Origin of the sequence: Chitinophaga sp. CB10, from assembly GCA_001870995.2 — a bacterium.
Classification (GTDB): Bacteria; Bacteroidota; Bacteroidia; order Chitinophagales; family Chitinophagaceae; genus Chitinophaga.
The window spans coordinates 1-57,671 of the sequence record MLAV02000017.1 but is presented as its reverse complement, the minus strand read 5'-3'; the positions used below and the strand labels follow the sequence as shown (position 1 = coordinate 57,671).

Genomic DNA, 57,671 nt, shown 5'->3' with positions numbered 1-57,671 from the left:
TTTATCCGTGATTTTCTCACCCAGCCACATCACGAACAGGGTACCTGCCGTGAGGACGATGGTAGTGGATAACCAGAAGAAGAAGGTGCCATACTCAGGGATAATAGCGCCACCAGACTGATTACGCAGATAAGCTACGTAAGCGCTTGCCTGGAATCCAGTTACCACAACTGTGAGGATACGGGTGTATTGATTGATCTTTTTGCGTCCGCTTTCTCCTTCTTTCTGTAATTTCTGGAAATAAGGTACTGCTATAGTTAACAATTGAATAGCAATAGACGCGGAGATGTAAGGCATGATACCCAACGCAAAGATGGAAGCCCTTGAAAACGATCCACCTGCAAACATGTTGAACAGCCCCAGAATCCCCTGGTTAGAACTCTTGGAAAAGTTGGAGAGGGCGTTGGCATCGATACCAGGTAACGTGATATAAGATCCTACACGGTAGATGAGGACCAGGAGCAGGGTGGTTAAGATGCGGTTACGCAGGTCCTCAATACTCCAGATATTCTTAATCGTTTCGATAAATTTCTTCACAGGAAGATAAAGGTTTAATAGCGCTATTAAATATGAAAAGACGCACTACTCCGTAGGCGTCTCCTCAGTCGTAAAGTCTTATACCAGTTCTACTGATCCACCTGCAGCTTCGATGGCCTGTTTAGCTTTTTCGCTGATAGCGTTTACTTTAACAGTCACTTTGCTTTTCAGTTCACCATTAGCCAGGATCTTAACTTTAACAGTTCTGTTGATCAGGCCATTCATGAACAGGTTGTCCAGATTGAACTCCTGCAGACCATATTTTTCAACTAAGTGATCGATCTGGCCCAGGTTGAAGATTTGGTATTCTTCGCGGTTATTATTTTTGAAACCACGTTTAGGCATACGGCGCTGGATAGGCATCTGACCTCCTTCGAAGCCTCTCTTGCTGGCGTAACCAGCACGGGATTGGATACCTTTGTTACCTTTAGTGGAAGTACCACCTTTACCGGAAGCCTCACCGCGGCCGAGACGTTTCTCTTTATGTACGGAGCCTTTGGCTGGCTGTAATGAATGCAGATTCATGCTTTTAATTTTTTTTACTTGCGCGGAAATTAACCGCTCGCTTTAAATGTATAATATCTGTTGTAAAGTTGCAAATGTAAAGGTAAGATTATCAACAGACAATCCCACAGCAGTGTTAGGTGATTAACCGTTTACCTGCTCAACTTTTACCAGATGGTTTACTTTGGTAACCATACCCAGGATCTGAGGAGTAGCTTCAACTTCAACAGAAGCGTGCATTTTAGTCAGACCCAGTGCCTTCAAGGTCAGTTTCTGCCTTTCAGGACGGTCGATACCACTTTTCACCTGAGTGATCTTAATCTTTGCCATAAATCCCTATCCGCCGGAGGCGGAGTAATTTAATTGTTAAAAAATATGTTAGCATATCACCGGGTAAACGGTTCTCCTTGCGGAGAACAGATTAACCGTTGAATACTTTTTTCAGAGCGATGGTTCTGGTTTTAGCAACGCTAACTGGTTCGCGGAGCAGACCCAGGGCTTTGAAAGTTGCTTTTACCACGTTGTGTGGGTTTGCAGAACCTAAAGATTTAGCCAGAACGTCGGTAACGCCAGCGCTTTCCAGCACAGCACGCATAGAACCACCAGCGATCACACCGGTACCATGAGCGGCAGGTTTGATCAGTACTTTGGCGGCGCCTTCTTTTGCGAACTGATCGTGAGGGATAGTACCGTGCATAACAGGAACTTTAATCAGGTTCTTTTTAGCATCGTCTATACCTTTAGTGATAGCTTGCTGTACTTCTTTAGCTTTACCCAGACCATGACCTACCACGCCGTTTTCGTTACCTACTACAACCAGTGCGGAGAAGCTGAAAGTACGACCGCCTTTGGTGGTTTTGGTAACACGGTTGATCGCCACAACTTTCTCTTTCAGTTCCAGGTCACCGGCTTTTACTTTATTGAATGAATTCTTTGCCATTTTATTTTATAAGAATTACTTGTTCAGAATTATAAAATTCGGACCCGGTTATTAAAACTGGAGACCGCCTTCTCTTGCACCTTCAGCTACTGCTTTGATACGACCGTGGTATAAGTAACCGCTTCTGTCGAATACGCATTTGCTGAGACCTAATGCAGCAGCTTTAGCAGCTACAGCAGCGCCTACCAGTTTGGATTTCTCAGTTTTTGTACCTTTCTGTGCAGCGATGTCTTTATCACGGGAAGATGCAGCAACCAGTGTAGTACCGTTGGTATCATCGATCAGTTGCACATAGATATCGCTATTACTGCGGAATACAGAGAATCTTGGTGTCTGTGCAGTACCAGAGATTTTCTTACGGATGCGGTAACGGATCTTCTGTCTCCTGTTAACTTTTGTGCTCATTTTGAGTTTAATTTTTATAACCCCGATGCTGCCGGGATTTTGTTAAAATCAGCTAACCAGCTTTTCTGAGCTGATTAGCTAACTTAAATATTTTATTTACCTGCTGATTTACCAGCTTTCTTACGTACAACCTCATCGGAGTAGCGCACACCTTTACCTTTGTAAGGCTCTGGTTTACGCAGGCTACGCAGTTTAGCGGCAACCTGACCGAGCAGTTGTTTATCAATACCTTCCAGCATGATTTTAGGGTTCTGACCTTTTTCAGTCAGGGTAGAAACCTTCAGTTCAGCAGGAACTTCGAATACGATATTGTGAGAGTAACCGAGTGCAAGATCCAGCAGCTGGCCGGCATGAGTGGCTTTGTAACCAACACCCACCAGTTCCAGTTGTTTTTTGTATCCTTCAGTTACGCCAGTTACCATGTTCTGGAGCAGGGCGCGGTACAGACCGTGCAGTGCTTTGTGGCGGATCTGGTCAGTAGGGCGGACAACGTTCAGGACGCCGTCAGCAACTTCTACTTTGATATCCCTATCAATGGTTCTTTTCAGTTCACCTTTAGGGCCTTTTACGGTTACTTCGTTGGCTGGGGAAACAGTCACTGTAACACCTGCGGCCAGTTTGATAGGAGCTTTACCTATACGAGACATAACTTTACGTTTAAAGTTGTTATTGAAAGTACCGATTACCTGTTTTCAGCGCCGTATAGTGAGCTTAGATGGCAGGTAATCTACAAAGATTACCGGTTGGAGACCAACCGGTAACCGAATGATTTATTAATAGATGTGGCAAACTACTTCACCACCAACGTTCTGAGCTTTAGCTTCTTTATCAGTCATTACTCCTTTGGAAGTAGAGATGATAGCGATACCCAAACCATTCTTCACACGCTTAAATTCGTCTGGTTTTGCGTATTGACGCAGACCTGGACGGCTAATGCGGGTCAATTCCTTGATAGCGGGTTCTTTAGTCTGAAGATCGTATTTCAGGGCGATTTTGATTACGCCTTGTTTGTTATCTTCTTCGAATTTGTACTTCAGGATATAACCTTTATCGTACAGAATTTCTGTAATGCGTTTTTTCAGCTTGGAAGCCGGAATTTCCACGATCCTGTGGGTGGCCATTTGCGCGTTCCGGATGCGAGTCAGGAAGTCTGCTATTGGATCAGTAACCATTGTTTAAATAGTTTGATGATGTTTACAATGCGATATCCAATCAGTATGAGATGGGAATCAAATAACTTAAGTGTGGGAGCAGCGGGCTGCTACCGGGATATTACCAGCTGGCTTTTCTTACGCCAGGGATTTTACCAGCGAGTGCCAGGTCGCGGAACATGTTCCTGCAGAGGCCGAAGTGACGCATGTATCCTTTAGGACGACCGGTCAGCTGGCATCTGTTTTTCAGACGAACAGGAGAAGCGTTTTTAGGCAGTTGGTCCAGAGCAGCGTAATCACCGGCAGCTTTCAGTGCAGCGCGTTTCTCTGCAAATTTAGCAACCATCGCTTCTCTTTTCCTTTGTCTGGCTTTTACGGATTCTTTTGCCATAGTATATTATCGTTTACTGATTATCTTTTTTCATGTTTCTGAAAGGCATACCCAGTTCTTTCAGCAGCTCGTAAGCTTCTTCGTTGGTGGTAGCGGTAGTCACGAAAGTGATATCCATACCGGAGATCTTGGTTACTTTATCGATATCGATCTCAGGGAAGATGATCTGTTCGGTAACACCCATGGTATAGTTACCACGACCGTCGAAAGCTTTTTCATTGATACCTTTGAAGTCACGCACACGTGGCAGAGAAACGGAGATCAGGCGATCCAGGAACTCGTACATGTTAACACCGCGGAGGGTAACGCGTGCACCGATAGGCATGTTTTTACGGAGCTTAAAGTTGGAGATATCCTTTTTAGACAGGGTAGGGATGGCTTTCTGACCAGCGATACGGGTCATTTCATCCACAGCGATGTCTACCAGTTTTTTATCACCTACGGCGCCGTTGATACCTTGGTTCAGGCAGATTTTAGTCAGGCGAGGTACCTGCATTACGCTTTTGTAGTTGAATTTCTTTTTCAGCGCAGCAACTACTTCGTTTTTGTATTTAGCCTGCAGTCTCGGAGTATAGTTAGTGTTTGCCATTATTTAATTACCTCCCCTGATTTTTTAGCGATACGAACTAATTTACCGTTTTCTCTCTGTCTGTTAACGCGGGTAGGAGCACCGGTTTTAGCATCCCACAGCATAACGTTGGAGATAGCAATAGGAGCCTCCTGCTTTACGATACCACCTTTGGTGTTCTGAGCAGTAGGTTTGGTGTGCTTGGTAATAATGTTAACGCCCTCTACAATAATGCGGGCTTTGTCAGGCTGAACTTCCAGCACTTTACGAGCTTTGGTCCTGTCCTTGTCATCACCTGCGATAACCGCAACCAGGTCGCCCTTCTTAATGTTGAATTTAGGCTTAAATCTAGTTTTCATTACTTTGATTTATTATTAAACGCCAAGCGAAACGTCTGTTTCGCTTGATAAATGTTTTTTCGTTCTTGCAAACGGGCTGCAAAGATAAGAAATATTTACAAATATTGGAATTTTGGGATTTTCGGCGAAAAATGCCGGAAAAAACCAAAATTCCAACTTCGATAATATTTTATTATAACACCTCAGGAGCCAGGGAGATAATTTTCATATAACCCTTGTCTCTGAGCTCACGGGCAACCGGACCGAAAATACGGGTACCACGAGGTTCGTCTGAGTTGTTCAGCAGTACAACCGCGTTATCATCGAAACGGATATAAGAACCGTCTTTACGACGTAATTTATTTTTGGTTCTTACGATTACGGCTTTAGTAACCATACCTTTTTTCGCGCCACCGCCAGGGATTGCATCCTTAACAGTCACCACAATTTTATCACCTACTTTAGCGTAGTCCTGACCGGAGTTACCTAAAACGCGGATGCAAAGTACTTCTTTAGCACCAGAGTTATCAGCTACGTTCAGCCTTGATTCTTGTTGTATCATCGTAATGAGATTTATTTTGTTTAATCAGCGGCTGGAACCGGGATTGCCGGCAACAGCTTGAAACAAAGAATAATTATTTTACTTTTTCGATTACTTCTACCAGTCTCCAGCATTTGTTTTTGGACATAGGGCGGGTTTCCGCGATTTTCACGGTATCGCCAATGCTGCACTCATTGTTTTCGTCATGAGCCATGAACTTGGTAGTTTTTTTAACGAACTTACCATAGATTGGGTGCTTTACTTTACGCTCCACTTTAACAGTAATGGTTTTATCCATTTTGTTAGAGGACACCACACCAATCCTGGATTTTCTTAATTTTCTTTCGGTCGTCATTGTTGAAATATTTAACTCTCCCGGGGGAGGCCTTAAATGTTATACTAATGCTACTAGGAGGATTAGAAGCCCAGTTGTCTTTTACGCAGTTCGGTATTCATGCGTGCGATATCGCGTCTCACAGAGCGGATGCTCATTGGATTTTCGATTGGCGTGATTGCATGACCGAATGTCATTTTCTTCAAGCGCAGTTGCTCAGCAGAGATTTTCTCTTTCAGCTCCTGTTCGCTCAGGCCTTTCAGATCCAGCTTTTCTTTTGCCATTGTATTGAGTTTGAACAGTACCCGCTTACGCGGGGACCGGAATGTGTTTTAAAAATGTGTACCTGCGGATTATGCAACGAAGTCGCGGCTGGTTACAAATTTCACTTTGATAGGCAGTTTCTGGGCTGCGAGTTCCATTGCTTCTTTAGCAACCTGTAAAGGAACACCTGCTGCTTCGAACAGAATTCTACCTGGTTTCACTACTGCTGCCCAATGGTCTGGAGCACCTTTACCTTTACCCATCCTCACTTCCAGTGGTTTAGCGGTGATAGGTTTATCAGGGAAAATACGGATCCAAACGTTACCTTCACGCTTCATGTGTCTGGTCAAAGCAACACGGGCGGCTTCGATCTGACGGTCAGTGATCCATTTAGGTTCTAATGCTTTAAGGCCGAAAGTACCAAAGGAGAGGGTTGCGCCTCTTTTAGCGTTCCCTTTGATGCGACCTTTGTGCATCTTCCTATGTTTCACTCTTTTTGGCTGTAACATCGTCTATATTGTTAATGTTAATAGTAATTGTTTAAGTCTGGTTGTCTGTCAGATATTATCTGCGACCACCGCCACGGTTTTCACCGCCTCTTCTTTCACCACGCTCTCTTCTTTCGCCACCACGGTGATCTTCACGGCCACCGCCACGGTTATCGCCTTCTTTACCTGTCAGTACGTTAGGATTGAGATCGCGTTTACCCAGTACTTCACCTTTACAGATCCATACCTTGATACCGATTTTACCGTAAACGGTTAATGCGAACAGGGAAGCGTAGTCGATATCCATACGGTAAGTATGTAAAGGCACGCGACCTTGTTTCATTTCTTCAGCACGGGCAATTTCAGCACCACCCAGACGTCCGCTTACTTTGATTTTAATACCTTCAGCACCCATTCTCAGTGCAGTAGCAATTGCCATTTTGATAGCGCGTTTGTAGTTGATACGGCTTTCGATTTGTTTGGCAATTGTTTCGGCAACGATGTTAGCATCCATTTCAGGGCGACGGATCTCCAGAATGTTAATCTGAACATCTTCTTTACCTGTCAGCTTCTTCAGTTCTTCCTTGATGCGGTCAACTTCGTTACCACCTTTACCTATGATGATACCAGGTTTAGAAGTATGAACAGTGATAATCAACTTACCTAAAGTTCTTTCGATCACAACTCTGGAGATGCCACCTTTGTTGATACGGGCATTCAGATAAGTTCTGATCTTGTTATCTTCAATCAGTTTGGTAGCAAAATCTTTTTTGCTGCCATACCAATTAGAGTCCCATCCTCTGATGATACCTAACCTGTTACCAATAGGATTTGTTTTCTGACCCATGTTCTGGTTATTTGTCTATTAGTTTAATAGTTTTAATTTCTCTCTGTGGTATTAACACTTAAGCGTTTTTACCGTCCACTACGATTGTAACGTGGTTACTTCTCTTGCGGATTCTGTAACCTCTACCTTGTGGAGCAGGGCGCATTCTTTTCAGGGTGCGGCCGCCGTCAACGAAGATAGTTTTCACAATCAGGTTAGCATCTTCTACCCTTGCACCTTCGTTCTTCACTTTCCAGTTAGCGATAGCAGATACCAGCAGTTTTTCTAAAGGTACGCTTGGGTGCTTAGGATGGAATTTCAAAATATTCAAAGCCTTTTCCACATCCAGACCGCGGATCAAGTCTGCCAGCAAACGCATTTTGCGGGTAGATGTAGGATTATTTTTCAGCTTAGCTACTGCTTCCATTTTTAATTTCTTTTATTATTTAGTGTCTGATTGCTCAGACTATAATTACATTTTCTTGTTAGCGTGTCCTCTGAAGTTACGGGTAGGAGCAAATTCGCCCAGTTTGTGGCCAACCATAAATTCTGTTACATAAACAGGAATAAATTTGTTGCCATTGTGAACTGCGAATGTGTGGCCTACGAAATCAGGAGTAATAGTAGAACGGCGGCTCCAGGTTTTGATAACTGTACGCTTAGTGCCTTCGTTCATTTTTTCTACTTTATTCTCTAATTTCTGGTCTACGTAAGGACCTTTTCTTATGGAACGAGCCATTGTGTTTCTTTTATGATTTTCCAATTTCGGATTCCGGTTTTAAGGCCGGAATCCGAATTCCGAAATATTATAATTTTTTACCGTTCTTTCTGCTGATGATCAGTTTATCAGAGCTCTTATGCGGTTTTCTGGTTTTCAGACCTTTCGCATATTTACCTGTTCTGGATCTAGGGTGACCACCTGAAGATTTACCTTCACCACCACCCATTGGGTGATCCACTGGGTTCATCGCAACGCCTCGGTTACGAGGACGGATACCTCTCCAACGGTTGGCACCTGCTTTACCGATGGATTGCAGGGCGTGGTCGGAGTTAGAAACGGTACCTACAGTAGCCATACAGGTGTTGAGCACTTTACGCAGCTCGCCGGAAGGCATTTTCAGTACGGCATATTTTTCTTCCTTGTTGCTCAGTTGCGCATAGGCGCCAGCAGATCTGGCGATAGCGCCGCCTTTACCTGGTTGCAGTTCGATGTTGTGAACTACGGTACCGAGTGGCATATTTTTCAGCAACAGTGCGTTACCTACTTCAGGAGCAACGTCGGCGCCGCTGATAACGGTACCGCCAACCTGCAGACCCTGAGGAGCGATGATGTAACGTTTTTCACCATCAGCGTAGGAAACCAGCGCGATGAATGCGCTACGGTTTGGATCGTACTCGATGGTTTTAACTGTAGCAGGAATATTTTGTTTGTCGCGCTTAAAGTCGATAACACGGTATTGTTTTTTGTGACCGCCACCGATATAGCGCATGGACATCCTACCCTGAGCGTTTCTACCGCCGCTTCTCTTAGCAGGCTCGAGGAGGCTTTTTTCAGGAGTATCCGTAGTCAGTTCCGCGTAAGCGTTACCGATTTTCCAACGGGTACCCGCTGTCATTGGTTTAAATTTCTTCAGTGCCATTACTTTCAGAAAAAATTAATCGTTATTAATTATGATTAGTGATCTGCATATACATCCACATCCCGGCTTATTGGGCCGGAACGGCACTACATGTTAGCATACAGATCTATAGTTTCGCCTTCTGCGAGGGTAATAATCGCCTTTTTGTAAGACGGTTTTTTACCAGCAATGAAACCGGCTTTAGTAAAGCGGAATTTAGCTTTACCAGGCATTACTGCAGTGTTAACGTCTGCAACACTCACTCCGTAAAATTCTTCCACTGCTTTTTTGATCTCCAGTTTGTTGGCTTTTTTGTCAACGATGAAGTAGTAGCGGTTGAATTTATCGGTCGCCTTATTCACCTTTTCGGTAACTACCGGTTTGATTAAAACGTCTGATGGTCTCATCTTTTATAGCTTATAGCTTTACAGCTGTGTTATTTAATTGGTTTACAACCGCTTACGCTTCAACTGGCTCTTCAGTGAAGATTTTTGCAGCGCTTTCTGTGAATACCAGGTAGTTGCTGTTCATGATATCATAAGTATTGATATCGCTGAGCATTGCACCGTCCACAGTAGGGATGTTTCTTAAAGACAGGTAAACACTTTCGTTGTACTCAGGGGTAATAAACATAGTTTTCTTACCGTCAACGTTGATGTTCAGGTTCTTTAAGATACCAACGAATTGTTTTGTTTTTGGCGTCTCGATAGCGAGGTCCTCAACAATGATGATGCTGTTTTCCTTAGCTTTCACTGACAGGGCGGAGATCTTAGCGAGATCTTTCACTTTTCTGTTCAGTTTGATAGCCCAGGAGTGAGGTTTAGGTCCGAAGATGGTACCACCACCTTTGTAGAGCGGGTTACGGATGTTACCTTTACGGGCGCCACCAGTACCTTTTTGTTTGTGCAGTTTGCGGGAAGCACCTTTTACTTCAGCACGGGTTTTCACCTTGTGAGTACCCTGACGCTGTGCAGCCAGGTATTGCTTAACCGCCAGGTAGATTACGTGGTTGTTGGGTTCAACACCAAAAATCTCCTCAGGCAGGTCGATAGATCTTCCTGTTTGCTTACCTTGTATATTTAAGATATCGATCTTCATGTTACTTCTGGATTAAAACGATTGAACCATTGTGGCCGGGAACGGAACCACTTACCAGGATATAATTCTTTTCAGGGAATATTTTCAGAATTTTCAGGCCTTTCACTTTCACTCTTTCGTTACCTGTCTGACCTGCCATTCTCATACCCTTGAAAACGCGGGAAGGATAAGAAGATCCACCAACGGAACCAGGAGCTCTGGATCTGTCGTGCTGACCGTGGGTTGCTTCACCCACACCGCTAAATCCGTGGCGTTTAACAACACCCTGGAAACCTTTACCTTTAGAAGTACCTACAACGTCGATAGTTTCACCTTCAGTGAAGATTTCACAGGTGATAGACTCGCCGAGGGCTTTCTGTACATCCGGGTTGCGGAATTCTTTTACGAAACGTTTAGGGGAGGTGCTTGCTTTCGCGAAGTGATTCAATTCTGCTTTTGTGGTGTGCTTCTCTTTCTTGTCTCCGAAAGAAACCTGAATTGCATTGTAACCATCTGTCTCCAGGCTTTTTACCTGTGTTACAACGTTGGGACCAGCTTCGATAATGGTGCAGGCAGTCTGCTTACCATTGGCTTCGAAGATACTGGTCATGCCAATCTTTTTACCAATAAGACCTTTCATTTTTATATGATTTTACCCAGCGCCTGGGGGATTTCCAGCTATCCCCAGGATGGGCGGTTTAAATACATTTATTGGGCGGCCGCCCAGAAGGCGCGACCTATGTTAAATTTGTTAAAATTGTTACTCACTGGCGACCAGAGAGTAACCATAAATCAATTAAAGGCGGGCCTTTTGCCCAGCCTTGCTGTTGTCCTATGCTTTAATTTCAACTTCTACACCGGAAGGTAAATCCAGTTTGCTGAGCGCATCTACAGTTCTTGAGGAAGAAGTGTAAATGTCCAGTAAACGTTTGTGAGTACACAACTGGAACTGCTCGCGCGCTTTCTTGTTTACGTGCGGGCTACGCAGCACTGTAAAAATTTTCTTCTCTGTTGGTAAAGGAATAGGACCTGTTACCACGGCGCCCGTGTTACGCACGGTTTTAACGATCTTCTCAGCAGATTTATCTACCAGGTTATGATCGTAGGACTTCAGCTTGATTCTTATTCTCTGAGACATATGCAATGAACTTCTCTTTGTTTTTTCCCTTTACAATTTGGGAGGGCAAAGGTAACCCTTTCTTTTTATTTGGCAAATAATTCTCCGGAAAAAAATTTAAGATGACCGACAAAAGACATGCTTTGCTGGCGCAGCAGGTGGGGTTAAAGGGTAATTTTGCATGTTTTGGCCCGGTGGAATGCATTCATTTTGTGATGCTTAGGCCTTAGGTTTTGTTGACATGCCGATTTTGACAAATATAGGGAAACCTGTTTCAGAAAACCAAAAAAAATTTTGCACTTTTTACCCCGAGGGGCATTTTGCGCCATTTACCTCAAAAATTTGCGCCATTTACCCCAAAAAGAGAGGCTGCCCTCCCGGAGCAGCCTCTTGGAATAACCAGAGCAAAATCAGCCCGTAGCTCCTCTTACAGAGGTAAGCCACCACCGATACCGCCCAGTAATGATTTTACTAATCCTAAGATCAGTGCCAGCAGTTGATTCAGTAAATCCATCGTTTAAGGTTTTAATAGGTAAACGCCTACTCTAAACTCTCTGGTTTTCGGCTGCCCCAGCTGGTAACTTTTTTACCAGGTCCCGAAAATAGGAGCATATTTTGAACTTACATACGTTCATTTTATTCATTCATAACAAACTGTTCATTTCGTTCATTCCGCTACCACAGAGGATTACAACACCTTGTTACATTTGTAAAAAACATAATACAGTAAGTAATCCTAATAAAAAAACCGCTGCGTTCCATGACGCAGCGGTTCAGAAAATTCAGGAAGGGAATGTTTATGCACCTTCGATCCCCTGCCTCCCGGAGCGGTTATTACAGACCTCCGAGTAATGCTTTTAAAAGCGCAACCAGCTGTTGCAGCAATTGATTCAATGTGGCCATAATGTTGGTAATTTCAGAGTTAAACGCCTACTCTATTCAGGGTTTTCGGCTACCCCCGGCGCAGGATTACAAACCTCCCAGCGCTCTAACCAGCAGTGCCAGCAGACCAGTCAGAAAGGTGTTTAATGCATCAACAATCATTGTGTGATAATTTTGCTTCTGCCTACTCTTTATGCGGGTTTTCGGCAATCCCCGGCCTGAGCCCGGTAGCAGCTTATACGCACTACCTGCAGCCAATTACAGTGCGCCAGTTACAGTGTTCAAAAATTTTACAATTGCCATAAAAATAGTGTTCAGCATAGCAACAGTTTTTATCTATTCCGCCTACTCTCTTCTTGGTTTTCGGCAATCCCAATCTCCCGGCTTTTTGCCGGGCAGATCGCTAAAATAAAGGCTTCCCGGTAAATAGCCCTCATTCAGTGTATTCATTTATGACCGTTTTCATTCATTCTGTTCATTCCGCCATCAGTGCGGACTCCTAATGAAAAAAAACAAAAATGGTCCTGGAGAAATCTCCAGGACCATTTTTCATATAACAGACTAAACAACTGCTTATTTACCCATTTCCTCCTTATAAATCTGCCGCGCTTTGGCAGTAGGCAGGAAAATCTGGAAACCGAGGCTCAGCCCCAGCCTGTTGGCCGTAGTACTGTTGCCGCCACCCACGGTAATATCCCAGTTCAGCATCGCATCCAAACCGATATTAGGCGTGATGAAATAGGAAATACCGGGAGAAAGACCCAGGTTCACCCCGTTGGTGGAAGCGCCGCTTGCCGGGTTCCTGCCCGCAAAGCCGGCATTACCTTCTACAAAGAAGCGCGTACGCTTGCTGAATTCCAGCTTGCGCACATTCCTGTCCTCAATGTAGTAACGGGCAAACGCGCCAATACCGTAGTTTACATCAGAACCGGCATCTTTGGCGGTAGCCAGGCCGAAATCCACATAACCGCCCACGGCAAGACCGTCTTTTATAAACCAGCCAATTTTAGGATTGAGATTAAAATGAAATACAGTACTGCTGTTCTGAAACAAAAATCCCAGATCAGTAATTTCGGAGCCAACCATGAGATTGCCTTTTTGGATCTGTGCTTTTGCTGTGCCGAACATCAGGGTTAATAATACCAGGGTTAAGAGACGAATTTTTTTCATGGTCTAATTTTTAATTTGAATGAATGACATGCTGATTGACGATGGAATTATAATATTTCAGGTAGGAATAAATCAGGCTGTCCGCCTCCTCTCTCTCTTCACAGGATCTTGCAGGAAAGGGCTCAGGAGCATTGAAAATGAATAGGTTAAATATCCAATCATCCATAAAACACCAAAACCTTACCCACTGGTTGCCGCTATAAAATCAGCAACTAAGTCAATAACAGTTTTGACATTCATGTTGTTGAATGTCAGAGAAAAAAAATGTTAAATTTTATTTTACCTGTGCGAGCAGATCGGCATGTGTACAGAATTCGCCGCGGGTTTTAAGGAATGAGAGGAATCCTTCCAATTTAGCGCACATTTTATCTCCGCTCACCTTCCGGATATATGCCGGCAGCTGGTAATTGCCCAGATCCGTCAGTTCCCATGGGTGGAAATAGAAAGAAAGGTAGGGGTCTTTGCGGAGTATCTGCCTGCTGAAATGCCTGGTGATCCACAGGGGCGCATTCTTTACGCTCAGCCAGAAGATGGGATATCGTACCAGGGGAGATACGGAAGAAGGGATAATCCAGAGTTGATCGTTGCGAAAGATGGTCCGGGAGACGTGCCAGTTGTTATACCGGCCCGGCAGCCAGGTAGGGTTAACGGAAGAATCGTACTGATAGCCGGCTTTTACCAGGGCTTCCTCACTGACGGGGCGTAACCTGGGCATGCGGAAACCGGTAACCTGCCGGCCGCTGATTTCCTGGAGAGCCAGCCTGGACCCTTCCAGGTCCTCCTCGCAGAAGGAACTGTGGTAATAGGCGTGGGAAGCTATTTCATGTTTTGCCGCTATCTGCCTTACCAGCTCCGGGAAGTGCTGCGCCCAGTATGCAGTAATAAAGAAGGTGGCCCTGACCTCATACTTATCAAAAAGTTGAAGGGTTCTCATCAATCCCCTACGGGAAACTTCCAGTTTCTCCTGCAGGGATACCTGTTGGCCAAATTCTTCAGGGATATCGAATTCTTCTACGTCCACACTTATCAATATCCGTTTCTTACTATACATATAGGGCTGTCTATGAAATATTTGTACTCGTGATGATTTTTAAGTAGTTACGCAGCTCTTTCAACAGCAATTTGGTGCGAAAAGCTGAAAACCTGATATCAGGGCGGCACAGCACCGGCACTGTACTCATCTTGAGCCGCGGGTACTTCCCTGCCTTGTAAATAAACTCGCTGTCGTACAGGAAGCCATCTATCTCCGTTTGCAGCAGCACGTCCTTTCCGCGGCGGTTAAAGCCCTTTAAACCTGCCTGGGCATCGTCCACCTTCAGGCGGAGGATAAAGCGGTTCATGGCCCTGCTGATGCGGGTAATCATCCTCCGTTTGCGGGGCAGCTCCCGAAGGTACGCTTCTCCCCTTTCTCCGGCAACGATATCGGTGCCCTGGCACAGGGCATCGTACACCTGCTTGACAGCCCTGACCCCGAATGGGAAGTCCAGGTCGGTATATACCTGGTAGGCATGCCGCGCATGCTTTACGCCGGACCTTACCGCGTACCCCTTCCCCCTGTTGACTTTATTGTCTACAATAATAATCCCCGGGATAGCAGCTTCCAGCCAGGCAATATGCTGGGAGGTAAAATTTTCCCGGGAGCCGTCGTTTACCAGTATGAGTTGTACCGGTACCTCCGGCATCAGGGAGGTCAGCTCATGGTAGTGGCGAATCAGGGATTCCACCCACTGCCCCGACGGGTTCCAGCACGGCAGGATAAGGTCGAGGCCAGTAGTGAGAATATCCGGTTCCACCGGATTTATTATAACAGTTGCAGGAGGTGCAGATATCGTCAATGACAAGGACATAGATCAATTGGCTATCAGTAATTAATGCAGGTTATTGTCGCATGTTATCCTATTGACGTTTAAAGAAGCGATCCCCTCTATTGCGGGCATAAAAAAAGGGCTCCCGGAAATCCGAAAACCCTGGCAGGCAAAAAAGCATTTATCAGTTGCAGGTTATTACATCTAAAATACTCAAATACACTGCAACTGCAATAGCATTTTAGGGGGATGGCAGGACAAAGAAAAAGGGTGTCCCGGTAAACCGGGACACCCTTTAGGATATACGTTTCGCTTAGAGATTAAGCGTTTACTTTTCCTTTAACTTTCGCGATCACTTCTTCAGCAACGTTGTTTGGAGCCGGAGCATAGTGAGAGAATTCCATGATGGAAGTAGCGCGACCGGAAGACAGGGAACGCAGCTGAGTTACGTAACCGAACATTTCGCTCAGTGGAACTTTTGCTTTAATTACCTGTACACCGTTTTTGGAGTCCATACCTTCCAGCATACCACGACGACGGTTCAGGTCACCTGTTACGTCACCCATGTACTGATCAGGAGTTTGAACTTCCACTTTCATGATTGGCTCCAGCAGAACTGGTTTAGCTTTGCGGGCAGCTTCACGGAAAGCTTGTTTTGCACAAAGTTCGAAAGACATCGCATCGGAGTCCACCGCGTGGAAGCCACCGTCGAACAGACGAACTTTCAGGTTTACGAGCGGGTAGTTAGCCAGTACGCCCTGGTTCATGGAAGCTTCGAAGCCTTTCTGAACCGCAGGGATAAATTCTTTTGGAATAGATCCACCGAAGATATCGTTGATGAACTGGAATGATTTACCGTCGTTTTCTTTCAGCCATTCAGCGTCAGCAGGGCCGATTTCAACCTGGATGTCAGCGAATTTACCTTTACCACCGGTTTGTTTCTTGAACGTTTCGCGGTGTTCAACTTTCGCAGTCAGGGCTTCTTTGTAAGCAACCTGAGGCGCACCCTGGTTTACTTCAACCTTGAACTCACGTTTCATACGGTCAACGATGATTTCGAGGTGGAGCTCACCCATACCGGAGAGAACGGTCTGACCGGTTTCTTCGTCAGTTTTCGCTTTCAGGGTAGGATCTTCTTCTACCAGTTTAGCGATGGCCATACCCATTTTATCCACATCAGCCTGAGTTTTAGGCTCGATAGCGATGGAGATTACCGGCTCAGGGAAGGTCATGGATTCCAGTACGATTGGATGGTTCTCATCGCACAGGGTATCACCGGTTTTGATATCTTTAAAACCTACAGCCGCACCGATATCACCAGCTTCGATGAAATCGATAGGGTTCTGTTTGTTAGCGTGCATCTGCATGATACGGGAGATACGCTCGTTTTTACCGGTACGGGTATTGAGAACGTAAGAACCTGCATCGAGGTGACCGGAGTAAGCGCGGAAGAACGCCAGACGACCTACGAAAGGATCGGTCATGATTTTGAACGCCAGTGCAGCGAATGGTTCTTTTGCATCTGGTTTACGCTCGATATCTTCGCCAGTGTCAGGGTTGGTACCTTTAACGGCCTCAACATCCAGTGGAGAAGGCAGGTAGCGGCAAACCGCATCCAGCATTTTCTGTACACCTTTGTTTTTGAAGGAAGAACCGCACATCATTGGGATGATAGCGATGTCGATAGTCGCTTTACGGATAGCTTCGTGGATTTCAGTTTCGGTGATGGTGTTAGGATCATCGAAGAATTTCTCCATCAGTTTATCATCGTAGTCAGCAACTGCCTCAACCAGTTTAGCTCTCCACTCGTTGGCTTCGTCCACCATATCAGCAGGGATGTCGATTTCCTGGTAGGTAGCACCTTTACCTTCTTCGTCCCAGATGATACCTTTCATGGTGATCAGGTCAACCACGCCTTTGAAGGTATCTTCAGCGCCGATAGGCAGGGTTAAAGGAACAGGGTTAGCGCCCAGCATTTCTTTAACCTGTTTAACTACGTTCAGGAAGTCAGCACCTGCACGGTCCATTTTGTTAACGAAACCGATACGTGGTACGCGGTAGCGGTTAGCCTGGCGCCAAACGGTTTCAGACTGAGGCTCAACGCCGGATACGGCGCAGAACAGTGCCACCAGACCATCCAGTACACGGAGGGAACGCTCTACCTCTACGGTAAAGTCCACGTGGCCCGGAGTATCGATGATGTTGAATTTATATTGTTTAGTATCTGGTTGTGGCTTACCTTGTAAAGTTGGGAAATTCCAAAAACAAGTGGTAGCAGCAGATGTAATGGTAATACCTCTCTCCTGCTCCTGTGCCATCCAGTCCATGGTTGCAGCACCTTCGTGTACCTCACCAATCTTATGGGATTTACCTGTATAATACAGGATACGCTCTGTGGTAGTGGTTTTACCCGCATCAATGTGCGCCGCAATACCAAAGTTCCTTTGAAATTTTAAGTCTGCCATAATATTAAAATGACTAAATAATGCAATTTAGGGCGCAAAGGTAATCTTTTTTTCGTAATAAATAAAACGCGCTGACCTGCGATAGTGTTATTTATTCCTTAACGAATTTCGGGATTTTTTCCCGGTAGCCACTAACCGGCAAAAATCAACCGGATTTGGAAAATTTGCTGCCGTATTTCATTTATTCTCAACGGAGTAATAATTGTTTTGATAATTTAGAGAACATTTTTGCAGTTTTTTATGTTCCATTGGGACGGGTGATAACTATTGACTGGAAATCAGCATGATGAGTGTTTAAACACGGGAAACCGTATTTGTTTATTCAAATCTAATGCACATATGTAAGATTACTACTTATTCTGTATCATTTTATCCTGACCCCGAGTTTTACCAAAATCGAAACGAGAGGACCCCTGCATTGCACAATGGGCTTAGTTGGAGCAACATCAAGTCAGACAGATAGCATGTAATTTCTTTTATGCATTAGCACATGATACCGTTTTTGCCGGCGCAATAACAGGTTGACTTTGTGTGCATTGTGGCGCCCCGCAATTCCATTTATTCTACGCAGAAGGACACAACGAGCAAGAGTTTAATCCCATTCCATAGAAAGAAAACTTCTGCAAAATGAAAAGTTCCCTTAGGGTTTTATGCCTGCTGATCGCATGCATATGCCTGTTTCAACCTCAGCAAACCAAAGCCCAAAGCGGTATGGGCGGCATTAATTATCAAGCGGTAGTTCGTAATGCAAATGGTACCGCAGTTCCTAACCAGCCGATAAAGATACGTTTCTCCGTATTGGACAACTCTCCCGGTGGCCAGGTCCAATACCAGGAAACACACGATTTAATAACGAATCAACTGGGCTTATTTACGACGCAGATTGGTACCGGAACCCCTACCAATGGCTCTTTTGCAGCTATTCCCTGGGCAAACACCAACCAATACCTGCGGGTAGAGGTGGCCATCAATGGTGGCAGTTACAGCGAATTGGGTACTGCCCAGTTATTTGCGGTGCCTTATGCCCTGTATGCCGCCAACGCGGGGACTCCCGGACCCCGGGGCCTGCAGGGAGTGCAAGGGCCGGCGGGCCCGGCGGGACCTAAAGGCGATGCAGGACCAGCAGGTGTTGCAGGGCCGGCGGGACCAGCGGGACCTAAAGGAGATCCAGGACCAGCAGGTGTTGCAGGGCCGGCGGGACCAGCGGGACCTAAAGGAGATCCAGGACCAGCAGGTGTTGCGGGACCGGCGGGGCTTAAAGGTGATCCAGGACCTAAAGGTGATCCTGGCCCGCAAGGCATCACCGGCCTTACCGGCCCCCAAGGCCTCAAAGGCGATAAAGGAGATAAAGGAGATAAAGGAGATAAAGGCGACACAGGCCCCGCTGGCATCACCGGCCCCACAGGCCCGAAAGGTGACCCCGGCATACAAGGCCCCGCAGGACCAGCCGGCCCCCAAGGCCCACAAGGCCCACAAGGCGAACAAGGCCTCACAGGCCCCCAAGGCATGATCGGCCTCACCGGCGCCACCGGCCCTCAAGGCCTCAAAGGCGATAAAGGAGATAAAGGCGACATAGGCCCCACCGGCATCACCGGCCCCGCAGGCCCCAAAGGTGACCCCGGCATACAAGGCCCCGCAGGACCAGCCGGCCCCCAAGGCCCCCAAGGCCCACAAGGCGAACAAGGCCTCACAGGCCCCCAAGGCATGATTGGCCTCACCGGCGCCACCGGCCCAACTGGCCCTCAAGGCCCGCAAGGTCTCAAAGGCGATGACGGCATCCAGGGACCAATGGGCCCCGCAGGACCAGCCGGACCTAAAGGCGACCAGGGCATCCCCGGCCCCGTTGGACTAACCGGCCCAATGGGACCAGCCGGACCCGCCGGGGCAACAGGCCCGCAAGGACCCGCAGGACCACAGGGACCCGTCGGCGCTACAGGAGCAATCGGACCGGCAGGACCTCAAGGACCAGTAGGGCCGGCAGGCAGCCTTACCGGCGCAGCCGGAGGCGACCTCACCGGTACCTACCCCAATCCGATGGTAGCCGGCATCCGCGGCATTAACGTCTCCCCAACCCCTCCTGTAAATGGCCAGGGACTGGTATTTAACGGCACTGACTGGATACCGGGAAACCTCACCGGCGATAACCTCGGTAACCACATTGCCACTACCAACATCCAGCTGCGCGGTTTTAAACTGACCAACCAGCCGGCTAATACAGGAATTAACCTGGACGACGTCGGAAAGCTCACCCTTTCCACTAATCCGGGAGGCCTCGGACCCGTTAACTCCACCTTCGTAGTGGACGATTACGGGGGCTTGTACGCAGCAGGGCAACTAGCCACCGGCAGCATCCCATCTGCCGCGCCGGGATGGAGAATGATGTGGTACCCCGGCAAAGCAAGTTTTCGTGCAGGCAAGGCCGTTACTAACGAATGGGACGACGCCCATACCGGGCTGTACTCCGTTGCCTTTGGCACCAACGTAACCGCCAGCGGTTTTGGCAGCCTGGCCGTAGGCGACGCCATCGTTTCCTCCGGCTACACCAGCATTGCGCTCGGCAGGGCCAATGAAGCCAGCGGCTCCGGCTCCGTTACCATCGGCACCAGGTGCTATGCTTCCAAATTGAGCGCAGTAGCCCTGGGCGATACAGTAGCAGCCGACGGCGATTATAGCATCGCAATAGGCCGGTACGCTAAAAACGCCGGTTATAGCGGCGCCATGGTGATGGGCGACAACTCAGGAACGGACGTAGTAGTGAATACGCAGGCCAACCAGTTTGTAGCCAGGTACGCAGGCGGGTACAGGTTTTACACCCAGGCAGGCCCCGCGGCAGTCGGCGCGGAACTGGTGCCAGGCAGCAGCTCCTGGAGCGCAGTATCCGACTCCACCAAAAAGGAAAAGTTCCTGGCGGCCGATGGAGAGGAATTCCTCCAAAAGCTCAGCCAGCTACGGCTCGGATCCTGGAACTACAAATCCTTTTCCCCGGCGGAATACCGGCACTACGGCCCGTTTGCACAGGAAATTTTCGCCGCGTTCGGAAAAGACAGGTACGGTAAAATTGGTTGCGACACCCTTATAAACAGTGGAGATATGGACGGCATTATGCTCATCATGCTGCAGGCGCTCAACAAACGCTGCGAAGCACTACAATCAGTCAACCAAAAACTGGTTTCTCAGGTAACGGATCTGGCTACACTGCGGAAAGAAAACGAAGAGCTGAAAGCCGCGCTGCGCAACATGGAAGCCCTGACGCAAAGGATCCTTCAACTGGAAGCCACTGTAAGATCAGGTGCAGGCGATCAACCAAAAACAACAGCATCCAATATCAATCAAACACACTAACAGTATCGCTATGAATGTATTTACACGTGCAGGTATTTGCATACTCTTCCTGATGAGTGTGTGCATTACTGTTGCTCATGCTCAACTTATCCTCAACAGGCAGGTGACTGCAACGGCGGGTGGTAGCGGCACAGCGGGTAATACGCGGATTCAGTACACCATCGGAGAACCCATGATCACGCTGATCACCGACGGCCGCGTGCTGCTCACCCAGGGCTTCCAGCAACCGGAAGAACTGCCGCCGGTTGACCCGGCCGCCAACGTGGTAAAAGGGTATATCGTATTCCCCAACCCCGCATCCACGAATCTGAAAGTCCAGCTGGACCTCCTCGCCGGCGCATTCGTCAACATTGAACTGATCAATACAGCCGGGCAGAGCATGTACCGGGAAGGTCAGTCGATGGGCGCCGGCAGAAACACAGTCGTCATCGCCGTCAACAGGTTCGCTGCCGGTATTTACCGCCTGAAGATCAAGGTAGGACCGCAGATCTTCTTTGAAAAAATCATTATTCAATAACATTCATCGCACTCAGATAAAAGCTACCATTATGCAAAAACAGTTCTATTTGATTTTGCTTGTGTGCATGCTGTATGCTCCATCAGTGCTGATGGCGCAAAAAAGTGGACAGCGGCCGCCCGACATCGGCGCCAGCTTTCTGCTGGTAAACCCCGATGCCCGAAGCAGCGGTACCGGTAATGCACCCACGGGATTGACCCCTGATGTAAACGCACTGTTTTCCAACGCTGCAAAAATTGTATTTGCCGGCGACTGGGGCGTAAGCGCCAATTACGCGCCCTGGATGTGGGAACTCAATAACAGTGAATCCAATATGGCTTACGTAGCCGCTTTCAAAAACTTTGGCCAGGAAAGCAACCAGGGCGTAGGCCTGTCCATGAAATACTTCAACTACGGAAGTATGACCTTCAGGGATGATAACGGCACCGTCCTGCAGGATTATAACCCCCGTGAATTTTCCATAGACGGTACCTATGCCCGGAAACTGGGCCAACGTACCTCCCTCTCCATCTCCCTGCGGTATATCCGCAGCCAGCTGGGGGAAGGAAACTATAACGGCCTGCAGCAAAAACCGGCATCCGCCGTCGGGGGCGACATCGGCTTCTACTACCAGAACACGGCCGATAACCTGGACTTCGGCAACCGTTACAGCTTTGGCGTCAGCATCACCAACATCGGCACCAAACTCTCCTACACGGACGATAAGGAGCGGAAAAGCTTTCTGCCCATGAACCTCCGGCTGGGCGGCGGTTACGCCTTTGTGAACACCGAGTACAACACCTTCACGCTGTCCGTGGAAGTAAACAAACTCCTCGTGCCCACCCCGCCTATTTATGCGCTGGATTCAAACGGTATGATGACCAATCAGATCCTCAAAGGAAAAGACCCTAACAGGGGCGTGGTGGAATCCATCTTCTCCTCCTTCGGGGATGCCCCGGACGGGTTCAGGGAAGAACTGCGGGAATTCACGATCGGCGCGGGCGTAGAGTACTCCTATAAACAGACATTATTCCTCCGCGCAGGCTACTTCTATGAGCATCCGAACAAAGGTTACCGGCAGCATTTTACAAGCGGCCTGGGTGTCAGGTTTTCCAATGTGGAACTGGACATGGCTTACCTCATCCCGACCGACGGCAGCCTGTACCAGAAAAAAACACTCATGTTCTCCCTACTCTATAACATCAACAAAGATCACTAGCAGGGATCATTGCTTTAATCAGTATTCAATTACTTGTTAAACCTCCATATAAAATATGAAAAGACGATTAAAACTACTCATCATTTGCTGCATCCTGGGCATGGCGGCCCATGCGCAGGAATCCAAGGAAGGCACTTCCTTGAGGCAGCGGCTGTTTCCTACCATGAAACAGGATATAGATGCTATCAACCAACATGCTAATGCGAACAACAAACAAGCTGTCACCACGCCCGACCGGCCTTCGAAGGACAGGATTTTCACCAATTACAAACCGGCCGGTACTACCAATAACGCAGCGGCAACCACGGCCAGGGCCAGTAAATCCAATGCCGGCAGCACGGCTTCGGACAAACCGGCCGCCCATAGCAACGATTCCATGCCAGCCAGACTCCAGGTTCCCAACCAGGGAGTGGAAGGAGGTAAGAAAAACTAAACTTTAAAAAAGCAGATTATGCTATTGAGAAACTTTATACTTATACTGTTCCTGATGGCCGTAGTCCACGAAGCCTCCGGCCAGACCAGCTTACAGCGCATCAACTACCAGGCTGTAGCCAGGAATACCAACGGTACTGTGCTGGCCAACACAGCGCTCAAAGTAAGGATCTCCGTACTGGGCGGCGCTGCAAACGGACCTGTACAATACCAGGAAACTCACGATGTAGTAAGTAACCAACTGGGACTCTTTACCCTGCAGATAGGCGGTGGTACGCCGGTGACGGGTACTTTCGCCGCCGTGCCATGGGCAAATGCCAATCAGTATATCCAGGTGGAAGCATCTGTCAACGGTAGCCCCTTCAGCGTACTGGGTACCAGCCAGCTGGCCAGCGTGCCATTTGCGTTATACGCGGCTAACAGTCAGCCCGGCCCTGCAGGACCGGCAGGACCTCAAGGTCCGGCAGGCCCCTCAGGACCAGCAGGCCCTCCGGGCGTACAAGGCCCGGTTGGACCAATCGGACCGGCAGGTGCAATAGGCCCCGTGGGACCGGCAGGACCAATCGGACCAGCGGGCCCCGTGGGACCCGTGGGACCAGCAGGACCACAGGGTGACCCGGGCCCTGAAGGCGCTATGGGCTTAACCGGACCGGTTGGACCGGCAGGCGCACCAGGACCACAGGGTCCCATAGGCCCATCAGGCCCTATGGGACCAGCAGGGCCAATCGGACCGGCAGGACCTGCGGGAGCTATCGGCCCTGTGGGACCAGCAGGACCTGCAGGCCCGGCGGGACCACAAGGCCCTGAAGGACCGGCAGGACCACAGGGGCCATCCGGATTATCCACCGGCCCGGCCTCCGGCGACCTTACCGGCAACTATCCCGGCCCGACGGTGGCAAAAATCCAGGGGGTAGCCGTGAGCGCAGTGGCGCCCACAGCCAACCAGTTCCTGCGATTCGACGGTATCCAGTGGCTACCGGCATCCATCGGTGGCGGCGGCGGTACCTTAACACTGCCTTTTGTGGCCGCTGAAAACAATGCCAGTACGCTGTTTTCCATTGCGAACAATGGCGATGGTACTTCCCTGGAAGGGATCAATAATACGACAACCGCCAATGCGGCAGCCGTGCGCGGCTTGATCACCAGCACCTCTCCCGGCGGCTTTTCATCCGCCATACGGGGTATCAATAATGGCACCGGCGGCCTCGGCATCGGCGTGTATGGCTCCCAGAACGGAAGCGGCTGGGGTATATACGGCACTACCCCGAACGGACTCGGGGTGTATGGCAACGCTACGGCAAATGGTATCGGCGTATATGCCAACAGCGCCACTGGTACAGGATTGACGGCCGTCAGCAACAATGGCATCGCCGCGTCTATTTCAATTTTCAACAATGCGAACAACAATAATGCGCTGGCAGTAAGCACTGTGGGTAACGGTACGGTGGTAAACGTGACCAGCTCCGGAAGCGGAGCCGGCGTAAGAAGCTCTACCACCTCCGGCTTTGGCGTACATGGTATTACCACGGCGCTTACTTCCGCAGGTGTGGTGGGGGATAATAACGGCGGTGGCGAGGCCGTCGTGGGCAGAACCACCAGCGACATTGCAGGCGCCGTAGTGGGCCGGAACGATGGCGGTGGTTATGGCGTTAGAGGTTTCGTTGCCACCAACAGCTCCAATACAGGTATTGGCGTATATGGCCAGGTTGGCCTGAACGGTAGTACCGGCCGGGCCGGACGTTTTGAAAACTTCAACAACATCAATACCGGCGCCAATGTAATGGAAGTGGTTACCAACGGTAACGGTAACATACCGGACAATACGCTGGGTAACGCAGGTTCCTTCCTGGTCGATAATACCAATAGTGTAGCCGCTGCCGTTAGGGCGGAAGTAAAGACCATATTCGGCAACTTCGGCGCTGCGGGCGTGTTTGGCGTATCCTCCGGAACAGGCGGCTTTGCAGGATTATTCCATTCTTCCAACACTTCCGGCAATGGCCCTGCATTGGTAGCCATTACTGATGGAAATGGCAATGCGATCACTGCCAATGCCAGCAAGGATGGAAATGCCGTGGAAGCCAACATTGACGGCGCCGGAAACGCCCTCTATGCGTGGGTGCCATCTTTTGCTACCGGTCGTGCCGGCCGTTTCGAGATATTCAATACGGCCAACCTCAGCGATGTTATCACCGTGAAAACAGTGGGTAACGGTATTGCCGGTAATTTTATGGTGGATAAGGTTACAGGCACCTCCCCTGCGGTAAGAGGGGAAGTGAACTCCCAGTTTGCCAATTTCGGAACAGCGGGTATATACGGCATATCTTCCGGTACGGGCGGATATGCAGGGCTGTTCCATGCTTCCAATCCGGCAGGTAATGGCCCCGCGCTGATCGCGATTGCGGACGGTAACGGTAACGCCATTACGGCCAGTGCATCCAACAATGGCGATGGTGTGGAAACCACTGCCGATGGTACCGGTAATGCATTATATGCCTGGGTGCCTAACTTTGGGCAGGGCCGCGCCGGACGCATGGTGAACTTCAATACGGCCAATACTAACCCGGTGCTGACCTTGGAGCAACGCAGCAACGGTAGCATTCTCGTTTTAAGATCAGGCAATCCTACGGTGAACGTGGCCAGGATCAACTCAGCCGGCCGGGGCTTCTTCAATGGCGGTACGCAGAACAGCGGTGCGGATGTGGCGGAATCCTTTGCCGTGAACGGTCATATTAATCAATACGAAGCCGGCGATGTACTGGTCATCTCCACTACTGCCGACCGTACGGTGGAAAGGTCCCAGGAGGCTTACTCCACCCTGGTAGCGGGCGTTTATGCGACCAAGCCGGGGGTACTGCTGACGGAAAGTGGCATCGACGATGATTTGTCGAACCAGGTGCCGATGGGCGTGGTAGGTGTGATTCCGACCAAGGTTTGCGATGAAGGCGGTGTGATCCACCGCGGGGATATCCTCGTTACTGCCAGCAGGCCGGATTACGCCATGAAAGCGGATATCAACAAGCTGAAACCGGGCCAGGCGCTCGGAAAAGCGCTCGAGGAGCTTACCGGCAAGGAAGGTAAGATCCGGGTGCTGGTGAATGTGAAATAATTTGTTAGTCGAGGAACTAAATGGTTAGAGGCCGGGGTTTTTACTCCGGCTTTTTTTATGGGGAGGGGGAAGAGATTTAATTTCGTTTTGCCGGCACGTCCCGGCTGTGGGGTATTTGCATAAGGGCGCTGCCGGTATTGACCGGGTTAGCGAAAGGCAATGAGGGCTCATTACCTTCAGGGGAATACGGGTTCGGAGATGCCGGCCGGCTTCATTTCATTCGCGACCTTGACCGGCAAAAAGTGCTGATTAGCCTCCCCGGAACGCTGGTGCTTCATTTGATTCGCGGCGTTGACCAGCAATAAGTGCTTATTGCGGTTCATGGATTGCCAGACTGCTTCATTTCATTCCCGGGTATTGACCAGCAATAAGAGCTGATCCCCGGTTCATGAATGCCTGCCTGCTCCATCTCATTCCCCGGGTATTGACCAGCAATAAGAGCTGATCCCGGTTCATGAATGCCTGCCTGCTCCATCTCATTCCCGGGTATTGACCAGGTAATCCAGGCAGTAAGCACCCACTCCCCCCACCGGCCCCGGTCCATGGAAGCGCTCCCGCTTCATTTCATTACCGCATTCCCAAACATAAAAAGGCGAACAGTTCCGATAACAGAACTGTTCGCCAAATATATTGAGTTTGCCGGTTAGGGCATTTACTATACTCTGAAGTGAGAGAAAGCTTTGTTAGCTTCAGCCATACGGTGAGTATCTTCTTTCTTTTTGAAAGCTGCACCTTCACCTTTGCTTGCTGCTACGATTTCATTCGCCAGCTTGTCAGCCATGCTCTTACCATTTCTCTCGCTAGCGTAACGAACTAACCATTTGATGCTCAGAGATACTTTTCTGTCAGGACGAACCTCAGAAGGAATCTGGAAGGTAGCACCACCGATACGGCGGCTTCTAACTTCAACAGCAGGAGTAACGTTTGTCAGTGCCTTTCTCCAAACCTCGTAACCGTTTTCGCCGGTCATTTGGCTCACTTTATCCACAGCATCGTAGAAAATTTTATAGGCAATGCTCTTTTTTCCTTGCTCCATAACATTATTAACAAAGCGGGTAACCAGCTTGTCATTAAATCTTGGATCTGGAGCCAGAGGCAATTTCTTTGCAGCTTGCTTTCTCATTTATTGAAAATTACTACTATTATTAATTATTATTTTTTAGCCTTTTCCTTTTTAGTACCATATTTGGAACGGCTCTGCTTTCTGTCTTTCACACCAGCAGTATCCAGGGAACCGCGAACGATGTGATAACGAACACCTGGTAAGTCTTTTACCCTTCCACCACGGATCAGTACGATAGAGTGCTCCTGCAGGTTATGACCTTCACCAGGGATGTATGCAATCACCTCAACTTTATTGGTCAAACGCACTTTCGCTACTTTACGCAATGCGGAGTTAGGTTTTTTAGGCGTAGTTGTGTACACACGGGTACAAACGCCACGGCGCTGAGGGCAGCTATCTAATGCCCTGGACTTGGACTTAGCCCGGATAATTTCTCTTCCTTTTCTTACTAATTGTTGTATAGTAGGCATTCTTTACCTAGTTTTTTATGTCGGTTTACTAAGACGGCCAAATTTCCCGTATGGGATTTTGGGACGGCAAAGGTAAAACTATATGTGTGAATAACAAAATTGTTTCGAAATTTTTTTGTCACACCACAGGTGCAACTACCCCGGAAGTGGCTTTGGTTCCTTAGGTAATTGATACGCTTACCTGTAACCGGAACGCAAAGGTATGATTTCTCCCGAAATCTACCATAAAAAAAATCACCTCCCGTCAAAAAAAGAACTTATGCCATCTGCCGGCATAAGTTCTCTTATTATTAATTATATAACAAGCTGATTACTGGCCTACTATGTAATTCCAGTGGCGGGTATCCGGCGCCTTGCCGGTACGGATGCCGTCCAGCCGGCGGATCACTTCCGCGCCTACTTCATATTTATTGGTATCCAGTTTCAGGTGATTATCCTTGTAATCCAGCTGCTCTACGTAAGCTACGCTGGCGGCAGTTCCGGTGCCAAATACCTCGCGCAGGCTGCCATTATTATATGCCTCCACGATCTCGTCAATGGAAATAGGCCTTTCTTCCACCGTCAGCCCCATATCCCTCAGCACATCCATCACACTGTTACGGGTAACGCCTTCCAGGATGGTGCCCTGGGTCAGGTCCGGCGTAATGGCGGTATTGCCGATAATGGCAAAAACGTTCATGGTACCGCATTCCTGCAGGTATTTATGCTCGTAACCATCTACCCAGAGGATCTGGTCGAAGCCCTGCTGGCGCGCCTGCTGGGTCGGATACATGGCGCCGCCGTAGTTACCGGCCGCCTTGGCATAACCTACCCCGCCAGGGAAAGCGCGTACATATTTGTCCTGCACCAATAATTTAATAGGCTTATTAAAATATGGGCCGGACGGAGAATTGATAATAGCAAACCGGTAGGTATCTGACGGACGCACCCCGATAAACTCATCCGCCGCAATCATAAACGGACGCAGGTACAGGGAGCAGCCTTCGCCGGTTGGCACCCAGTCGCGGTCCAGGTCGATCAGCATATCCATACCGCCGATGAACAACCATTCAGGTACAGCAGGCATGCCCATCCGCTCCGCGGAAAGATTGAAACGCTTATAGTTATCGTATGGGCGGAAGATCATCGGGTTGCCCTGAGGATCCTTGTACGCCTTAATACCCTCAAATATCGCCTGACCGTAGTGCCAGGCCGCATTGGAAGGACTCACTGAAAAGTTCTGAAAAGGGACAATCCTGGGATCGGTCCACTCTTTACCGTCAAAATCTGCCACCAGCATATGGTCGGCATACTTTTTACCAAATACCAGGTTGTTGAAATCTACCTCACCTATTCTGCTGTGCTCTGTTTTGGTGACCTTGATCTTCTTAACAGCTTCTTCCTTTACTGTTGATTTAGCTACCATCATGGTTAATCAATTTTATCTCAATATTTTTACACTTTCGTTGTGTGCAACATCCTGCCTGGAAAGGCACGACTGTGCAAATAAACTGATTTTTCCCCACGCGGGACCTTCATATAAAATATAATTATAATAACTATGGCGCTTGAAGAATTGCAACTGGACCCGTACTTTTTGGCGAAACTCTTTGCCCAGCCGATCATTCCCGGGAAATCAGGCGGAACTGCCAGCCCGCAAAAATCGATTCCTAAAGTCAAATTTTTAGGAGAAAATCAAAAAAACGTTGCGCTCTTCATACAAAACGAAAACGAACCCTATTTAAACGACGAATTATTCAACCTCCTCACCAATATATTAAATGCTTGTAAACTGGGAATGCAGGATGTAGCCCTTATTAACATCAGCTCCTACCCTGATCTCAGCTTTGCCGACTGGCAGCAGGCTATTAAAATAAACCAGGCCGTTGCATTTGGCATCGCACCCGGGCAACTGGCCATCGACGATCTGCCGAATTACCAGCTGTTCACCATCGGCGGCAGCGCCATCCTCTTTTCCGACGGCCTGCAGGTCATCGGCGCGGATAAGGCGTTGAAAGCAAGGCTGTGGGCAGGACTCAAACAATTACTGACGATATAGTTAACAGATGATGAAACTAATTTTTGCGACGAACAACGAGAATAAGGTCAGGGAATTTAAATCGCTGGTGGGTGACCAGTTCGAGATCGTCACCCTGCTGCAGGCGGGAATTGATGTGGACATTCCCGAGCCGCACGACACCCTGGAAGCCAATGCCCGGGAAAAATCCGTGACCATTCACCGGATGACCGGCGCCAACAGCTTCGGGGAAGATACCGGCCTCGAAATAGCCGCTCTGAACGGCGCGCCCGGTGTCCTTTCCGCCCGTTATGCCGGCGAGCATAAGAGTACCAATGACAATATCCGGCGGGTATTGGAGGAGATGGAAGGCAAAGCCGATAGATCGGCCCAATTCCGCACTGTCATCTCCCTCATATTAAATAATAAAGAATACCAATTCGAAGGAGTGTGTAAAGGTCGGATCACTACGGAGGTGAAAGGCAGCAAAGGCTTTGGGTATGACCCGATCTTCATCCCGGATGGCGCCGACAAGGTATTCGCGGAAATGGAACTCTCCGAGAAAAACCAGTATAGCCACCGCGCAAAAGCCTTTCAAAAATTCGTGGCATTCCTCAAGGACTTACAATAACACCTCCCTAAACCAGTATAATGGCAAGAATAAAAATTGATTTACCGGCCAGCTTTTCTTTCAGTACCCAAATTCCGGTACGCATCCAGGACGTGAATTACGGCGGGCATGTGGGTAACGACGCCCTGCTCAGCATCATGCACGAGTCCAGGCTGCAATACCTGCAATCCATCGGGTATAAGGAGCTGGACCTGGCCACCAACACGGGGCTGATCATGGCCGATGTTGCCATCGCATACAAAGGCGAGGCTTTCCACGGGGACATCCTCCTGGTGGAAGTAGCCGCCGGCGAGTTCAGCACTTTCGGCTTTGAACTGTTTTACCGCATCACCACCACCCGGGCCGAAAAAAACATTACCATTGCAGAAGGCAAAACCGGCATGGTTTGCTTTGATTACAATACGAGAAAAGTAGCGCGACTGACGCCCGAAATGAAGGCCAGTCTTGAAAAATAAAAACAGCAACTCATGATAGATACAACAACACCAGCCACCATTGTGGATAACATTATCAGCAGCCGCCGTAACATTAAGCCTACGAGCATGAACGGGAAAAAGATCCCGGACGAAACAGTACGTGAGCTGCTGCGCATGGCCGACTGGGCGCCGACCCACGGCTACACCGAACCCTGGTATTTCGTGATTTTCAGTGGCGAAAAAGTGCAGGAGTTTTGCACCGCCCACGCAGAAATGTATAAACAATATACACTTGCTGAAAAGTACATCGCAGGCAACTACGATAAGCTGAAAACCCAGGGCGACCTGGCTTCCCACGTGATTGCCATTACCATGAAAAGAGGTAACAAACCGAACATTCCCGTTGTGGAAGAAGTGGCATCCGTAGCCTGCGCTGTGCAAAATATGTGGCTGAGCGCCAATGCACGCGGTATTTCCGGCTACTGGGGCTCCGGCGGAATGACCTTCCACCCTGCCATGAAAGATTACCTGGGACTGGGCGAAGAAGACCAGGTTTTGGGCTTCTTCTACTTAGGCTATTCCGACGAGCCTGCGCCTGCGGGCAAACGCGTAAAGCCTGCGGAAGAGAAGTTTAAATGGATGTAACGGACGGCTGCAGCATTGCAGCATACTGATACAACCCGGGAAGGGCAGGACGTTTCATCCTGCCCTCCCCTTTTTTTACAGCAGGAATAATTGCGCTTCCTTGTTAAAGGATGCTATTTGTTCGTTGATCCAGTTTTGATCCTTTTTCAGTTCCTTCGCCATAATGTCGGCTACGGCCGGGGCTATACGAATTGCTTCCTTCGCATCGAGGAACAGCAGCCTTACCCGCCGTGCGAGGAAATCTTCAATATTCCGGGCCATTTCTTCCCTCACGGCCCAAACCACCTGCGATTTATTGATACTGTATGCCGGGCTCAGTGTTTCCCCGAGTTCCGGATGGCGGGCTTCCAGGTGTTTGATATGCTTTTCATCGCTGCCGTAAAAGTACCAGGGATCATCCCAGTTCACATGATCGGTGGAGCCGTGGATCTGTAAATGTCGTGTAGCGGTTTCCGTTGGTTTCCAAACCAGCGTTTGCTCCAGCTTTTCCACCACATCCTGGCCCATACGGCGGTAGGTCGTCCATTTACCGCCGATGATGGTAATGAGGCCGGATTTGGCGACAATTATCTTATGGCTGCGCGAAATTTCCTTGGTTTTATGGCCTTCCGCTTTGGCGGCGGCCAGTGGGCGGAGTCCGGCCCAAACGCTGAGTACATCGGACCTTTGGGGCGGGTGGGCCAGGTACTGATCAGCCGTAGCGAGGATGAAATTAATTTCTTCTTCCAGCGCGTGCGGTTCCAGCGTGATGTAATTCACCGGCGTATCCGTAGTGCCCACTACTACTTTGTTATGCCAGGGGACGGCGAACAGCACACGCCCGTCGCTGGTAGCGGGGATCATGAGCGCGTCGTGGCCGGGCAGGAATTTTTTATCCAGTACCACATGCACGCCCTGGCTGGCAGCGATGGATTTAGGAGCGGCGGGGTTATCCATTTCCAGGATATCGTCCGCAAAAACGCCGGTAGCATTAATAACGGCGCGGGTATTGAGATGGATATCAGCGCCTCCGTTTAGTGTATCCCCTACCGTTACCCCGGATATTTTACCCCTTTCATCCTTATGCAGCCGGGTGACTTTCATATAGTTGAGTACCGTTCCATTTTTATCCGCGATGGTTTGCGCGAGGTTGATGGCCAGGCGGCTGTCATCGAACTGCCCGTCGTGGTAAAGCACGCCGCCGGCCAGCTTTTCCGCCCTGAGGGTGGACAGGCGTTCCAGCGCTTCGGTTTTGGAGATATGTTTGGACCTGCCCAGGCTGAGCCGGCCGGCGAGCCAGTCGTACATCTTCAGCCCGATGGTATATTTCAGGTTTTCCCACCAGGAAAAGGTGGGGATGACGAAAGAGAGATTGCGGACCAGGTGGGGCGCATTGCGCGTGAGCAGCCCCCGTTCCACGCTGGCTTCGCGCACGAGGCTCACATCCCCCTGGGCCAGGTACCGGACCCCTCCATGTACCAGTTTGGTACTTTTGCTGGAAGTGGATTTGGCGAAATCGACCTGCTCCAGCAGAAGGGTGCGATAGCCCCGGGTAACGGCTTCCAGGGCGGCGCCCAGGCCCGTGGCGCCGCCACCGATGACAATGATATCCCATGGCTCCAGGTCAGTGCGCAGCGATGCGACAATTTCTTCTCTTTTCATATACTATTTATTTTCCAGCGGTCAGGCTACAGAAAGTAAACGGCCTAAAGGCTTAAATGTTTGGGACGGACAAAACTTTTGAGGGTTAAAAAGCGTTCCTGATAATATTACATATGTCCATTCAGGTTATTATACGTTGTAGATTTATTCACGTCCTGCTTTGCTGCTGGGCGTGTATGCAGTTGATGCCGGCGGCGGCGCAACGCAGGAAGGCAGTACCTATCAACACCCTGGCCCATGACACCCTGCGGCCGGCGGATAGCGCTACCATCAGCCGTAATTTGAAAAAACTGGCTGCCGACACCGGTAACGAGGCGCATATACGAAGATCAGACACGACGGTGTCGTTACTCATCAACCGGATAGAAACCTATACTTTGTTATTGAACCAGGAGATGAGCGCGCTGAAAAAGGGATTCGATACGGCCAACATCAGCGAGATGCTCCCCCTGGTAGACAGTTCGTTGTCGCTCATACGGCTCAACATAGAAGGGCTTTCCCGCACGCCGAACCTGAACGATATTCAGACGAACAAGATCATGCTGGAACAGCTGGAAAGGAAGCTGGAATCCTGGCAGTCCACCCTGTTTTCGTATTACGACCGCCTGGTGCAGATCAACGATACGATCCATTCCCTGCGGCGGGATACGGCCATGCGCAACATCCCTTCGGAGGACGAGTTGTACGGCTTTTATGTGGGCCAGCTCTCGAACCTCATTGTGAAGTTCCGGGCGGTAGACAGCGCCAACCGCGTGAACCTGATCAAAATCGGATTGCTGCAAAACAAGGTGGCGAACCGGTACATTGTTGTCAACGATCTGCTGGAAGACATGAACTACCGGCTACAGCAGTTTACCCGGCATATGTTCAACCGGGATTCCCGCTACATCTGGAAGCCGCATAAGGATAGTATCAATCCGCTGACCTTTTTACAGGTGGTGAAGATATCCCTGCATAAAAGCACCCGGGTGCTGGGGCTGTTCTTCTCCATACAATGGCCGGTATTTTTTATATGGCTGGTGATAGCGGTGCTATTTGGCTGGTGGACGTTCTACAACATACGCCGGGTGAGGTCCCGCCATGTGGAACAGGAATCCGAGGCGATACTGCTCCACTCCCGCTACCTCTACCGGTATCCCATTGCCAGCACGATACTTTTTATCAGTACCTTATCCACGGTATTATCCATCCGGTATCCGGTGCTGTACACGGAAATCACCTGGCTGATCAGCATGCTGGCCATGACCTATATGTTCCGCAACCAGTTGCCAAAGGCGTTGTACAAAAACTGGCTGCTGTTGATGGGGTTATTGTTCCTCTATTCGTTAAATAACCTGCTGGTGGAGATTACCTATGCGGAGCAATGGGGCATCCTGGTGGGGGCAGTGCTATCTATTATACTGGGTATGAGGTTATGGAGAGAAACAAGTATGTCCACCTATGCCGAGCCAAAGTACACAGGGCCATTGCTCGTACTCTATATGCTGACGGCGGCGTTTTCCCTGGTAATGGCCATCATTGCCCGGGTAAGCCTGGCGAAAATACTCGGCTCCAGCGCAGTAGTGAACCTGGTGATGGCGGTAAACCTCTACACGGTAACTACTATCCTGCTGGAAGCGGTGTACCTGCAGGTGGAAGCCAATAAAACGAGCAGCAGTTTCATTTCATTTGTGGACTACCAGGAAGTGCAGCATAAGCTCCGCACGCTGTTCACCGTAATGGCTTTCGCAGGATGGCTGGTGCTGGTGGCCCGCAATCTGTACTTGTACGATGCGGTGTACGACTCCCTCATGGACTTTTTATCCACCAGCAGAACACTGGGGAGCCTGGAGTTTACCTACAGTAGCATTATAGTTTTCGTGCTGGTGATCTGGGTGGCATTTATCATCTCCCAACTAATATCCTATTTATTTGGCACCTCGGGCCAACAGACCAGCGGCAAGAAGAACAGGCTGGGATCAGCCCTGCTGCTGATACGCCTGGCAATACTGGCCGGCGGTATATTACTGGCTTTCTCGGCTTCCGGCATCCCGATGGACAAGATCACCATTGTGATAGGCGCGCTGGGCGTGGGCATTGGTTTTGGCTTGCAGAACATTGTGAATAACCTGGTATCGGGCATCATCCTGGCTTTCGAGAAACCGATTGAGGTGGGCGATGTGATAGAACTGGGCGCCCGGTCCGGCGTGGTGAAGGAGATTGGCATCCGGTCCAGCAAGATCTCCGCCTATGACGGGTCGGAGGTGATTGTGCCCAATGGCGACCTGATATCCCAGCAGCTCATCAACTGGACGCTGACGAGCCGGAACCGCCGGGTGGACTTTACCGTGGGCGTGGCTTACGGCAGCGATGTGCAGCAGGTGAAGGACATTATCAACGGTGCGTTTACGGGCCGCAACGGGATACTTACGACGCCTGCGCCGGTGGTGTTATTGAGTCAGTTTGCGGACAACTCCATCAATTTCAAGGTGTTCTTTTGGATTTCGGAGCTGGGCGATGCGGGGCCGCTGCAAAGCGATGTCCTTGCTTACATCTACGAGGAGTTTAACCGGGCGGGTATAGAATTACCTTATCCACAGCGGGATTTACACATACGCAGTGTAGATGAATCGGTTATACGTAACTTTGAAAAACCAGATGAAAAGAGCTGACGGGAAAAAATTTTTAAAAAAGTTGAAAATTCATTTTGATTTTTCATTTAATAGCCGTTATCTTTGCACTCCCGTTTTGAGGGAAAGCAGCCATGGTTGCTGAAATACAAAACGATTTGGCGAGGTAGCTCAGGTGGTTAGAGCGTTGGATTCATAACCCAAAGGTCTCGGGTTCAACTCCCGATCTCGCTACGAAGAGAAAGGCTTTCAGGCAGATGCTTGAAAGCCTTTTTGTTTGGACAACTTGATGTCTTATTATTCTAATTACTTTAGTTAAAGGCAGCTACACCATACAAGCTCAGGAATCCGACTCAGAATGCTATAAGAACAGTCTTACAGGTTAGAAAATTTTTTCTGTTAAAGGCGGGATTATTAACTCCATCATACTCCAATAATGAAAACAATTATCACCCTAATAAAAACACTGCTGCTGAGCCACTTTCCCTCCGGCTCTGCTATCAACTACCATGACGGCCGGCTGTACATTATCGGCGATGATGCTAATGAATTGCTGATCCTGGATAATAATTATAACCATGTAACAGCCATCAAGGTCTTTAATTACAAAGACAAACGTATTCCCAAAGCGCAAAAGCCGGACCTGGAAACGTCTGTAATCCTTGACAAATCCGGACAGCAGCACCTATTGGCGCTTGGCTCTGCTGCTACAAAAGAGCGGGAAACAGCCATCTTATTTAACCTTCCGCCTGACAAACATAAACCCCATCAAATATCCTACACGCCATTTATTAACCGCTTAAAAGCACTACCGGAAATAAATATCGAAGGAGCTGCGGTTACAGGCAAATACTTTATCCTTAGTAATCGCGGCAATGAAACGAATCCCATCAATCATTTCATCATTACAACACCCGATTTTTTAGAACAGCAGGAAACTGCGCCTATCAATATTGTAAAACTGACTACTCCTGCGGTCATACAAGGATTTGCCGGGGTATCTGAGTTATGTTATGCTGAAAAAGAAGACATCCTGTTTATAACCCTTTCCAGGGAAGCTACCGGTAATGCCTATGATGATGGCGCCATTGGCGATAGCTATCTGGGCTGGATTTATGATATCAGCAAAAAAATAACTGATCCGGAGATCTCGCTTGACGGGGTGGTTAACCTCTCTGAATCAGACCTGGCATTTAAAGGGGAAAAAGTCGAAGGAGTTTGTATTTCCGGACGTTCGGACAACGGCTGGATACTGGATTTGGTAGCGGATAATGATAAGGGAGCAAGCAGACTTTTCCGGGTAAAAGTAGTGCTGGATAACTTTCCTAAAAAATAGCATTGTAATTTTTTATTTACCTTAACTCCGCAAAAAAATGACCCGATGTCTTTTCTCAATAACCTTTTTAAGAAAGAAGAACCCACCGAACCCACCCCGTTGCCCTGGATTGAAGCAAATCAGAATCCCTGGGGAATAAGACTCTTAGATTTACGCCCTGTTACCAAAGCGATGCTCGCGACCTCCAAAGATCCGCAGTGCGCAAGCAATGCCATTTCATATAATGGAGAAGATGGGACCACATTTGTTAATCAGGAGCCAGCTGACAACACTGTAATTACTACCGACATTATTATTCCTATTGACAAGATGTTAGCGCCTGGCGTCCTGTTCATGCCGGAAACAATGGAGCATAAATGGGCTATCTATTTTCATAATGATACCCTGATCTTTGTAAGAAGCTGGTTACGGCAAGTAATGGTGACTGCCAAAACCAGGCAAGTTGAAAACAAGCTGGTTATTGAATCTGTTAAGGGGAAATTCCTGAATAATGAGAGCCCGGCGCTAACCAGAAATATTTTAAAATTCCTTTTGGCCAGTTACGCTATCGGTGAGGTGATCCCTGCTCCAATAGTGGCAGCATTAGCTATTAAGCCCCAGGATGCAGCATTATGGGCATTTTCTACCTATGGTAACAAGGCTGACGTTGGTGTCTTTGATGAAAACTTTGATCCAGCCATCAAGGGACCTCTCCGGTCCCACTCGCTCCTGCATTTAGCGGTTGCTCAAGGCAATATGGCCGAAATCGAAAAACAGTTTAATGCCGGCATAAGCCTGGAATTAATGGCCGCGGATGGCCTGACACCGTTACATTGGTCGATAGGATCAGGTGGAATCCAGGTGATGAAAAAACTTTTAGCGCTGGGTGCAAAGCCAGACGCAAGGTCAGAAGAGGGCGCTACCCCTTTGATGAATGCGGTGCAGTCCAATGCAATAGCGCATCTCCATTTACTGTTGCAATCCGGCGCTGATCCCAATGCGGTGGATAACCGAGGGTTTACATCGCTGCACAGGGCCGCTGAAATGGGCCATATTGAAATCGTTACGATCTTGCTGGAGCATGGCGCTGACAAGCATGTTTCGGCTCATGGCTATACTGCTTTGGCTTTGGCGGAGGCAAGAGGGCATGAAGAGATTGTGAAGCTGTTGCGGTAATAACAGTGATTTTGGCAGGATGTACGACCTATTGAATGGAATCAACTTATTCCTCCTTCAACACATAGCTCGTACTCCTGCCTCCCGCCTCCTCCTTCACCAATAACCCTCTCTCTATCAAATCCTGTATATCCCTGACAGCAGTATCCTGCGAAGTTTTAGTAATAACGGCCCACTTCGAAGAAGTCAACTTACCGTGGAACCCATCCAGCAGTTTATTCAGCATTAATTTCTGACGGTCGTTTATAGACTGCGCATTAGGATAATCCCAGAATCTGGCTTTTCGAATTACAGCTGCCAGGATTTTACCGGAACCACTCACAGCACGATCCAGGCAGGATAAAAACCATATTAACCAGTCCGTTATATCTAGGGAATCTTTCTGCGTTTTTTCCAAAATATGGTAATAATCCTTTCGTTCAATCCTGATTTGTGCGGACATGCTATAAAAACGCTGCGGGCTTTTGTCCGCACGGGCTAGCTGCATATCGGTGATAGCCCGGGCTATGCGTCCGTTCCCGTCATCGAATGGATGCAGTGTTACAAACCATAAGTGAGCGATTGCTGCTTTTATTACAGGATCCAGGGATTCATCACTGTTAAACCAGGATAAAAAACGATCCATCTCCTTCTGCAGGGTCGCTGAATCCGGCGCCTGAAAATGCACTTTCTCCCTGCCCATGCCACCAGATACCACCTGCATGGGATCATCCTTTGTATTATCCCGCCAGGAGCCAACAACAATTTTGTGGATACCGCTGTAACCAGTGGGGAATAAAGACGCATGCCAGCCGAAAAGCCGTTGCTCTCCTAATGGTTTATCGTAATGTTGCGTTGCATCCAACATCATTTCTACGACTCCTTCTACGTCCCTGTCGGCGGGAACAAGGCCGCCTATCTCTATTCCAAGACGTCTTGCAATGGAAGAACGCACCTGATCTGCATCCAGTATCTCGCCTTCAATTTCACTGGATTTAAGCACGTCAGCGGTTAATGTTAGCAACAAGGCTTCCTCTTGTAATGGAAATCCGAGGCTTTCCATTTGACCCAGCAACCTTCCTTGTTTATGACGTACCTCTCCCAGCAGCGGACTAATCATCTCGCTATTCCATTGAAAATGCGGCCAGTCTTTTAGCTGATAAATATACATTCTACGCAATTTATGCGTCGAATATAACTAATTTTCTCCGCAAAAACTTCTATTCCCCGCAACAAATGCGTTAATTAGCCTCATTTTTGTAACTTCGTTGCAAAAATTCCACCATGCCCAACCACACCCCCGAATTCTGGGAATCCGCCTTCTCCCAAAAACACGAAATGTGGGGCCTCCAACCCGCGCACTCCGCCATCCTTACCAAAGACCTTTTCATACAAAACGGCGTAAAATCCGTCCTCATCCCCGGCATTGGATACGGCCGCAACGCCCAGCCCTTCCTCGAAAACGGCATGCAGGTAACCGGCATCGAAATTTCACAAACCGCCATCGAGATGGCCCGCAAGCACTACAGTCCGGATATAAAAATTTACCACGGCTCAGTTACTGACATGCCGTTTGATACCGATAAATACGATGGCATCTTTTGCTACGCCCTCATTCATCTCCTCGATGAAAATGAAAGAAAAAAACTGATCAGCGATTGCTACAACCAGCTGCAGCCAGGCGGGTACATGGTATTCACCATGATCACCAAAGCAGCGCATACCTACGGCCAGGGCCAATACATCAGCAAAGACCGGTATGGAATGTTCGGCGGAGTCAACATGTACTTCTACGATAGAGAGGCAGTAACAGCGGAATTTGGCCCATTTGGTTTAATGGAGATAAGGGACGTAACCGAAAGCTTTCCCTTTTATTGGGTGGCATGTCAAAAATAGCATAAGGAGCCGTTCGATAATATTCGGCTCCGTCCGGACTTTCATGACAGCACTCTCATCTCCCCCAAAAGATAATTTTTTCCTATTTTACCCCCGATACAACCAAGATCAGGATGAGGGATGAAAATTTTTGCATAGGTGAACTGCTGGTAAGAACTGCCGATGGGGATGAAACGGCATTCGCCCAAATCCACCAGCATTACTGGAATGAGATATATGCACTCGCCCTGGCATTTCTGAAATCCCCTGCCATTGCCGAGGATATTATACAGGAAGTATTTATTAAGCTCTGGCTCAAACGCACCCAGTTAACGGACATCCAGGAATTTACTCCCTACCTTATGGTAATGGTCCGTAACGAAATCATCAGCCACCTCCGTAAGGACGCTACCCGTCAAAAGCAGCTGCAACAATATATTTCCGGCGCAGCGGCCACACAGGAGCTGCCGGCCGCCTCCATCGCTGAAACCACGGCCGTCATACATTCCGCCCTGGCGCAGCTGCCGCCAAAACAACAGCAGATCTTTGCCATGAGCAGGGAGCAGGGCCTCAGTCACGAAGCCATCGCCGCGCAGACGGGCCTTTCAAAAAAAACGGTGGCCAATACCATTACCATCGCGCTGAATGCCATCCGCACCTACCTGCACCGGAACGGTTACCTGTACTGGACGGGAATCCCTTTACTGTTAAGGGCTTTCCTGATTTTTTAAAAAAACTTTACTTTTTTTCGGGACTATCAGCCTTTTGCTGCGTGGTAGTATAAAGGCCCAACCAAAATCATTGCCTTTCATGAACAAAACTTTTGAACAATTACTCGATGGCTATTTGACGGATGCTATATCCGAGCAGGAACGCTCCGCATTTTACGAAATGCTGGAAAGCCCTGCCAATGCCGCATTACTCGAAGCGGCCATAGATAGGGCCGCAAGGGAAAAAAGTTTTGCGGGCAATGAAGACCATGAGTTCCTGAGACATCAGAGCCTGGCCAGGCTGCTGGCGCGTATCCACGAAGCGCCTACATCTCCCAAAATACAAAAACTACACCCCGGCATCAGGTGGACAGCAGCAGCCGCCATTGCTGTACTGCTCACAGCCGGGTTATATTTCTGGCAGCAACATACCCAACCGGCTGCCAGGGAAATTGCCGCCAAACAGGACATCGCTGCTGTGAAAGGCAGCGCCACCCTGACCCTGGCCAACGGCGCCACCATTTCGCTGGACAGCCTGCAAAACGGCGGTACCGTCACCACGCACGGACTGCAACTCAGCATGCAAAACGGCGCGCTTTCGTATAACCCTGACCGTGATACGAAAACGGAGGTAACCTATAATACCATCAGCACCTCCAGGGGCAGGCAGTTTATCCTCTCCCTTCCGGATGGCACCACCGTTACGCTGAACGCCTCCTCTGAAATCCGGTTCCCCGTTGTATTTCCAAAGGACAAGCGGGAAGTGCAGGTAAGCGGCGAAGCCTATTTCGATATCGCGAAAAATGCCGATGCGCCTTTCATTGTTACCGCCGGCGATGTAAAGGTCCAGGTGCTGGGCACGGCCTTTAACCTGAAGGCATATTCAGACGAGCCCAATATAGCCACCACGCTGATCTCCGGCGCCGTAAGGGTAACGTCTCCCCAAAAAACAATTATACTGGAACCCGGGCAACAATCTATCACCACAGCGGACGACGATTTGCAGGTACGCCATGTGGACATCGGGGAAGCCGTTGCCTGGAAAGAAGGCCGGTTCGAATTCTACGGCAACATCAAAGACATTATGACCCAGCTGCAACGCTGGTACGATATATCAACAGTGGAATACCAGGGAGATATTGCCAGGTATGAAGTGGCAGCCACCATCTCCCGGACTAAAAAACTATCAGAAGTATTGGAGCTATTAGAGAAAACAGGGAACATTCATTTTATCATTCAGGGAAATAAGGTGATCGTAAAAAACTGACAAACATCAACCATCATAACAGAAACCGGCCCGGAGGATAAGGCCAATCCGCCAACCAACGTTTCACTATTCATTTTACCGTCTACCGATGCCATGCGGCCAGCCGCTCCGGACATCGTATGGCCCTAAACCAACACTAGCCATGAATTTAACCGCTTTGCACAAAGCTGTAAAAGGAAGACGTACGCCCCGGCACTACGTCAGCAAATTTGCATTTGCCTTTGCACTGACGATTTGCATGCTTGCAAGCGCCGGCACGTATGCCCAACGCGTCACCATGAAGGCGCAGAACGTAACGCTGGATGAAGTCTTCCGCTCGTTCAAAAAACAAACCAACTACTATTTTGTGTACAACCTGCAGGTAGTACGCCAACAGAAACGCATCAACGTAGATTTTAAACAAACCGCCCTGCAAGACGCACTGGCGGCCTGCCTCAAGGATGCGCCGCTGGAATTCGAGATCATCGAAAACACCGTGGTGATCCGCCAGCGGAAAACCAATCCCGGCAACAACGCCGCACAAACGGAGCAGCCCTTGAAAGGCCGCGTACTGGACGAAAGCGGGAAACCCATCCCCGGCGCAACAATCCTGGTGCGGGGTACCAATGTAGCCACCCTCTCCGACGGGGCCGGCAACTTCCAGCTGCGCAACGTCCCCAACGGCGCCTGGCTGGTAGTGTCCAGCATCGGGTATGAAAAGCGCGAAATGGCCGTAAACGGCAGAACGGACATGGGTAACATCTCCCTGCTGACCGCCGTTGAAAACATTAATGAAGTGGTGGTGACCACCGGCCTGTTCAAACGCCCCGTGGAAAACTTCACCGGCGTGGCTACCTCCGTAACCGGAGAACAAATGCGTACCGTCAACTCCATGAACGTATTTGACGCACTGAAGGTTTTTGACCCGGCCATGCGCATCCCGGACAATGTGCAGTTTGGAAGTGATCCGAATCGCCTTCCGCAAATCAGCCTGCGAGGTACAAACAACTTCCCCGTGCAGGGCGCGAGCAGCGGGATCCCGGCTTCCGGCGCCGACTTCATGTCCGCCTACCAAACCAATCCCAGCATGCCCCTCTTTATCCTCGACGGGTTTGAGGTGAGCCTGCAAAAAATATATGACCTGGACATCAACCGCATCGAACGGATGACGATATTAAAAGATGCGGTGGCCACCTCCGCCTATGGTTCCCGTGCTGCCAACGGCGTGATCGTGGTGGATACCAAACAGCCAAAGCCTGGCAAACTTACCGTCAATTACTCCGCTACCCTGCAGGTAACAGCGCCTGACCTTACTCCCTACCACCTGCTGAATGCGGCCGATAAGCTGGAAGTGGAAAGGCTGGCCGGCAGGTACGTTGGCTCCACGCCCAGCTTTCAGCAGGAATACGATGAAGTGTATTCCCGGCGCAGATCTGCGGTAGAAAAAGGCGTGAACACCTACTGGCTGTCGCAACCGGTACAAACGGGTGTGGGCACCCGCCAGTCCCTCTATGTAGAAGGGGGCGACCAATACCTCCGCTACGCCGTTAACTTCGGCTATACGAATAACCGCGGCGTTATGATCGGCTCCGGCCGCAAGACCTATGAAGGCGGCATGATGCTGTCCTACCGCCGCAAAAACGTGCTGGTTCGCAACCAGCTGACCGTTACCGGCAACCGCTCGGACGAATCGCCCTACGGCGCTTACTCCCAATACACCCGCCTGAATCCTTACTGGACGCCTTATGACTCCAACGGCCGCGTGCAGAAGCAACTGGACTACCTCACCACACCCGGCTATGGCGGCGGAACCCGCGTGGCTAACCCTATGTACGATGCCACCCTGGGCACCCGTACCTATTCAAAATATTTTGGATTTACCAACAATACCTTCCTGGAATGGCGCCTGCGCAACGGCTTTAAATTCACCGGTAAACTAGGTATCATCAGCCAGTCCGACCAATCGGATAAGTTCCTCCCGGCGGACCATACCAGCTTTATCAACATCGTAGATTACACCTCCCAGGCTTACCTGGAAAGGGGTAGCTATGATAAAACCAATGGCAGCTTCTTCTCCTTCGACGGAAGCGCCACGCTGGACTATAACAAAAACATTGGCGATGGCCTCTTCTTCGCTACCGTAGGGGTGGGCGCAGCAGAGCAAACCAGCCGCGCCTCCGGCATGGCCGTGAGAGGATTTCCGAATACCAACCTGGATGAGGTTTTCCTCGGAAACACCTACCTGCGCAACTCCAGGCCGAATGGTAAAAACGATATCACGCGGAGGTCGTCCATGTTCAGCAGCCTGAACTATACCTACGACCGCCGTTATATGGCCGACTTCTCCTTTAACATGGACGGCTCTACGCAGTTTGGCGCGGATAACCGCTTTGCGCCCTTCTGGGCATTGGGCCTGGGCTGGAACCTGCATGAAGAAGCGTTTATGAGCGGCCTGAAAGGCACCATCGTAGACCGGCTGAAACTGCGCGGAGGCATTGGTACCACCGGTAGCCAAACCTTCTCCCCTTACATGGCTACTTCCACCTATGCATACATTACCAGTCGCGACTACCTCGGTATGCTGGGCGCTACCCTGCTCTCCTACGGCAACCAGAACCTCCGCTGGCAGCAGACGATGAAAAAGAATATAGGCATGGACGTGTCCCTGTTGAAAGAGCGGGTGATCATCCGCCTGGATGCTTACCTGGAAACCACCAACGACCTCCTGCTGGACATCAATACCCCGCCTTCCGTGGGCGTCTCCTCCTATAAGGAGAATATCGGGAAGCTGCAAAACCGCGGCCTGGAAGGGAATATCAATGTATTCCTGATCAAGAAAGATAAGCAATCCACTTTTTGGAGTGTATTCGTGAACGGTATTCACAACAAAAATGAGATTAAGGAGATATCGAACTCCCTGCAGAAGATGAACGCCAATAATGATAAGACGGACAATAACCTGCAGACCAAGCCACAACTGCGCTTTGAGGAAGGACAGTCCGTAAACGCCATCTGGGCAGTGCGTTCCGCAGGTATTGACCCGGGTACCGGCAGGGAAATTTTCATCACTAAAAAAGGAGAGCGCACCTATACCTGGAGCGCGGCAGACAAAGTGATTGTGGGGGATGCGCTGCCAACCGTCAGCGGTAACCTGGGCACCAATGTAAGCTGGAAAGGCATACAGCTGGGCGTGTATTGCAGCTATCAATACGGCGGCAAAATGTATAACCAAACCCTGGCCGACCGCGTGGAAAACGCGGACCTCCGCTTCAACGTGGATGAGCGCGTGCTGCTGGGCAGGTGGAAAAAACCGGGCGACATCACCTACTTCAAAGGCCTGAGCGACCTGGACGGATTTCCTGTAACCAGCCCTACCCTCGCCACTTCCAGGTTCGTACAAACGAACAACTACCTGGAAATGGAAAGCTTGTCCCTCGGGTATCTTGTACCGGATAAATGGACAGCCAGGTGGCATTTTAAAAACACGAGGCTGAACCTGCAGATGAATAACCTCTTCCGCTTATCTACCATCCAGGTGGAAAGAGGACTGGACTATCCATTTGCACGCAATATCAATTTCAACATTACCACCACTTTCTAAATCACCGCTGATGACAACTATTCACCGATCAACATACTGGCTACTCCTGGTAATACTTTTCAGCACCGGCTGCAGCAAATGGCTGGATGTGAAACCTAAGACCTACGTCAACGAATCCGACCTCTGGAAAGATGAACAAGGCTTCAAAGATGCGCTGACAGGCGTTTATGTGGCTATTTCGGATACAACGCTGTATGGGAAAAACTTTACCATGGGTATGATGGACGTACTGGGTGGCAACTACGACGTTGCCAACTCCTTCCATGTTTACAACAAAGCCGGCTCCTACCAGTACACGGACGCCACTACCAAAGCCATCATCAACGAATACTGGAACAAGGGCTACAACGCCATTGCCAACCTGAATAACCTGCTGGCGAATATCGACAGCCGTAAGAGTTTGTTTGTTAATAACAATTACAACATCGTAAAAGGGGAAGCGCTGGGCCTGCGCGCACTGCTGCACTTTGACCTGCTGCGGGCGTTCGGCGGTGTGCCGGCGCTGGGACTGGATAAAAAGAGTATTCCTTATGTGACCCAGTTTTCCATGACAGTAAAGCCCAACCTCACCATGAACGAGGTGCTGGACGCCTGCCTGAAGGACCTGCTTACGGCAAGGGACCTGCTGGCCGTGTACCAGCAGGTCAACTACGGCATTGAAGACCTGTTTTTATCGCATACCCGTAACCACATGAATTACTGGGCGGTGACCGGTCTGATGGCCCGCATCTACCTGTATAAAAATGACCTGGAAAATGCGTATAAAATGGCCAAAGCCGTAATTGACGGAGGCAGATTCAATTTCATTGATGTAAGCTCCGTAAGTACCACCTACCCTAACCGCCTGTTTTCGCCAGAGCATTTGTTCGCCGTCTATTCGGCCAACCAGGAAAGTATCAATGCCAGCTTATTCAAAAGCAGCGCGGGCACCAACAATGTGCTCACCAACAAAACTACTTTCATCAATACGCTTTTTGAAATCGCTTCCGGAGGCAGTACGGATTACAGGTACCTCTACCTCTGGAAAACGGAAGGCAGCAGTTCCACCAAATATCCCGCAAAGTATTGGATGGACGACCTGCTGAACGGTAACGGCAACTCCATCCGCCGGGTGCCTGTCCTGAGATATTCAGAGATGTTCTACATTGCCGCAGAAGCCACAGCCAGCCTGACGGAGAAAACGACGCTGCTGAACCAGGTACGCCAGAAACGCGGCCTGCCGTTGCTGGCTAACAACCTCACCGCCGAGCAGCTGGACAACGAAATCTTCAAGGAATACCGCAAAGAATTCTACCAGGAAGGGCAGCTGTTCTTCTACTACAAACGCAAGAACAGCGCGCAGATAGCCGGATCGGGAATTGCCGGCAGCCCGGCCGTATATGTATTGCCTATCCCTGACGATGAAATTGAATTCAACCACGGCTAAACTTATTAACATGCAACGATTACTATATCTATTTTCATTGATCATCCTTTTTGGAGCATGTAAAAAAGAAGCCTTACAGGCATACAGCTCCACTGCGCTGGTGTACTTCTACGAAGCGGCGCGCAACAAAACCATTACGGATGACAGCACTACCTTCTCCTTCGCGGTAATGCCGGCGACGGTACAATCGGACACCATCTACCTGCCGCTGCGCATTATTGGAGAAGCTGCCAAAACTGACCGCCAGGTGGGCTGCGAGCTGATCGCGGAGTCCTCCATCGCGGATGCTTCCTGCTACGAAATACTGCCGGCCATTATCCCGGCCAACAGCTATACCGGCGCCATTCCCGTAAAAGTGAACAGGATGCCGGTGTTGAAAACGAAGGAAATGCGCCTCTGGATACGGATTATCAATTCGCCGGATTTCAAAACAGGGGTCAGCGACCAGTTGAAGTACCTGATACGGCTAAACGATTTCCTCTCCAAGCCTTCCAGCTGGCGGGATAACCTTTTCGGTAAATACAGCAATGTGAAATTCGACCTGATCATCAAAGCCACCGGGGTGGTGGATTATACGGGCCTCGATTATATCACGGAAAGGAATTTATTACAACAGTGCCGCAACGCGCTCTATGTCTATGAAAATGAGCATGGGATATTGTATGATGAAAACGGAGAACCGGTAGTGTTCCAATAATTAAAAACGAATATTATGACACGTCAGTTATACAATTGCTTATGCCTGCTGCTCATCGTGCTGACAGGCTGTTATAAGGACAAGGGCAATTACGATCTGCATCCGATCAACGAATTAACGATTACCAGCACCACGCCGGATACTATACTATTCAACCAGTTTGACCGGATTAAAGTAAAGGTAGATATTGCCCAGACGATACCGGGAGAAGAATATAGCTACCGCTGGACTGCCTACTCGTACCTGAACGTAGGCCGTACCAATGATACGCTGGGATTTGGGACTGCCATTGATACGATTGTAAGGGTAAACCCGGGCGACTACTACCTCCTGTTTGCCGCTACTGGCAAGAAAACCGGTATCACTACCTTCAAAAAATTCTTTATGCGCGTATCCAGTATTTACAGCGAAGGATGGATTGTGCTGGACGGGGAAGGAAGCGACCAGCAGTTATCCCTCATACGGCCGGATGGCAGTATCATGCGGAATGTGTATCAAACCGCGAACGGGGAAAACCTGCCTGCCAACGGTTTCCGCGTACGGGTGCTCAATACCTACCTGGGAGACCAGGACGTTTTTCTGCTGACTAAAAACGGCGGGGTATCCATGGACTACATCTCCTTCAGGAAGCAGCTGAATTACCAAAACTGGTTCTTCCAGGCGCCTGAAACCATTGCTCCTTCCAATATTTTTTACAATAAGCTGGGCGTTGCAGGATTTCTCATTAACAACGGGAAAGTGCATTACATCCCTTTCTCCTATACCGGCCCACGCCGCTATGGCGCGCCGCTGGAAGGGGACTATGTAATTTCTCCCCATGTATTCCCGATGATGAGCAGCGACAATGCCATCTTCTTTGACACCAAATACCAGCGCTTCCTCACGCATGGCAATGGTAAGCTCACCCCGCTGATCAGCCCTGCCGGCTCTGCATTTGACCTGGCCAACGTGGGTAAAACGTTGGTGTATGCCGGGGAAAGCAATAACGACTTTCATAATTGCCTCTTCAAGGACAATAACGCGGATAAGTATTATGTCTATCGTATTAACACTTCTGCTGCCAACATTGCTGCAGAAAAGTATGAGGTGGCAGATGCGCCTGAAATAAAGGACGCTAAATTTTTCGCGTCCTCGGGCATCTACCTGCAAATCTATTATGCGGTCGGTAACAGGATTTACCTGCTGGATATCCCGGCACAAAAAGCAAGGCTGGTGTACACCTTCCCCGCTGGCGTACAGATCACCGCCATGCGGTTGAAAATGGCCCAGGGCCTGCTGATCCAGTACCCGGATAATAACCGCACCATTACTGTAGGCGCCCTGGAAAATAATGAGGGGAAAGTATATTCCTTCTCCATTTCCAACACCGGCGATTTTGTAAACAACACCTATTCAAAGGTCTATACCGGCTTCAAAAAAGTCATAGACCTGGAATATAAAAACCGAAAATAATGCGTGCAAAAATTATAACTACGGTGCTGGCACTCGCATTGGCGACTACCGCCTGTGCCCAGCTGAAAGACAGGTCTACCGATCCTTATTACCCGCAGTACAGGACCATAAACCATGTGCCGGACAGCATTAATAAAGTAGTGGACAGTATTATCAAAGCCAACATAGCCACCTTCCAGCAGGATACGGCCCTAAAAGCGGCCGTGGTACGGCAGCTGGGCATGGCGGGCCGCATCCGTACGGGCAATGATTCCATTTTCCTCCGCCAATACCCGGGTTCCATGATTAGCTATGACATTGTACGCCAAAGGCTGGGTAGTACCAATGAGCCGGAAAAGATTTACGCTGCCCTGAAGCAGCTCTCCCCTTCAGTGATGAAATCAGCGGAGGTAAAGGCTTACCTGGCGGAAGTGGAGAAAATGCAGGTAGTGGCAATCGGGAAAATGGCGCCGGTATTCAGCCTGCGGGATACTTCCGGGAAGCTGGTCAGCCTGCAGGACTTCCGGGGCCAATACGTGCTGATTGATTTCTGGGCAAGCTGGTGTGGGCCCTGCCGGGCGGAGAATCCGCATGTGGTGGCGGCTTATCAGAAATATCACACGAGGAACTTCACAGTGCTGGGAGTTAGCCTGGATAAGGAAGATGGTAAAGCCGCCTGGCTGGCCGCCATTCAGAAAGATGGACTAACGTGGACGCATGTATCGGAGCTGAAGTGGTGGAAAGGTGAAGTGTCTAAAAAATATTTTGTAACCGGCATTCCGCAAAACTTCCTGGTCGACCCGCAGGGCAGGATCGTAGCCCGCAACCTGCGCGGACAGCGCCTGCTGGACGAACTGGAAACCATCTTAAATAAAAAATCATAAACCAACCATTATGAAGAAATTAATATCCATCGCCCTGTTATCCGCCTGCGGGTACCTGCCTGCCTATGCTCAGGCGCCGGGAGGGCCGGCCGCCAGGAAGCCCAATATGATGCAGGAGATTTTCAGGCAGGTGACCCCGATTGAAAACGCAACCAATGCGGATACGGCGAAAGCGCTGTTTGAGCAGATGCTGGCGAAATACCCGGAAAAGGACTACCCGGATTACGCCAACCTCTATCAGCTGGCCCGTGCGATGCTGGTTAGTAAAATGATAGCAGCAGGTACGCCAGGCGCGCTGGATACCTTTGCTGCCATACCTTCCGGGCTTATCCGCCGGCAGTTTGTAAGGCCTACGGCGAATACGCTGATCAAAAAAGGCAGAACGGCTGATGCTGAAAAGCTGTACCTGGAGGACCTTGCAAAGGCCCGGGGGAAAGACAGCAGTGATTATTACACTTTCAGTATAGGCTATGCGGCGTTGTTATATGATACCAAGCGTTATCCTGCCGCCTATGATTATATGGCACCCGCGTACCGGCTGCATTATGTGAATAACAACAAGGACATGACTACTTACGCGAAGATCCTGCTGGAAAACAAAAAGACGGATAGCGCCTTGGCGGTCCTGCAAGATATGGTCAAGGATGGCCGCAGCGATGAGGATACCCGTCAGTTATTCAGGAAAGCCTGGAAAGCGGCCGGCAGGAAACCATCCAACCTGGATGCGCTCCTGGCCTCATATTCAGGTGGTTTAAGGGATAAGCTCCAGGGGGAGATAGCTCACGCGGATACTAATTATGTGGCCCCGGAATTCGAGCTGGTGGACCTTAACGGTAAGCCGTGGAAGCTGGCTGACCTAAAGGGCAAAATTGTGGTATTGGATTTTTGGGCCACCTGGTGTGGCCCCTGCGTAGGGTCGTTCCCGTTAATGCAGGCGGCGGCGGATAAATATAAGGGGAAAGCTGTTTTTCTTTTTATTAACTGCTGGGAGAAAAAAACCGATCCGGCGGAGCGCCGTAACCTGGTGGCCAAATTCATACGGGATAACAAATACCGTTTTGACGTGCTGCTGGATGAGCCACTGGCGGATAACCAGGGGGCAAAGGTGGCTGCCGGTTATAAGGTAAAAGGCATCCCGGCTAAGTTTATCATTGATAAGACCGGCCGTGTAAGGTACCGGCTGAGCGGCTTTTCCGGGAACTTCGATGCTTCCATGACGGAGCTGGACCTGATGCTGGAAAAGTTATTATAACCCTATCCTGTTAATTACTGTAAATGGGCCTCCCCGGATAATCCGGTGGAGGCCCTGGTTATTATGAGGGGATGAAAACAGGTTATAATGCATTGCATGCAACGGGTGCATGGAAACAGTGTCCTTATTGATGATTGGAAAAAATTGGGGTTAACGATGGAAAATGGAGGGTTAAATTTCAAATGAAACGGAATATTATCCCGACGGAACAGCTTTAACACCTGCTTAGCCGCAAATCCACGGATGGATTTGCGACATTTGGAAGGGTTTTCCGGCAGGGTATTTTGAGGGATAAAACTTCAGTGGATGTAATGCTGTACATGAATTATAATAATATTTTATATATTCAAAATAGGCGATATCATTATTTTAAACAGTCATTTTCTTTCCAACTGCGTTATAAAAAAGCTAATGCAAAACATAAAGTGCTCCCGACAAATAATTAATTTATGAATTGTTTCTTTTTCTTATTTTGGTTACAAAGCACGAAAGAATTTAGTATCCATGAAATATTATTCGACCAATGTCCATAACGGCTAGACATAACGCAGCTACTTCGGAAACGAAGCAAGGTAATTGGCTGATGCGATGGATCACTTCCGGGGCTTTTGACAAATTTTATACACCCCGGGTCAGCGTCATAGCCCATATTCTTATGTGGTTATTAATCTATATATTACAGACTGTAACTGTACGCTCTACCTTTAATGAGCCCTGGATTGTTTGCCAGGCGTTCTCTTTCCGGAATGTGATAGTGGTAGCTTTCGGCTTTTACTGGATCATGTACCTGGTTGTGCCTGCTTTTATTGTAAAGGGAAGGTACATTCCCGGAATTATTCTCCTGTTGGTTCCTTATCTTGCCTTCCAGATAATAAATTATTATTCCACCGTTTTTATTGTTAACCATTTAAACATTACCACACCCAGCGTGCGAACTATAACCCAGGGGATTGTTGCCGACGGGGCTTTCGGCAAAAACGCCATGCACCGCCTGTTCAGGGGGAGCTGGGGTTACACCTCTTCCATTGCGCCCTGCATCGTTGCAAAACTGGTATTGGATATTATCCGGCATATAACCCGTACTTTGCGCCTGGAAAAGGACAGGTTGGATATGGAATTGAATTTCTTGAAGTCGCAGCTGAATCCCCATTTCCTTTTCAATACGCTGAATAATATTTATATGCTGTCTTTGAAAGGTGCGGAACAGGCGTCGGACCTTATCCTGCATTTATCGGAGATGATGCGCTATACCTTATACGATTCTGATATGCCGCTGGTAGAATTACAGGATGATGTAGCATTTCTTAAAAATTACACCGAACTGGAAAGGGTGCGTTATGGCGCCAAAGCAATTATTATATTTGAATATAATGAGGAGGAGGTAGGAAATCAGCTGATCAGTCCTTTACTCATGTTTCCGTTTGTGGAAAATGCGTTTAAGTACAGTCACGTGGGGAACGACGGTAAGTGTCACGTATCCATTAAAATCAGGGCCAACGGACCTCTTCTTACCATGAGTGTAATTAACAGTAAGAACAGTGTGAACAATGTTCCAAAGGAAGTAGGCGGCATCGGCCAGGCCAATTCCCGGAAACGGCTGGAATTGCTGTACCCCGGCAAGCATAAACTGGACATTCGGGATGAGGTGGATACGTACTCAGTGACCCTATCGTTAAATCTTAATTAAAGTAATAAATGGAGCAGCAGATCAGATGTCTGGTAGTAGACGATGAACCATTTGCCAGAGAATTAATGACAACCTATATCAGCAAGGTGCCGCAGCTGGAGCTGGTGGCCACCTGTGAAAATGCACTGGAAGCACTCGAAATTTTGCAGCAACAATCCATTGACCTGTTGTTTACCGACATTAGAATGCCCAATATCAACGGCGTGGAAATGATCAAATCGCTCTCGCACATTCCCCTGGTGATATTTACCACTGCCAGCAGGGACTATGCCGTGGAGGGATTTGAACTGGATGTGGTGGATTACCTGATGAAACCCTTCGGATTCGACCGTTTGCTGAAGGCGATTAACAAAGCCAAAGCTATCCTACAACAAAGGAAGTTACCCGCACCCGTTGCCCCCCAGAAGGAGAAAAGCGCTCCTTCCACCTACATGTTCGTCAAAGATGGCCAGAAGCTGAGTAAGGTCATTTTCGACGATATTTATTACGTGGAAGGGATGAAGGATTACATTAAGATTGTAACCTCCCGGGAAACGCATATCATTTATCAGCGGATGAAGCATATGGAAGACCTGCTGCCCGAAAGCCAGTTCATCAGGGTGCATAAGTCTTACATCGTACAGCTGAACGCCATCAAGAACATCATTGGTAATACAGCAGAACTAATTAATAATCATACGATTATCATTTCAAAGCAATATAAATCCGAGTTAAACAAACGCCTCGGCATCACCACGGACGCCAAGGATGAAGAAGAGTAGTTTGCCCGATTCCCGCCATTTGAACTAATCAGCCCGGACTATACATTCGTCGTGCATAGCTGCTATTTGGTCTAAAAGAAAATGTACTGTAGCAGAACATCGGCATTTTTGTCTACAACCAAATGCCCGTATCTCCATGAACAAACACATGCTGACTTCCAATGCCCAACCAGCGCTTGAATTGCGTAAAGAAATTGTAGCCAAAGCGGATGCTGATACAGTCAACAATCTTTCCATAAAGAAGAATCAGCTGTTGCAACACCGCACCAGCTCAAGTACTGTTGATACTTCCGGTAGCGGTTTACCCACCGTTTCGCTGTCTACCATAGTCCTGTACCATAACTAATCCCGTTGTTGAGGTGAGAGAGATGCCATACCGTTGTGCAATAGTAGATGACGAGCCCCTTGCGGTAGAATTGCTCAGTAGCTATCTGAACAAAATGGACCACATGGAGCTCGTTATCGCTACTGATAAGCTGCAGGATGTTTCGGAGCTTATCAGATCCAGGGAGATAGACCTTATCCTGCTGGATGTGAATATCTATGGCAGGCAAACTACAGGCCTCAGTCAACTTTTAAAAAACACGGATTGCAGCTTCATTGTAGTAACTGCCTATCCGCTGGCCAGTTTGGGAGATCTTCCGTTGGGAGGGCGCCACGGATACCTGCCCAAACCGGTGAGTTTCTCTAAATTCAGGGACCAGGTCACCAAAATGCTGAAATTGGCCTGACTGGGATATTGAAAAGGTGCAACATTTCGTCGTAGAAAAAGCAGCGTTGGTCGAAAAGATATCTATGTAGGTAAAGATGTTAGCACCTTGTATCTTAAATAAAAGACATGCACGATCGCTTAGGGATGCCGCAGGTTAAGTCTTTCGATTTTTATCTACTAAGGATGCCGCTTTTGTCCTACAACACTATTAAATCCCTTCATACCGGAAATAAGCGTGATGTAGCTGCAATATCGGCAGCATTAAAGGAAATATACCGGCAGCCATTGCTGCAGGAAGCTATATATCTGGCCAGCCAGGAGTTACATAAAAGTCTGCTGGAATGGTTAAGCGGTACAACAGTACTCAGGCCGCACAAAGAACAAAAACTGGTACTAACCCTATATAAATACTTATTGAGAATGAGTGTCCGTTGTACACCATATGGTTTATTTGCAGGCTGTTCTACCGGTAGCATCACAGATGCGCCGACTGCTATTACCATAGACGGCGCCGCCCCTCATAAAAAAGCAAAGATCGACATGCATTGCCTGTCCGTCATTGCAGATCAACTGGCCGCAGACCAGGAGATCGCCTCCGTACTGACTTTCCTGCCCAACAGCAGCATCTACCGGGTAGGCAATACGTACCGTTACTACGAATACCATATCAAAGACAATAAAAGACACTTTTTTCTCAGTAGTTTCTCCCATAACATCTATCTAGAGAAAATCCTATCTACCGCCAGTAATGGCGCATCCATCCAACAGCTTACTGCTGTACTCATGGATCTTTCTATCACTGCTGATGAAGCCAAAAGCTTCATCAGCATGCTGGTGGAAAACCAAATACTAGTTTCGGCCTTTCATCCTACGTTAACAGGTCCGGATTATATGAGTACGATCGCGGCCAGGCTTGCATCCAAAGGCGTGAAAACTCCTTGGCAGCAACTGTTGACAGAGGCACACCAGCATTTGGTTGCTTATGAGAAAAGAAATGAACCTTATAATGTTATAGGAGAACTACTGCAGAAAGTTAGTCCGGGCCTGCTCAACAAGGACCTTGTTGTGGCGGACCTGTTCCATGAAACACCTGCCAATAACCTCCACCACAAGGTTATAGACACCATTGCACAAACCCTTAGCGAATTAACCGCCCTCAATATCGCCACGGAAGACCCGGAACTGGCTACCTTCAAAAAGAAGTTCCAGGACCGGTACGACGGTAAGGCAATGCCGCTGATGACGGCGCTGGACAGCGAAAACGGGATTGGTTTTGGCATCGTGAGCGGTGACCAGGCCAATTACACCCCCGTTATCGATGACCTTGTTCTTCCCGCTGCCCCTACTTTCAACCAAAATCCATGGACCAATCACCATCAGCTGGTCCTGAGAAAATTTGCGGAGGCGCAGCAACATCGTTTAGCCGAGATCGTGCTGACAGCGGAGGACTTACAGGAAGCGGCCCCGGAAAATCCGATGAGCCTGCCGGTTACTTCCACCGCCCTCGGTACCCTCCTGGCCGGTAGTGCCAGCCAGCTGGATGAAGGCAACTTCCGGTTTCTCCTGAAAACCTGCAGCGGCCCATCCGCCCTGCACCTCATGGGGCGCTTCGGCGCTTCCAGCGAAACGCTGGCCGAACACATGCGGGAGATAGCCGCTTATGAAAAAACGATGATGGGCGACAAAATAATCGCCGAAATCGTGCATCTTCCACAAGGCCGCAGCGGAAATGTGTTATTACGCCCGAGGCTATACGATTACGAAATTCCATTCCTCGGTACTTCTTCCGTGGACAGGGAATTCCAGATACCTGTCAGCGACATTTACGTAAATGTTGTGGACAACAAGATCATCCTGTTTAGCAAAACCCTTCAAAAGGAAATTATACCGCGGCTCACCAGCGCGCATAACTTCACCAACAGCCTCAGCGTTTACAAATTCCTCTGTGCGATGCAAAGCCAGCAGGGAAGCCTGAACCTGGTCTGGGACTGGAACGTCCTCCGGGACCTCCCCTACCTGCCACGGGTAAGGTATAAGGAAGTTATACTACGCCGCGCCCAATGGCGCCTGCAAACGAAAGCATTACTCCGGGAAGGTGGAGATGAGCAACAACAGCTCTCCCATCTCCTTGAAAAAAATAATATACCTGACAAGGTAATCCTTGCGGAGGCCGACAATGAACTGTTCCTCGACCTGTCTTGCGTACTGGCGCAGGAACTGCTGCTCACCTACCTCAAAAAAGGAGATGTAACCCTGTATGAGGCATTCCTGGAAGAAGAGCATCTCTTCATCCGGTCCGAATCAGGCGCTTACTGCAATGAAATGATCGTTCCGCTCTATAACAGCGCGTATTCGCAAAGCGGCACGGCCATTCCTGAAAATGAGCCTATGGCCGTTCAGCGGGCGTTCAGTCCCGGCTCCGAATGGTTGTATGCAAAAATTTACTGCGGCCCAAAATGGGCAGATAAACTCCTGACAACAGCCGTTTATCCCATCGTTAAACAGCTGGAACAGGAGGGCATCCTGGATCAATGGTTCTTTGTCCGCTATGCGGATACCGGCAATCACCTCCGCGTCCGCTTCCACCTGACGGCTCCGGAGCAAAGCCAAACCGTCATCCGGGAGGTCAACCGGGCCTTCCAGGAGTATATAGACGAGGATATTGTCCATAAGATCCAGTTCGATACCTATATCCGCGAGCTGGAACGCTATGGCGCCGATACCATGGAGCTCTGCGAGCAACTCTTTTACCACGGCAGCGAGCTGGTACTGGAACTGCTCCCGCATATCCAGAGCGGCAACCAGGAGTTTTACCGGTGGATATTTGCCGTAAAAGCGACGGATGTTATGCTGGAAAGCTTCGGTTATACCGTAAAGCAGAAGATCGAATTGCTCAGCCTGTTGCGTGACAGCCTGTTCAGGGAATTTAACGGCAACGGCGACTTCCAGTTTCAGCTGAACAATAAGTTCAGGGACAACCAGCAGGCCATTGCCGGCATACTGGACGAATCGGCTACGGCGCTGCCAATGGCCGGCCTGCTTTATGAACAGTTCAGCCATTACGGTACTGCAATAAAAAATATTTGTACAGAAATACGGATCATTTGCGGAAAATCCCATCCGGGACGCACGCAAAAGTTAACCGGTGACTGCCTCCATATGATGCTTAACAGGTTTTTCCTGGCCAGTCCTCGTTTACACGAACTGGTTACCTACCATTGCCTGGTCAGGCATTATACGGCGGTACTGGCCAAACAAAAGACTAGTTTCAATTTGCGAAACTTAATGATTTAGGATAAAATAGAATAGTTGGTAATTAAAAAAGGGTGCATCATTCTTGTGAAGTGCCCCCAAAAAGTTAGACACTTTTTGGGGGCACTTTTATGGATAAAAGAATAAAATACAGTTCATCGCAAAAGTTAATAATAGTC

At 49.1% G+C, this 57,671-nt stretch carries 57 protein-coding genes and 1 tRNA gene (1 of these 58 running past the window's edge); 27 read left to right on the top strand and 31 right to left on the bottom strand.

Features of this window, described 5'->3' with window-relative positions:
- From secY to fusA, 26 genes are all read right to left on the bottom strand, one after another.
- Positions 1 to 537, bottom strand: the 5' portion of a protein-coding gene (gene secY, locus BOC67_RS20665) for a preprotein translocase subunit SecY (protein ID WP_291913150.1). The gene continues 807 nt to the left of window position 1, outside the view; the window shows 537 of its 1,344 coding nt (coding positions 1-537); it begins with the start codon at positions 535 to 537; its stop codon lies off the left edge, out of view.
- Between the two features lie 78 nt (positions 538 to 615).
- Positions 616 to 1,062: a 50S ribosomal protein L15 gene (gene rplO / locus BOC67_RS20660; RefSeq protein ID WP_291913147.1), complete on the bottom strand. Its 447-nt coding sequence runs from the start codon at positions 1,060 to 1,062 to the stop codon at positions 616 to 618.
- Between the two features lie 123 nt (positions 1,063 to 1,185).
- A complete protein-coding gene (gene rpmD / locus BOC67_RS20655) occupies positions 1,186 to 1,371 on the bottom strand; it encodes a 50S ribosomal protein L30 (RefSeq protein WP_291913144.1) in 186 nt (61 codons plus the stop codon).
- Positions 1,372 to 1,462: 91 nt separating this feature from the next.
- The gene (gene rpsE / locus BOC67_RS20650) at positions 1,463 to 1,981 is read right to left on the bottom strand and encodes a 30S ribosomal protein S5 (RefSeq protein WP_073083219.1); all 519 of its coding nucleotides are present in this window, start codon (positions 1,979 to 1,981) and stop codon (positions 1,463 to 1,465) included.
- A gap of 51 nt (positions 1,982 to 2,032) precedes the next feature.
- Entirely contained in the window at positions 2,033 to 2,386 is a 354-nt protein-coding gene (rplR, locus tag BOC67_RS20645; protein WP_291913140.1) for a 50S ribosomal protein L18, read from the bottom strand.
- A gap of 92 nt (positions 2,387 to 2,478) precedes the next feature.
- The gene (gene rplF / locus BOC67_RS20640; RefSeq protein ID WP_291913137.1) at positions 2,479 to 3,033 is read right to left on the bottom strand and encodes a 50S ribosomal protein L6; all 555 of its coding nucleotides are present in this window, start codon (positions 3,031 to 3,033) and stop codon (positions 2,479 to 2,481) included.
- Between the two features lie 126 nt (positions 3,034 to 3,159).
- Positions 3,160 to 3,558: a 30S ribosomal protein S8 gene (rpsH, locus tag BOC67_RS20635; protein ID WP_291913135.1), complete on the bottom strand. Its 399-nt coding sequence runs from the start codon at positions 3,556 to 3,558 to the stop codon at positions 3,160 to 3,162.
- A 100-nt stretch (positions 3,559 to 3,658) separates the two neighbouring features.
- Entirely contained in the window at positions 3,659 to 3,928 is a 270-nt protein-coding gene (gene rpsN, locus BOC67_RS20630; protein ID WP_142685981.1) for a 30S ribosomal protein S14, read from the bottom strand.
- Between the two features lie 13 nt (positions 3,929 to 3,941).
- Complete coding sequence (gene rplE, locus BOC67_RS20625) at positions 3,942 to 4,517, bottom strand: 50S ribosomal protein L5 (RefSeq protein ID WP_291913133.1); 576 nt, start codon at positions 4,515 to 4,517, stop codon at positions 3,942 to 3,944.
- Positions 4,517 to 4,855: a 50S ribosomal protein L24 gene (gene rplX, locus BOC67_RS20620; RefSeq protein WP_291913131.1), complete on the bottom strand. Its 339-nt coding sequence runs from the start codon at positions 4,853 to 4,855 to the stop codon at positions 4,517 to 4,519. Before rplX ends, rplE begins: the two co-directional genes overlap by 1 nt.
- Positions 4,856 to 5,027: 172 nt before the next feature.
- Entirely contained in the window at positions 5,028 to 5,396 is a 369-nt protein-coding gene (rplN, locus tag BOC67_RS20615; protein WP_073083202.1) for a 50S ribosomal protein L14, read from the bottom strand.
- Positions 5,397 to 5,469: 73 nt separating this feature from the next.
- Positions 5,470 to 5,730, bottom strand: a complete 261-nt coding sequence (gene rpsQ, locus BOC67_RS20610; protein ID WP_291913128.1) for a 30S ribosomal protein S17 — start codon at positions 5,728 to 5,730, stop codon at positions 5,470 to 5,472.
- Between the two features lie 62 nt (positions 5,731 to 5,792).
- Positions 5,793 to 5,993 carry a 50S ribosomal protein L29 gene (gene rpmC / locus BOC67_RS20605; RefSeq protein WP_073083198.1) on the bottom strand — a complete coding sequence of 67 codons (201 nt, stop codon included), beginning with the start codon at positions 5,991 to 5,993 and terminating at the stop codon, positions 5,793 to 5,795.
- Positions 5,994 to 6,062: 69 nt separating this feature from the next.
- On the bottom strand, positions 6,063 to 6,482 hold the full coding sequence (rplP, locus tag BOC67_RS20600) for a 50S ribosomal protein L16 (protein WP_073083196.1): 420 nt from the start codon (positions 6,480 to 6,482) through the stop codon (positions 6,063 to 6,065).
- A gap of 55 nt (positions 6,483 to 6,537) precedes the next feature.
- Positions 6,538 to 7,308, bottom strand: coding sequence for a 30S ribosomal protein S3 (gene rpsC / locus BOC67_RS20595; protein WP_291913124.1), 771 nt, complete (start codon positions 7,306 to 7,308; stop codon positions 6,538 to 6,540).
- 58 nt (positions 7,309 to 7,366) lie between these two features.
- On the bottom strand, positions 7,367 to 7,714 hold the full coding sequence (gene rplV / locus BOC67_RS20590; protein WP_291913121.1) for a 50S ribosomal protein L22: 348 nt from the start codon (positions 7,712 to 7,714) through the stop codon (positions 7,367 to 7,369).
- 45 nt (positions 7,715 to 7,759) lie between these two features.
- Positions 7,760 to 8,026 (bottom strand): 30S ribosomal protein S19, encoded by a 267-nt coding sequence (rpsS, locus tag BOC67_RS20585; protein WP_073083188.1) that lies wholly within the window; start codon positions 8,024 to 8,026, stop codon positions 7,760 to 7,762.
- 67 nt (positions 8,027 to 8,093) lie between these two features.
- Positions 8,094 to 8,927: a 50S ribosomal protein L2 gene (gene rplB / locus BOC67_RS20580; protein WP_073083185.1), complete on the bottom strand. Its 834-nt coding sequence runs from the start codon at positions 8,925 to 8,927 to the stop codon at positions 8,094 to 8,096.
- A gap of 86 nt (positions 8,928 to 9,013) precedes the next feature.
- Positions 9,014 to 9,313: a 50S ribosomal protein L23 gene (gene rplW / locus BOC67_RS20575; RefSeq protein ID WP_291913115.1), complete on the bottom strand. Its 300-nt coding sequence runs from the start codon at positions 9,311 to 9,313 to the stop codon at positions 9,014 to 9,016.
- Positions 9,314 to 9,365: 52 nt separating this feature from the next.
- Entirely contained in the window at positions 9,366 to 10,004 is a 639-nt protein-coding gene (gene rplD, locus BOC67_RS20570; protein WP_073083179.1) for a 50S ribosomal protein L4, read from the bottom strand.
- Between the two features lies 1 nt (position 10,005).
- Positions 10,006 to 10,623 (bottom strand): 50S ribosomal protein L3, encoded by a 618-nt coding sequence (gene rplC, locus BOC67_RS20565; RefSeq protein WP_291913112.1) that lies wholly within the window; start codon positions 10,621 to 10,623, stop codon positions 10,006 to 10,008.
- Between the two features lie 192 nt (positions 10,624 to 10,815).
- Complete coding sequence (gene rpsJ, locus BOC67_RS20560) at positions 10,816 to 11,121, bottom strand: 30S ribosomal protein S10 (protein WP_012789286.1); 306 nt, start codon at positions 11,119 to 11,121, stop codon at positions 10,816 to 10,818.
- A gap of 1,434 nt (positions 11,122 to 12,555) precedes the next feature.
- Complete coding sequence (locus BOC67_RS20555; RefSeq protein WP_291913084.1) at positions 12,556 to 13,152, bottom strand: hypothetical protein; 597 nt, start codon at positions 13,150 to 13,152, stop codon at positions 12,556 to 12,558.
- Positions 13,153 to 13,426: 274 nt separating this feature from the next.
- Positions 13,427 to 14,203, bottom strand: a complete 777-nt coding sequence (locus tag BOC67_RS20550; RefSeq protein WP_291913081.1) for a polysaccharide deacetylase family protein — start codon at positions 14,201 to 14,203, stop codon at positions 13,427 to 13,429.
- A gap of 10 nt (positions 14,204 to 14,213) precedes the next feature.
- Complete coding sequence (locus BOC67_RS20545; RefSeq protein WP_291913079.1) at positions 14,214 to 14,945, bottom strand: glycosyltransferase family 2 protein; 732 nt, start codon at positions 14,943 to 14,945, stop codon at positions 14,214 to 14,216.
- A 332-nt stretch (positions 14,946 to 15,277) separates the two neighbouring features.
- Positions 15,278 to 17,422: an elongation factor G gene (gene fusA, locus BOC67_RS20540; RefSeq protein WP_291913077.1), complete on the bottom strand. Its 2,145-nt coding sequence runs from the start codon at positions 17,420 to 17,422 to the stop codon at positions 15,278 to 15,280.
- Between the two features lie 627 nt (positions 17,423 to 18,049).
- Between fusA and BOC67_RS20535 the strand changes: the two genes are divergently transcribed.
- From BOC67_RS20535 to BOC67_RS20515, 5 genes are read left to right on the top strand one after another with little or no spacing between them, the layout of a single operon-like run.
- Positions 18,050 to 20,764 (top strand): tail fiber domain-containing protein, encoded by a 2,715-nt coding sequence (locus tag BOC67_RS20535; RefSeq protein ID WP_291913074.1) that lies wholly within the window; start codon positions 18,050 to 18,052, stop codon positions 20,762 to 20,764.
- Positions 20,765 to 20,774: 10 nt separating this feature from the next.
- Positions 20,775 to 21,281, top strand: coding sequence for a T9SS type A sorting domain-containing protein (locus BOC67_RS20530; protein ID WP_291913072.1), 507 nt, complete (start codon positions 20,775 to 20,777; stop codon positions 21,279 to 21,281).
- 31 nt (positions 21,282 to 21,312) lie between these two features.
- Complete coding sequence (gene porV, locus BOC67_RS20525) at positions 21,313 to 22,479, top strand: type IX secretion system outer membrane channel protein PorV (protein ID WP_291913070.1); 1,167 nt, start codon at positions 21,313 to 21,315, stop codon at positions 22,477 to 22,479.
- 55 nt (positions 22,480 to 22,534) lie between these two features.
- Positions 22,535 to 22,912 carry a hypothetical protein gene (locus BOC67_RS20520; RefSeq protein WP_291913067.1) on the top strand — a complete coding sequence of 126 codons (378 nt, stop codon included), beginning with the start codon at positions 22,535 to 22,537 and terminating at the stop codon, positions 22,910 to 22,912.
- 18 nt (positions 22,913 to 22,930) lie between these two features.
- Entirely contained in the window at positions 22,931 to 26,017 is a 3,087-nt protein-coding gene (locus BOC67_RS20515; protein WP_291913065.1) for a hypothetical protein, read from the top strand.
- 655 nt (positions 26,018 to 26,672) lie between these two features.
- Here BOC67_RS20515 and rpsG read toward each other — a convergent pair.
- The 3 genes from rpsG to BOC67_RS20500 all read right to left on the bottom strand — a co-directional run bounded on the left by rpsG (position 26,673) and on the right by BOC67_RS20500 (position 28,958).
- Positions 26,673 to 27,140, bottom strand: coding sequence for a 30S ribosomal protein S7 (gene rpsG, locus BOC67_RS20510; protein WP_291913062.1), 468 nt, complete (start codon positions 27,138 to 27,140; stop codon positions 26,673 to 26,675).
- Positions 27,141 to 27,169: 29 nt separating this feature from the next.
- Positions 27,170 to 27,550 carry a 30S ribosomal protein S12 gene (gene rpsL, locus BOC67_RS20505; RefSeq protein ID WP_012789278.1) on the bottom strand — a complete coding sequence of 127 codons (381 nt, stop codon included), beginning with the start codon at positions 27,548 to 27,550 and terminating at the stop codon, positions 27,170 to 27,172.
- A 310-nt stretch (positions 27,551 to 27,860) separates the two neighbouring features.
- A complete protein-coding gene (locus tag BOC67_RS20500; RefSeq protein ID WP_291913012.1) occupies positions 27,861 to 28,958 on the bottom strand; it encodes a branched-chain amino acid aminotransferase in 1,098 nt (365 codons plus the stop codon).
- 132 nt (positions 28,959 to 29,090) lie between these two features.
- On the opposite strand from BOC67_RS20500, the gene BOC67_RS20495 reads away from it, so the two are divergent.
- Genes BOC67_RS20495 through BOC67_RS20480 form a run of 4 tightly spaced genes read left to right on the top strand, consistent with a single transcriptional unit; the run spans position 29,091 to position 31,238 of the window.
- Positions 29,091 to 29,588: a hypothetical protein gene (locus BOC67_RS20495; RefSeq protein ID WP_291913009.1), complete on the top strand. Its 498-nt coding sequence runs from the start codon at positions 29,091 to 29,093 to the stop codon at positions 29,586 to 29,588.
- Between the two features lie 7 nt (positions 29,589 to 29,595).
- Positions 29,596 to 30,177, top strand: a complete 582-nt coding sequence (gene rdgB / locus BOC67_RS20490) for an RdgB/HAM1 family non-canonical purine NTP pyrophosphatase (protein ID WP_291913005.1) — start codon at positions 29,596 to 29,598, stop codon at positions 30,175 to 30,177.
- A gap of 20 nt (positions 30,178 to 30,197) precedes the next feature.
- Entirely contained in the window at positions 30,198 to 30,632 is a 435-nt protein-coding gene (locus BOC67_RS20485; protein ID WP_291913002.1) for a thioesterase family protein, read from the top strand.
- Positions 30,633 to 30,644: 12 nt separating this feature from the next.
- Complete coding sequence (locus tag BOC67_RS20480; protein ID WP_291912999.1) at positions 30,645 to 31,238, top strand: nitroreductase; 594 nt, start codon at positions 30,645 to 30,647, stop codon at positions 31,236 to 31,238.
- Between the two features lie 75 nt (positions 31,239 to 31,313).
- Here the strand turns inward: BOC67_RS20480 and BOC67_RS20475 are convergent, their stop codons facing one another.
- Positions 31,314 to 32,879, bottom strand: coding sequence for a glycerol-3-phosphate dehydrogenase/oxidase (locus BOC67_RS20475; protein WP_291912996.1), 1,566 nt, complete (start codon positions 32,877 to 32,879; stop codon positions 31,314 to 31,316).
- Positions 32,880 to 32,992: 113 nt separating this feature from the next.
- Here BOC67_RS20475 and BOC67_RS20470 point away from each other — a divergent pair, with 113 nt between their 5' ends.
- The 4 genes from BOC67_RS20470 to BOC67_RS20455 all read left to right on the top strand — a co-directional run bounded on the left by BOC67_RS20470 (position 32,993) and on the right by BOC67_RS20455 (position 37,979).
- Positions 32,993 to 35,530 carry a mechanosensitive ion channel domain-containing protein gene (locus tag BOC67_RS20470; protein WP_291912992.1) on the top strand — a complete coding sequence of 846 codons (2,538 nt, stop codon included), beginning with the start codon at positions 32,993 to 32,995 and terminating at the stop codon, positions 35,528 to 35,530.
- A gap of 118 nt (positions 35,531 to 35,648) precedes the next feature.
- Positions 35,649 to 35,722 (top strand) — tRNA-Met (locus tag BOC67_RS20465).
- Between the two features lie 202 nt (positions 35,723 to 35,924).
- Positions 35,925 to 36,824, top strand: a complete 900-nt coding sequence (locus tag BOC67_RS20460) for a hypothetical protein (protein WP_291912988.1) — start codon at positions 35,925 to 35,927, stop codon at positions 36,822 to 36,824.
- 45 nt (positions 36,825 to 36,869) lie between these two features.
- Positions 36,870 to 37,979 carry an ankyrin repeat domain-containing protein gene (locus BOC67_RS20455; RefSeq protein WP_291912986.1) on the top strand — a complete coding sequence of 370 codons (1,110 nt, stop codon included), beginning with the start codon at positions 36,870 to 36,872 and terminating at the stop codon, positions 37,977 to 37,979.
- Between the two features lie 46 nt (positions 37,980 to 38,025).
- Here the strand turns inward: BOC67_RS20455 and BOC67_RS20450 are convergent, their stop codons facing one another.
- Complete coding sequence (locus BOC67_RS20450; protein ID WP_291912983.1) at positions 38,026 to 39,129, bottom strand: Fic family protein; 1,104 nt, start codon at positions 39,127 to 39,129, stop codon at positions 38,026 to 38,028.
- 113 nt (positions 39,130 to 39,242) lie between these two features.
- On the opposite strand from BOC67_RS20450, the gene BOC67_RS20445 reads away from it, so the two are divergent.
- The 14 genes from BOC67_RS20445 (at position 39,243) to BOC67_RS20380 (ending at position 57,534) form a co-directional block, all read left to right on the top strand.
- Positions 39,243 to 39,854 carry a bifunctional 2-polyprenyl-6-hydroxyphenol methylase/3-demethylubiquinol 3-O-methyltransferase UbiG gene (locus BOC67_RS20445; protein ID WP_291912982.1) on the top strand — a complete coding sequence of 204 codons (612 nt, stop codon included), beginning with the start codon at positions 39,243 to 39,245 and terminating at the stop codon, positions 39,852 to 39,854.
- Positions 39,855 to 39,967: 113 nt separating this feature from the next.
- Entirely contained in the window at positions 39,968 to 40,564 is a 597-nt protein-coding gene (locus BOC67_RS20440) for an RNA polymerase sigma factor (protein WP_291912981.1), read from the top strand.
- A 79-nt stretch (positions 40,565 to 40,643) separates the two neighbouring features.
- On the top strand, positions 40,644 to 41,810 hold the full coding sequence (locus tag BOC67_RS20435) for a FecR domain-containing protein (RefSeq protein WP_291912980.1): 1,167 nt from the start codon (positions 40,644 to 40,646) through the stop codon (positions 41,808 to 41,810).
- A gap of 142 nt (positions 41,811 to 41,952) precedes the next feature.
- Complete coding sequence (locus BOC67_RS20430) at positions 41,953 to 45,390, top strand: SusC/RagA family TonB-linked outer membrane protein (RefSeq protein ID WP_291912978.1); 3,438 nt, start codon at positions 41,953 to 41,955, stop codon at positions 45,388 to 45,390.
- Between the two features lie 10 nt (positions 45,391 to 45,400).
- Entirely contained in the window at positions 45,401 to 46,816 is a 1,416-nt protein-coding gene (locus BOC67_RS20425) for a RagB/SusD family nutrient uptake outer membrane protein (RefSeq protein WP_291912976.1), read from the top strand.
- 10 nt (positions 46,817 to 46,826) lie between these two features.
- A complete protein-coding gene (locus tag BOC67_RS20420; RefSeq protein WP_291912973.1) occupies positions 46,827 to 47,513 on the top strand; it encodes a DUF4843 domain-containing protein in 687 nt (228 codons plus the stop codon).
- 15 nt (positions 47,514 to 47,528) lie between these two features.
- Positions 47,529 to 48,965, top strand: a complete 1,437-nt coding sequence (locus tag BOC67_RS20415; RefSeq protein ID WP_291912971.1) for a PKD-like family lipoprotein — start codon at positions 47,529 to 47,531, stop codon at positions 48,963 to 48,965.
- Positions 48,965 to 49,828: a peroxiredoxin gene (locus BOC67_RS20410; RefSeq protein WP_291912969.1), complete on the top strand. Its 864-nt coding sequence runs from the start codon at positions 48,965 to 48,967 to the stop codon at positions 49,826 to 49,828. The genes BOC67_RS20415 and BOC67_RS20410 overlap by 1 nt, the downstream gene beginning before the upstream one ends.
- A gap of 10 nt (positions 49,829 to 49,838) precedes the next feature.
- Positions 49,839 to 51,080 (top strand): redoxin domain-containing protein, encoded by a 1,242-nt coding sequence (locus tag BOC67_RS20405; protein WP_291912967.1) that lies wholly within the window; start codon positions 49,839 to 49,841, stop codon positions 51,078 to 51,080.
- 928 nt (positions 51,081 to 52,008) lie between these two features.
- Positions 52,009 to 52,767 carry a sensor histidine kinase gene (locus BOC67_RS20400; protein ID WP_291912965.1) on the top strand — a complete coding sequence of 253 codons (759 nt, stop codon included), beginning with the start codon at positions 52,009 to 52,011 and terminating at the stop codon, positions 52,765 to 52,767.
- An 8-nt stretch (positions 52,768 to 52,775) separates the two neighbouring features.
- Positions 52,776 to 53,528: a LytTR family DNA-binding domain-containing protein gene (locus tag BOC67_RS20395; RefSeq protein WP_291912963.1), complete on the top strand. Its 753-nt coding sequence runs from the start codon at positions 52,776 to 52,778 to the stop codon at positions 53,526 to 53,528.
- A 136-nt stretch (positions 53,529 to 53,664) separates the two neighbouring features.
- Positions 53,665 to 53,874 (top strand): hypothetical protein, encoded by a 210-nt coding sequence (locus BOC67_RS20390; protein WP_291912961.1) that lies wholly within the window; start codon positions 53,665 to 53,667, stop codon positions 53,872 to 53,874.
- Positions 53,875 to 53,896: 22 nt separating this feature from the next.
- Positions 53,897 to 54,259: a response regulator gene (locus BOC67_RS20385; RefSeq protein WP_291913280.1), complete on the top strand. Its 363-nt coding sequence runs from the start codon at positions 53,897 to 53,899 to the stop codon at positions 54,257 to 54,259.
- A gap of 107 nt (positions 54,260 to 54,366) precedes the next feature.
- A complete protein-coding gene (locus tag BOC67_RS20380) occupies positions 54,367 to 57,534 on the top strand; it encodes a lantibiotic dehydratase (RefSeq protein ID WP_367115582.1) in 3,168 nt (1,055 codons plus the stop codon).
- The last annotated feature ends 137 nt before the right edge of the window (positions 57,535 to 57,671 follow it).

Coding starts and splice junctions, on each gene's coding strand:
- rplO (WP_291913147.1), bottom strand. CDS start 1,062: ATGAATCTGCATTCATTACAGCCAGCCAAAGGCTCCGTACATAAAGAG.
- rpmD (WP_291913144.1), bottom strand. CDS start 1,371: ATGGCAAAGATTAAGATCACTCAGGTGAAAAGTGGTATCGACCGTCCT.
- rpsE (WP_073083219.1), bottom strand. CDS start 1,981: ATGGCAAAGAATTCATTCAATAAAGTAAAAGCCGGTGACCTGGAACTG.
- rplR (WP_291913140.1), bottom strand. CDS start 2,386: ATGAGCACAAAAGTTAACAGGAGACAGAAGATCCGTTACCGCATCCGT.
- rplF (WP_291913137.1), bottom strand. CDS start 3,033: ATGTCTCGTATAGGTAAAGCTCCTATCAAACTGGCCGCAGGTGTTACA.
- rpsH (WP_291913135.1), bottom strand. CDS start 3,558: ATGGTTACTGATCCAATAGCAGACTTCCTGACTCGCATCCGGAACGCG.
- rpsN (WP_142685981.1), bottom strand. CDS start 3,928: ATGGCAAAAGAATCCGTAAAAGCCAGACAAAGGAAAAGAGAAGCGATG.
- rplE (WP_291913133.1), bottom strand. CDS start 4,517: ATGGCAAACACTAACTATACTCCGAGACTGCAGGCTAAATACAAAAAC.
- rplX (WP_291913131.1), bottom strand. CDS start 4,855: ATGAAAACTAGATTTAAGCCTAAATTCAACATTAAGAAGGGCGACCTG.
- rplN (WP_073083202.1), bottom strand. CDS start 5,396: ATGATACAACAAGAATCAAGGCTGAACGTAGCTGATAACTCTGGTGCT.
- rpsQ (WP_291913128.1), bottom strand. CDS start 5,730: ATGACGACCGAAAGAAAATTAAGAAAATCCAGGATTGGTGTGGTGTCC.
- rpmC (WP_073083198.1), bottom strand. CDS start 5,993: ATGGCAAAAGAAAAGCTGGATCTGAAAGGCCTGAGCGAACAGGAGCTG.
- rplP (WP_073083196.1), bottom strand. CDS start 6,482: ATGTTACAGCCAAAAAGAGTGAAACATAGGAAGATGCACAAAGGTCGC.
- rpsC (WP_291913124.1), bottom strand. CDS start 7,308: ATGGGTCAGAAAACAAATCCTATTGGTAACAGGTTAGGTATCATCAGA.
- rplV (WP_291913121.1), bottom strand. CDS start 7,714: ATGGAAGCAGTAGCTAAGCTGAAAAATAATCCTACATCTACCCGCAAA.
- rpsS (WP_073083188.1), bottom strand. CDS start 8,026: ATGGCTCGTTCCATAAGAAAAGGTCCTTACGTAGACCAGAAATTAGAG.
- rplB (WP_073083185.1), bottom strand. CDS start 8,927: ATGGCACTGAAGAAATTTAAACCAATGACAGCGGGTACCCGTTGGAAA.
- rplW (WP_291913115.1), bottom strand. CDS start 9,313: ATGAGACCATCAGACGTTTTAATCAAACCGGTAGTTACCGAAAAGGTG.
- rplD (WP_073083179.1), bottom strand. CDS start 10,004: ATGAAGATCGATATCTTAAATATACAAGGTAAGCAAACAGGAAGATCT.
- rplC (WP_291913112.1), bottom strand. CDS start 10,623: ATGAAAGGTCTTATTGGTAAAAAGATTGGCATGACCAGTATCTTCGAA.
- rpsJ (WP_012789286.1), bottom strand. CDS start 11,121: ATGTCTCAGAGAATAAGAATCAAGCTGAAGTCCTACGATCATAACCTG.
- BOC67_RS20555 (WP_291913084.1), bottom strand. CDS start 13,152: ATGAAAAAAATTCGTCTCTTAACCCTGGTATTATTAACCCTGATGTTC.
- BOC67_RS20550 (WP_291913081.1), bottom strand. CDS start 14,203: ATGTATAGTAAGAAACGGATATTGATAAGTGTGGACGTAGAAGAATTC.
- fusA (WP_291913077.1), bottom strand. CDS start 17,422: ATGGCAGACTTAAAATTTCAAAGGAACTTTGGTATTGCGGCGCACATT.
- BOC67_RS20535 (WP_291913074.1), top strand. CDS start 18,050: ATGAAAAGTTCCCTTAGGGTTTTATGCCTGCTGATCGCATGCATATGC.
- BOC67_RS20530 (WP_291913072.1), top strand. CDS start 20,775: ATGAATGTATTTACACGTGCAGGTATTTGCATACTCTTCCTGATGAGT.
- porV (WP_291913070.1), top strand. CDS start 21,313: ATGCAAAAACAGTTCTATTTGATTTTGCTTGTGTGCATGCTGTATGCT.
- BOC67_RS20520 (WP_291913067.1), top strand. CDS start 22,535: ATGAAAAGACGATTAAAACTACTCATCATTTGCTGCATCCTGGGCATG.
- BOC67_RS20515 (WP_291913065.1), top strand. CDS start 22,931: ATGCTATTGAGAAACTTTATACTTATACTGTTCCTGATGGCCGTAGTC.
- rpsG (WP_291913062.1), bottom strand. CDS start 27,140: ATGAGAAAGCAAGCTGCAAAGAAATTGCCTCTGGCTCCAGATCCAAGA.
- rpsL (WP_012789278.1), bottom strand. CDS start 27,550: ATGCCTACTATACAACAATTAGTAAGAAAAGGAAGAGAAATTATCCGG.
- BOC67_RS20500 (WP_291913012.1), bottom strand. CDS start 28,958: ATGATGGTAGCTAAATCAACAGTAAAGGAAGAAGCTGTTAAGAAGATC.
- BOC67_RS20495 (WP_291913009.1), top strand. CDS start 29,091: ATGGCGCTTGAAGAATTGCAACTGGACCCGTACTTTTTGGCGAAACTC.
- rdgB (WP_291913005.1), top strand. CDS start 29,596: ATGATGAAACTAATTTTTGCGACGAACAACGAGAATAAGGTCAGGGAA.
- BOC67_RS20485 (WP_291913002.1), top strand. CDS start 30,198: ATGGCAAGAATAAAAATTGATTTACCGGCCAGCTTTTCTTTCAGTACC.
- BOC67_RS20480 (WP_291912999.1), top strand. CDS start 30,645: ATGATAGATACAACAACACCAGCCACCATTGTGGATAACATTATCAGC.
- BOC67_RS20475 (WP_291912996.1), bottom strand. CDS start 32,879: ATGAAAAGAGAAGAAATTGTCGCATCGCTGCGCACTGACCTGGAGCCA.
- BOC67_RS20470 (WP_291912992.1), top strand. CDS start 32,993: ATGTCCATTCAGGTTATTATACGTTGTAGATTTATTCACGTCCTGCTT.
- BOC67_RS20460 (WP_291912988.1), top strand. CDS start 35,925: ATGAAAACAATTATCACCCTAATAAAAACACTGCTGCTGAGCCACTTT.
- BOC67_RS20455 (WP_291912986.1), top strand. CDS start 36,870: ATGTCTTTTCTCAATAACCTTTTTAAGAAAGAAGAACCCACCGAACCC.
- BOC67_RS20450 (WP_291912983.1), bottom strand. CDS start 39,129: ATGTATATTTATCAGCTAAAAGACTGGCCGCATTTTCAATGGAATAGC.
- BOC67_RS20445 (WP_291912982.1), top strand. CDS start 39,243: ATGCCCAACCACACCCCCGAATTCTGGGAATCCGCCTTCTCCCAAAAA.
- BOC67_RS20440 (WP_291912981.1), top strand. CDS start 39,968: ATGAGGGATGAAAATTTTTGCATAGGTGAACTGCTGGTAAGAACTGCC.
- BOC67_RS20435 (WP_291912980.1), top strand. CDS start 40,644: ATGAACAAAACTTTTGAACAATTACTCGATGGCTATTTGACGGATGCT.
- BOC67_RS20430 (WP_291912978.1), top strand. CDS start 41,953: ATGAATTTAACCGCTTTGCACAAAGCTGTAAAAGGAAGACGTACGCCC.
- BOC67_RS20425 (WP_291912976.1), top strand. CDS start 45,401: ATGACAACTATTCACCGATCAACATACTGGCTACTCCTGGTAATACTT.
- BOC67_RS20420 (WP_291912973.1), top strand. CDS start 46,827: ATGCAACGATTACTATATCTATTTTCATTGATCATCCTTTTTGGAGCA.
- BOC67_RS20415 (WP_291912971.1), top strand. CDS start 47,529: ATGACACGTCAGTTATACAATTGCTTATGCCTGCTGCTCATCGTGCTG.
- BOC67_RS20410 (WP_291912969.1), top strand. CDS start 48,965: ATGCGTGCAAAAATTATAACTACGGTGCTGGCACTCGCATTGGCGACT.
- BOC67_RS20405 (WP_291912967.1), top strand. CDS start 49,839: ATGAAGAAATTAATATCCATCGCCCTGTTATCCGCCTGCGGGTACCTG.
- BOC67_RS20395 (WP_291912963.1), top strand. CDS start 52,776: ATGGAGCAGCAGATCAGATGTCTGGTAGTAGACGATGAACCATTTGCC.
- BOC67_RS20390 (WP_291912961.1), top strand. CDS start 53,665: ATGAACAAACACATGCTGACTTCCAATGCCCAACCAGCGCTTGAATTG.
- BOC67_RS20385 (WP_291913280.1), top strand. CDS start 53,897: ATGCCATACCGTTGTGCAATAGTAGATGACGAGCCCCTTGCGGTAGAA.
- BOC67_RS20380 (WP_367115582.1), top strand. CDS start 54,367: ATGCACGATCGCTTAGGGATGCCGCAGGTTAAGTCTTTCGATTTTTAT.